A 57,399-nucleotide genomic window follows, 5' to 3' on the forward strand; every position below is an offset into this window, starting at 1 on the left:
GCACGATCCCGAGCACGATACAGAGCATGATGAGGCCGAAGGATTGGCGCAGCGGCTCCAGCCAGGCCACCAGCCCGACCGCCACCGGCACGAACAAGACCCCCATGTGGCGCAGCAGCAGGCCGGCGCCCTGCTCGACCCAGTGCAGTTTCACCAGTTGCAGGGAGAGCAGCACGAACAGCAGCAGCATGCCGATGATGCTGCCGGGAAAGGCGAACGGCAGGATGGCTGCCAGGGCTTTGCCCGCCAGCAGGCAGGCGACGATGACCAGAAAGTCACGAAGGTACAGCAAGGCACGTTGCGCGATCACAGGAGCCCCATCTTGGTAACGGTAAAGTAAGGAATACGCCAGTCTACCAGAGAGACAGGGTCGCGGCATTAAAACAATAACAGCTGAAATCAGTTCGTTTGAGGCTGATTTAATTGAAGATTTTCAGATAGAACCCTTTTCGAACCACAAGGAGTCGCCATGACATCTCTCTTGTCCCGCCTGCGCCAGCTGGCGGACGACCACCATCTCCCCCCTTCGTTGCTGCAAACCCGCCAGTGGGAAGGCCCCCTGTGCCGGGTGCGGCTCGACAACACCGGCAGCAGCGAGGCCCGGGTCGGGCACTGGACGCTGTTTGACGGCAAACTCGGCCTCTCGCCTGCGAGCGCCATCTACGGCGAAGGCTTCCAGATGCTGGCCCAGACCATGGGCAGCTGGCAAGCGCTGCAACCGGTCGGTCGCTGCCCCGATGCCGGCGTCTATCGCATCACCGACGATCAGGGCTATCACACGGTGCACAACCTGCTGCTGGTGGAGCACGACAGGGGCTGGCTGCTGCTCGCCTTTGCCAGCTGCCAGCGCTTTGGCGGGGAGTTTCGGCTCTACCCCGATGGCCGGCTGCAGATCCTGATGAACGGCGAGGGGCGTGCGCTCCCGGCCGGCCAGTTCTGGCAGAGTGAGGCGCTGCTCTGTCTCGAGGGAAAAGATCGGGAGGCGCTGCTGGCCGAACTGGCGCAGCGGATCGAGGCCGAACATGGCTCGCTGATCGGCCAGGTTGGCGATCGCCCCAGCGGCTGGTGCTCCTGGTATCACTACTACGCGGACGTGAGCGCCGCCGACATTCGCGAGAATCTGCAGGTGCGTGCCGAGCGTTTCCCGGCCCTGCGCTACGTGCAGATTGACGATGGCTATCAAGCGAAAATGGGCGACTGGCTCACCCCGTCGGCCAAGTTCGAGCAGGGGGTGGCATCCCTGGCCGCCGAGATCAAAGGCGCCGGTTGCGAGCCGGCTCTCTGGGTGGCCCCCTTTATCGCCGAGCCTGGCTCCCAGGTGTTTCAGGAGCACCCCGACTGGTTCGTGAAGGGGGATGACGGGCTGCCGCTGCCCTCCGAGCGGGTTACCTACGGCGGCTGGCGCTGCACCCCCTGGTACGTGCTGGACGGCACCCACCCAGAGGTGCAGGCTCACCTCGAGCGGGTGTTCCGTACCCTGCGCGAGCAGTGGAGCATCCACTACTTCAAGCTCGACGCCAACTTCTGGGGCGCCATCCACGGAGGTCGCTTCCACGACCCGGCTGCCACCCGGGTCGAGGCCTACCGGCGCGGCATGGCCGCCATCCTGCGCGGGGCGGGCGAGGGGGCCTTTTTGCTCGGTTGCAACGCGCCCATCTGGCCAAGCCTTGGCCTGGTGCACGGCATGCGGGTGAGCGATGACGTGGAACGCCACGGCCATCGCTATCGCCAGATCGCTCGCGAGGCCTTCTGCCGCGCCTGGCAGAACGACCGGCTGTGGGCCCTCGATCCTGACTGCATCTGCCTGCGGGATCTGCCAAGCCAGCAGGCGAGCCCTGCCGAGTACCACTTCCATCTGGCGGCGCTGGTGGCAAGCGGTGGCATGATGCTGGCCGGGGACAGGCTGCAGGATCTCGACGAGGTTCAGGCGGCGCAACTGCGCAAGCTGCTGGAGCTCTGCGCGGCGCGGGCCCCTTGCGCCCGTTTCGAGTCGATGGACTTTGCCTGCGGCGAGGTGAGCCTGCCCGAGGGCGGTACCCTGCTCTGCCTCTTCAACTGGGAGGCGCAGCCTCAGGAGTTTTTGCTGCCGGCGGGTGGCGAGGATTTCTGGGATGAGGGGGCCGTCGGCACTGCGCTCACCCTGCAGGGGGGTGAGGGGCGGGTGATCCGCTACCGCTGAGCAGGCTGGCACTCATGATTCAGGCTCCCATGGGAGCCTGAATTTATTGCGAAAGAGGGCTGCTGGCCTTGAGTCAGTAACGCCACTCGAAGCCGATGGCGTAGTTGGCGGCGCCATAGCCCGGGATCTCGTTGCTGGAGAGCAGGGCCTTGAAGGTGAGCTGCGCCGTGAGCGGAATGCCGAGCCCCATGCCGAGGGCTACTTCGTCGTTGGTGTTGCCCATCATGTCGGCCCGGATCATCCGATAGAGCGACATGTCCTGGCTCATGTGCACATAGCTCTGGGAGGCGCGGTTGTAGAGCTGGCCGAATACCTCCAGCTGAAAGCCGGCCTGGGGAGTGATGGCCAGCGGCACGCCGACGAAGTTGTAGAGATCGGAGCGGTTGAAATAGCTGTTGGTGATCTGGGGGGTGAAGTCGGTCTGCCGATAGAGGCGACTGAAGTTGCTCTCGATCAGCTCATAGGTCTGCTGCGGCAACTGCAGCAGGTAGTCGGGGATATCAAAGCGCACACCCGCCATGCTGGTCGATGGCAGCAGGGCGCAGATGAGCAAACCAAAACCGGATAATCCTGAACGCATCGGATGAGGCATCCCCAAGGGTCGATAGGCCAACCGGCCGTTAGTGCAATGTTAGCGCACAAATAATTGAAACATCAGGAGTCTTTGCTCCCCTTCCCATTATGTCGCGGGGCGGGGGAGCGTACAGTCATTTAACCGTGAGGCGGGTCACATCTCACAGATTTTCGAGGTAGTGATAGAGGCTCTTGAGGATGGTAAAGTTCCGATCGTTCCCCTGATTCTGCTCAGCCAGCGCCTCGAGGCGTGGCACATAGTCCGGCAGACGGCGGCTGAAGTAGTCGCTGCAGTGTAGTCGCCAGCGCTTCTGCTCCGGTTCGCTCAAGGTGTGCGGCCAGTTGCGGGCGCGGTAGCGAAACAGCATCTCCGGCAGCCGGGCGTCGGTGAAGGCAAACTCCCGCTCGCCCAGCAGATCCGCCGGGGTGGCGCGCACCAGATCCATGGTGGACTTGTCGCCGTGACCGAAGAAGCCGGCGTAGAGCTGGGTATCGGGATCGCCGTCATTGTTGCCGGTAAACTCCTGATTGAATACCTCCACCAGTTTTTCCCGCACTTCGGGGTGGGCGCGCAGCAGATCCAGGCTCTTGCGGCACTGAGCCCGGTCGATGCCAAGCTGGTCCGCCCGCTCCGGCGTCAGGGTGGCGGCCGGCGCCAGCACAGGGCATTTGTTGATGTGCACCAGCTTCACCGGAATGCCGGCAAGATCCCCGAGATCCTCTTTTTTGGTGTAGAGGCGCTCGCGTATCTCCTCGCTGGTGAGCTCGATGAGCGGGGTGGGGTCGCGGGTGAGATCCACCATGATCACCGCGTTCTGGTTGCTGGGGTGCCAGGCGAGCGGCGACACCCAGCTTGCGCACCCCTGCCAGGGGGAGAACATGCCGGAGATGTGTACCAGCGGCTTCATGGTCACCACGTCGATGAGGGCCTTCACCTTGTTCTTGTTGCGAAGATCAAAGAGATAATCGAACAGCTTGGGCTGGGCCTTTTTTACCAGCCTGGCCATCTCGATGGTGGCCAGCACGTCGGAGAGCGCATCGTGGGCGTTGGCGTGGGACACGCCATTGGCGACGGTGAGCTTCTCCAGTTTGAAGCTCGGCTTGCCCTCTTCGTCAAACGCCCACTCGATCCCCTCCGGGCGCAGGGCGTAGCAGGCCCGCAGCATGTCGAGAATGTCCCAGCGGGAGTTGCCGTTCTGCCAGCTGTAGGCATAGGGGTCATAGAAGTTGCGATAGAGGGTGTAGCGGGTCACCTCGTCATCGAAGCGGATGCTGTTGTAGCCCAGCACGCAGGTGCCTGGGGTGGCGAACTGCTCGTGGATCTGGCGGATGAAATCCGCCTCGCACAGCCCGTCCTTCATCGCTTTTTGTGGCGTGATGCCGGTGATGAGGCACGCCTCCGGCTCCGGCAGATAGTCCGCCGGCGGCTTGCAATAGATGACCAGCGGCTCGCCGATGAGGTTGAAATCCGCATCGGTACGAATGCCGGCAAACTGCGCCGGTCTGTCCCTGGCCGGGCTGATGCCGAAAGTCTCGTAATCGTGGAAGTAGAAGGTCGGCTCGCTGCCGGCGTGTGCTGTTTTGCTCATGTTGCTCGAGAGGGATATCCGATGACGGCGGCGCCTGGCGCCTGGGTGGGGGTGCCATGCACCTCGGTTGCCTGCATGGTAAACCATAGCGCAGGCAGAGCGAAGGGCAGTCGTCGTGGTTGGCGGTTTATTGGCCGCGGCAGGTTGGCCAGCCCGGTGAGATGAGCAACGCCATGATCTTCTAAGACAAAGGCATGGCTCAACGGCTTCTCTGGCCGCGTCCGCCAATGTGCCAGACATCGAGGATGGATGCCCAGCCTGGCGATCGCGGCCGGGCACGGCAGGTTACTCCTCGTCGATGGCGGCAAATCGTGCCACCAGATAGTCGATCAGCGCCCGCACAGAGGGGAGCAGGCCGCGCCGGGAGGGGAACACGGCGTGGATGAGTTCGGGCTTTGGCTCCCAGGCGGGCACCACCTTGATCAGGGTGCCGGCATCGAGCTGCTCCCGCACCATCAACAGCGGCAACTGCACCACGCCGATCCCGGCCAGCGCGGTGCTGCGCAGGGCCACCATGTCGGTGGTGACGAAACGGGGTTGGTGGGCGAGCTCGACATGGGCCCCCTGCGGCCCGAACAGCGACCAGACATAGTGCTGCCGTGGCGCCCCCAGCCCCATGCTGGGCCAGCCGTGCAGATCCGCCGGCGCGGCAGGCAAGCCCCGTTGTGCGACGAGTGCCGGGCTGGCCACCAGGCACTGGCGACGCTGTGCCAGTGTCCGGATCACCAGTTCGCTGTCCTGCAGCGGTGGCGGCCTGACCCGGATCGCCACATCGACCCCTTCGGCGATGGGGTCGACCCGCCGATTGGTCCCTTCCAGCTCGATCCCGATCTGCGGGTGACGGGCCATGAAATCCGCCAGCATGGGGCCGATATGGGTATGCAGCAGGGCAATGGGGCAGCTCATGCGGATGAGACCACAGGGCTCGGCCCGGGTCATCTCGATGGCAGCCTGCGCCGCCTCGGCCTCCACCAGCATCCCCTTGCAGTGCTCGTAATAGGTACGGCCCAGCTCGGTCACCGCAAACTGGCGGGTCGAGCGTTGGAGCAGCCGCACGCCGAGCCGCTCTTCAAGCTGTGCTATCCGGCGGCTGAGGCGGGATTTGGGCATGCCGATGGCGCGGCCAGCGGGGGCAAAACCGCCGTGATCCACCACCTGGACGAAGTAGTAGAGATCGTTCAGATCCTGCATAGGGCGCTCTCATCGTTCCAAAAATAGGACGCTGATGCCTAATTTAGCAGTCTACCCACCTGTTCGTCTCGAAACTATGCTGTCTCCAGTGTTCAATTCCACCGGATATGTCAGGAGCGACAGATGAAAAAGATCCTCGGTGTCTACAGCGCCCCCCGTCCTCACTGGGTGGGCGACGGCTTTCCCGTACGCTCCCTCTTCTCCTACAGCAGCCACGGCAAGCAGTTGAGCCCGTTTCTGTTGCTCGACTATGCCGGCCCGGCCAACTTCACGCCGACTAGCCAGCCGCGCGGGGTGGGTGAACATCCCCATCGCGGTTTCGAGACGGTGACCATCGTCTACAAGGGCGAAGTGGCGCACCGGGATTCGACCGGTCGGGGCGGCGTGATAGGCCCGGGTGACGTGCAGTGGATGACCGCCGGCGCGGGTATCTTGCACGAGGAATTTCATGCCCCGGCCTTCAGCAAGTCAGGCGGTGAGCTCGAGATGGTGCAGCTGTGGGTGAATCTGCCGAGCCGGCACAAGATGACGCCGCCCGGTTACCAGCCCATCCTGGCACGCGACATTCCGACGGTGGCACTGGCCAGCGACGCGGGGTCGGTACGGGTCATCGCCGGCGAGTTTGAGGGGGTCCGTGGCCCGGCCCATACCTTCAGTCCGCTGCATGTCTGGGATCTGAGTCTGGTACAGGGCAGCATCAGCACACTCGAGTTGCCCGAAGGCTGGACCGGCGCGCTCATCGTGTTGAAGGGTTCGGTGCAGGTCAACGGCAGTGCCATCGCCCGGGAGGCGCAGATGGTGGTGCTGGACCGGGCAGGGCGGCAGGTGCTGATCGAGGCAAACAGCGACGCCACTGTGTTGCTGCTGAGCGGCGAGCCCATCGAGGAGCCCATCGTAGGGCACGGCCCCTTCGTGATGAACAGCCATGAAGAGATAGTGCAGGCCATCGATGACTTCAACAGCGGCAGATTCGGCGTGATGCCGGAGTGATAAATGGACAAGGCCCTCGCAGAAGGGCCTTGTTTTTATGATGCTGCGGATCAGCGCTGACGGGCCTTGAACCTGGGGTTGCTCTTGCAGATCACGAACAGCTTGCCGCGGCGGCGGACAATCTGGCAATCGGGGTGGCGCGACTTAGCTGATTTGAGGGAAGAGAGGACTTTCATGACTGCGCTTTTCCTTTGTTGAAGAACTGACCGAAACGCTGGCCGAAGCGGGCGACCTGACCCTCCTTGCTGACCTGCTTCTGCTTGCCGGTATAGAAAGGGTGTGACGCACTGGAGACATCCAGCGTCACATAGGGGTAGATGTTGCCGTCTTCCCACAGCTTGGTGCGATCGGTCTTGAGGGTGGAGCCCACCAGAAAATAGGTGTTGGCGGTCAGGTCGTGGAACAGAACCTGACGGTACTCGGGATGAATGTCTGGACGCATGATGGTTCGCTCTGTGTGATTCAGTGTTATGTTATAACAATAAGATCATGCCTCCGTTGAGAATCAATATCAACAACTTTTTGCACGGCATCAGGGTTGAGCGAGGAGAATGAAGTTGCTGCGTTGCTGCGTTGCTGCGTTGCTGCGTTGCTGCGTTGCTGCGTTGCTGCGTTGCTGCGTTGCGCCGTTTGCTCGATTGACCGCTTGAATAGGCAGCCAAATGCATCAGGGGGAGAAGGTCTGGCAGGAAAGAGTTTTTGGTCAGCCGCTGGCGCCCTCTTTACTTTTGACTTTCACTGTATAAAAATACAGTAAAAATCATGGAGAAGTATCCTATGCGTCTGGAAATCATCATCGACAAGAAACATCAGGTGCCCACCTCGACCATGGAGGCGCTGCGCCAGGAGTTGCTCAAGCAGCTGGGCGAGAAATTCCCCGACCTGCATGTTCGCGTCGCCCCCGGTAGTGCCATGGCATTGACCGTCAGCCGGGCCAGCAAGGAGGAGAAGGAGCTGGCGGAAGCCATGGTGCAGGAGGTGTGGGAGAACGCCGACAGCTGGATGCCGGAGAGTGCAGCCTCCTGAGCCAGGCGTCGAGCATATGAGAATTGGATAGACAGAAAAAACGCGGCCACGGCTGCGTTTTTTGTTTTCGCGGGATGGGAGCCCGTGCTTGTCGAGCCTTCAGCCCTTAATCCTCAAAGCCTAGAACAGGCAGTAAGCGTTAGAGCCCGGCCCAGCGTTTGAGGCTGTTGACCTGCACCCGCTGATCGGCCTGGGCGATGTCGCCGCTGGCCCGCAGCGCCTTGAGGGCGATGGGCAGGGCGGCGCGCACTTCGCTGGCCGTCATGCCTGCCTGCAGGGCCGGGTGATAGGCGAGCTTGAGCAGCACGTAATCGAGCCCGGTCGGAAAACTGTCGATACTGTTGTCGTTGAAGATGGAGGGAAACACCTTGTCCGAATCGTTGGGCAGCCCCATCACCTGAGTGAGCTCCTCCACCACGCAGTCGAGGAAGCGCCCCTTGGCCCGGCTGTAATCCACCGGAATGATGATGGTGGCGCGGGCCATCTCGCGGCGGGTATTGGTGGTGAAGTTGGCCATGCAGAGCCCCTCCTTGAGCGCCGTCTTGACGGAGGCATCCTGCCCCATGGTGCGCTGGGCCCAGCTCGCCATCTTGGCGCGCTCGGTCATGATCAGGGTGATGTTGGGTCGCTCGCTGACCAGGGCGATGGGGCGGCCTATGATGCCGGCCAGATGCTGGCTCTGCACCCTGACCACCTCGCTTTGCAGCGCCTTGTCGCCAAACTCGTTGACCAGCTTGAGCCGGATAGGCTGCTCCCAGCGGGAGAAGCGCACGTTCTGTTCGTGGCCGTACTCCCGCTTCATGGCGATCTCAAAGAAGCTTGCGGTGAGATAGGCATCGCTCTGCCAGCGTTCAGCCGCCGAGAGGGAAGGGCTCAGCAAGAGTGCCGCCATCAACCAGCGGGCAAGTGGTCGGCGCAACGGGGTCATGTCTCCTCCTTGAAACCTGCGATGGGTCAGCGTGCGGCACGCTCGAGATCGCGCCAGGTGAGCCAGAGCCTCAGATCAAACTCCAGTTGATGATAGTCCGGCTCCATATGCTGACAGAGCTGATAGAAGCTCTTGTTGTGATCCTTCTCTTTCAGGTGGGCCAGCTCGTGCACCACGATCATCTTCAGGAAGGCCGGGTGGGCCTCCTTGAACAGGGCGGCGATGCGGATCTCGTTCTTTGCCTTGAGCTTGCTACCTTGCACCCGGCTCACATAGGTGTGCAGGCCGAGGGCATCCTTGATCACGTTGATCTTGCCGTCGAAGATCACCTTGGAAAGCGGCGCCGAGCTCTTGAGATAGCGGTTCTTCAGCTCCATGGTGTAGGCGAGCAGCGCCTTGTCGCTCTGGATGAGGTGGGTCTCAGGATAGCGCCTGGCCAGCACCTCCCCGAGCTTGCCCGCCGCGATCAGCTGTTGCACCTGGGCCTTGAGGGGCTCGGGGTAGCCACCGAGATAGGTCAGTTCCGCCATGTCTGCATTACTCAATACATCAAAAGAGCGCCATTGTAGTCAGCGCGTCGCCGCTTGCCTACCGTTTCGGGCCGGGCCTGCCTCACCGCAATGAAAAGGCCGTCATCGCGGGATGACGGCCCTGTTCGCTCAAGGGGGCTCAGCGTCTGCGATAGAGACCCGGCTCCACCTCTTCATACTGGCTCACCAGATATTGATAGAAGGCGAGACTGGAGGGGGAGTCCGGCTTCTTGAGCTCATCGGCAACCCGATCCGGCTTGGCGATGATAAATTTGGGCTCCTGACGTTTTACATCCGCCAGCACTCGTTCACGCACGTCGTAGGGCGGGTTGACGTTGGCGAAGAAGAGGTAGGCGGAGGCCGGCTGGCGATCGGTCCAGAGGTAATATTGCGGCTGGATGCCATCCACCCAGATCTTGTCGGCAGGGGTGGTCTCGGCCAGGATCCGGTCGACCCGTACCTGGGCCGGCGGGTTGAAGGGCCGGCCTTTCTGGCTGCCTTCCCAGGCGTTGTTGAGCAGCAGGGCCAGCATGGCCAGCGAAGCGAGCCAGGGGGTGGCACTGCGCACATCCCAGGCGCGCCACAGGGGCACCAGAATGAGCACCGGCAGTGCCCACAGCAGGCTGTTGCCGAGCACTTCACGTACCCGTTCCAGTGACCACTCCTTGGTGCTCCAGCCGTAACCGAGCTGCTGGGCCAGCAGCCAGCTGGCGGTCAGCACCACCAGCGAGATGCAGAGCAGACCGAGGGCATCGGCTTGCTGCTCGCTGCGATCCAGCAGGCAGGCCAGCGGCAGCAGGGCCAGCTGCAGATAGAGCACGTCGTAGTGATCGAACACGTGGCCGGAGACCGAGTTGGCGATCAGGGTGAAGATGACCCCAAACAGGGTGGCGCACAGCACCGGCAGGTACCACTCCTGACGCCGGCTCATCATCAGCACGATGAAGGCGGGCAGCAGCATGATGAGGCCGGTACGCAGCAGGCCGACGCTGCCCACATCCGGCGAGAAGCCGTTGCCATAGCTCCCCTCGAAGAAGATGTCGAAGGCGTAGTATTTGAATTCGGCCAGCAGGTTGTGGTGCTGGAAGTAGGCCAGCAGCGGACCGCCGACGAGCGCCAGCCCCAGCAGGCTGGAGCAGAGCAGGGAGAGGGCGCAGCGCCACTGCTCGCGCAGGCACCAGTGGCAGAACAGCACCAGATACCAGGCGCCCCAGAAGGCGCCGTTGTTGGTGCGCATCCAGGCAACGATGGCAAAGGTGAGCGCGGCCACCAGCGCCGGTCCCCAGCTGCAGCGCTTGTCCAGCAGCATGGTGATGAAGGCCCACTGGGCGATGAGGGCCAAATGGAAGGTCCAGTCCTCGGTCATGTTGCCGTAGTAGTAGCGGGTGCCGTAGAGCGCCAGTACCGCCAGCATGCTGCCGAGCCGGGCCCGCAATGAGAGGCCGAGCTGGCCGAAGGCCTGCCAGCTGGCCATCAGCCCCAGCCAGCAGAGCGCCCATTCCAGCAGCCAGATCCCGAAGAAGCCGCCGAGGCCGTAGCCGAAGGCGTCGAGGGCGAAGATCATGGGGCCCTTGATGTCGATCATGTCCCGATAGAGCACGCCCCCCTCGCTCCACATCTTGCCCATCACGGCAAACAGCGAGGCGTCGAAGCCCGGCGCCATGCCGTGGAACAGCGGGTTGCGCAGGCAGAACAGCAAGGCCAGCAAACCGGTGAGCAGGATCACCAGCGGCCGCAGGCCCGGATTGACGCGAGGAGGAGTAAAACGGATGGCATGATTCATGGGTGACCTGTTCCTGCTGGGAAGTCTCGAAAGCGGGCCTATCTTGCCGAGCCTGACCACACGATGCAATGGGCCAGGGGAATGTGCTTGAAATAATTTGCAAAAGTGCCGCTTTACGACAAGAAAGCGGCACGTTTTATTGCGTACGGGGACAAAGGGCGAAGCCGAGTCCGGCTTTCGCCCCGGCTGGCGGGGGATCAGCCGGCGGTCGGCCCCTGATACTCCACCCGCGCCGGCATGGCGGTGAGCGCCGGCAGATAGCGAGCCCAGCGAATGAAGGCATCCGCCAGGGTGATGCCGAGCTCCTGATTGTGCTGGGTCAGGGTGCGGGCCAGCGCTGTGTAGCCCTCCTTGCCGGAGGCGGTGTAGGCGCTGGAGACCCCCCGATAGACGGCGTCGGCTTCGACCGCTTGCCACTCATCAGGCGCACGCTCCCACTCCAGCCGGGTGATCCGGCGCCCCTTGGGCTGATCCGCCTGATAACAGAAGCGCACTCCGGCGGTGTAGGGGAAGCTGCCGCTGCCATTGCCCGTCACGCCGTTGTTGGTGGCGTTGTCGATGGCCCCCTCCAGCGCTTCGGCCAATTCATGACCGTGCACCCGATAGAGAGTGAGCGGGATGGCGAAGGGCAGCAGGCGGCCGGCGATGTCCGCTTCGCTGAGCGGCCCGGGTTCGAGGGAGCAGCGCACCCCGCCGGCGTTGTGCAGGGCAAAGTCCACCTGACCGACCTGCTCGCGGGCGCTGGCCAGCATGGCGCTCGCCACCAGGGGGGCGACCTGGCTGCCGGCCGGCAGGTTGGCATCGGGCAGCCGCTGGTGGTGCAGCGGCTCGTCAAGGCGGGTCACGATGCGCTGGGTCATGGTCTCCAGCTCGGGCCGGTAGCGCCTGGCCAGATGCTGTTCCAGTTCGGGGTCGGGGTCGCAGAAGGTGAGCCCGGCCGGCGGATTGCCGGCAAAGGGCCAGAGCTGCCAGGGCAGCCACTCCAGCTGGCCGCGGCTGCGCGCTACCCGGCCGCGCTCGTCAAAGGCCAGCTCGCATACCCCGAGGCAGAGGGCGCTGTGGGCGGCGTGCAGGACGGCCACCCCGTTCACCATCAGCGGGTAGCTGCCTTCGCTGTCGAGCCCGAGCGGCGCCAGCTCCCCCAGCAGGCTGTGGGTGTGGCCGCCGATGATGAGGCTGAGCTCGGGGAAACGCTCGGCCAGCCGTTTGTCCTGCTCTAGCCCCAGGTGGCTGAGCAGGATGATGTGCTGAATGCCGGCGGCCTTGATCTCTGCCAGTGCGGCCTTCAGGGTCTGCTCGATGCCGTGGAAGCGGGTGTGGGCATCCGGGTTGGCGATGGCGGCCATCTGCGGCAAGGTGATGCCAAGCAGGGCAAAGGGCACGCCGCCGAGCTGGCGCCGCTGCCAGGGGCGGCTGACATCGTGCAGATTGGACAGGCCGCGCAGGGGGAGTGGGGTATCGGCCGGCTCTTGGCTGCTGTCGAGGTTGGCGGCCAGCACCGGAAAATCGAGCTGGCGCAGGAACTCCACCAGAGGACCGTTGCCGAGATCGAACTCGTGATTGCCGATCACCATGGCGTCCGGTCGCAGCAGGCTCAGCAGATCGGCGTTGGCCCGCCCCTTGAAGCGGTTGAAATAGAGCGAGCCCTGGAAGGTGTCGCCACCGTGCAGAAACAGGCAGGGCTGACCCGCCTCGTCCGCCTGCCGGCGCAGGGCGTTGAGCCGGGTCAGGATACGGGCATAGCCGCCGCACTGGGTGCGCCACTCGGACTCTCCTGCGGGGGCGAAGCGCATGGGGGCGCCGTCGAAATGGGAGTGGCAGTCACTGAAATGGGCAAGTTGAACCGTAATACTCATCTCGGTCCTCCTTAGAGAAAAAAGAGCACCGAGTCTACTCCAATGGCGGGGGGAGATACCAGCCCGGCGGCAGGCCGGGCTGGCAGAGCGGGGAGAGGCGGGGCATCCGCTCAGGGAGCCCCGACCACGTCAGGCGGGCACCATGATCTGGGTGGCGAGGATCACCACCAGCAGGCCGACGGCCACCGGCAGCGAGGTACGTTTGACCACCTCGAACGGAGAGAGATTACCCATCCCCGCACAGGCGACCACCACCCCGGAGACCGGCGAGATGGTGCGGCCGAGGTTGGAGGCCTGCAGCATGGGGATCACCAGGTAGGCCGGGTTGACGCCGAGGCTGGTAGCCAGATGGGGAATAAGCTCCACGAAGGCGTAGAAGGGGGCGTTGCCGGAGCCCGTGGTAAAGGCGGCCAGGGTGGTGATGACCACCAGCACCAGCATGATGACGATGCCGCCGGTACCAAAGCTCTGGGCCAGATCCAAGAGGTTGGCGATGAAGCCGAGCCCCATCAGGCCCTGGGCAAACACCCCGGCCCCCACCAACAGCATCACCACGCCGGCGAAGGCATCGGCCATGCTGCGCCAGCACACCTGCAGCCCGTCCAGCAGCTCTTTGCCGTTGCGCTTGCGTACCAGCTCCAGCAGGGCAGCCAGCACCAGGCAGATGACGATGATGGTGACGATGTCGAGCTTGGGCCCCAGTTTGCCGTCAAACAGCAGCACCCCGATGATGGGGGTGAAGGGCAGGATGGCGTAGAAGCCGGGCGCGTCGGTGATGAGGTCGCTCGGGGCGACGGCGGCGTTGTGCTCGCCGGCCTTCTGATCCAGATAGCGCTGCCAGAAGAAGTGGGTCACCGCCATGGCGGCGATGGCCACCAGCGAGATGGGCAGGGTCAGCTTGAAGGCAAACTCGATGAGCTCCATGTTGGCGGCTTGGGCGGCCATCACCACGTCCCCCGAGGTGGGGGCCAGGATGATGGCAGCCGGCGAGGCGCACACCGCTGCCGCGGCGCCGCGGGAGATCCCCATGTTGACCATCAGCGGGAACAGGGTGGCCATCAAGAGCACGCCAAGGCCGGTGGCGGAGCTCACCGCCAGCGACATGGCGCAGGCCACCAGGTAGGCGGCCACCAGCAGGATATAGGGGGACTTGATGACGCCGAGCGGCTTGCTCGCGAGCTTCACCAAAATGGTGTTGGCCCCGATGTGGCTCATGTAGCCGGCGAAGCCGCACAGCACCATGATCAGCATGCCAAGGCCGCCGCCCCGGTCTACCAGCAGGAAGCGCACGTATTCGAACACGTCGGTGGCCACGTGGCCGGTGGAGGTGACGCTGGCGGGCAACACCGCCTTGCCCATCAGGGCGGTGATCGCCAGCAGCAGCAGGCCGCCGCTGAGCAGCACCCCGGTGGCCGAGTAGCCCTTGAAGATGTAGCGGCCCACGGCAAGGGTGACCAGGGTACCAATAAGGAGTTCCATCATAGAGTGAGTTCCTGAGTACGAATGGGAGTGGATGCATTATTGGCGTCAACTTGGAGGTTAATCTGGCCAATCCCGAAATGCATCGACATAAAACTCGGCGATTATTATCCAATAAGGGGTAACCCACCATGATGTAGCGCATCACTTGTGATCTCGCTTGCAAATCAATACGGGCGCGGGGTTGCGACTTGTCAAGCTGACACTTAGGCTTTGTGACGGGAGTAGGTGACAGTCGCGGGGATCGCGGTTAATCTCCTGCTTTGAATATTAATGCGTTGATTATTAATTAAAATAACAACCCCGCCAGCAACGAGGTCAAGGCAGCAGAGATGGGAATGGTCAGCAAACTTTTCATGGTGGCACTGATGTTGTTCGCCGCCACCGCAGGGGCCGAGAGTTCCCATTACACCGGCATCAAGGCGGTGCCTGACATCAAGGTAGACTTCCAGTTTTATCGGGTTTCCGGGCCGGATGTGGCGAGCCTGGCCCGCCAGATGACCAATGCGGGCACAGCCCGGGCCAATGGCCACATCGGCATGGCCAGCTATCAACTCTCCTGGCAGTTGCAGACCAGCCCCGGGGCGCAGCGCTGCGAGTTGGAGCAGGTCAAGGTCACCACCCGCATCAAGGTGATGGTGCCGAACTGGATGGACAAGGCCAAGGCCTCCGTCGCCGAGCGCCAGAAGTGGGACAAGCTGGTGGCCGCCATGTTCGATTATGAGAGCCGCCACAAGGACATCTTGCTGGAGAGCGTGAGCCAGCTTGGCATCCAGCTGGCCCAGTTGCCGGTGGAGCGTGACTGCGCCGCCCTGCAGTATCAGGCCTGGCAGCGTGGGCAGGGGGGACTGGCCAGCTTGCGCGAGCGTTTTGCCCAGTTGCAGCAGCAGACCGACCATGGCCGCAAGCTGGGGCTCAACTGGCCTAAGGGCATCTGACGCCACATACCATCCATGAAAAACGGGCTCCCTTGGGGAGCCCGTTTTGTTGTTGTGCCTTGCCGAGCCTTCAGCTGAGCACCTGAGGCTTACTGCAACGGCTTGCCCTTGAGCAGCTTGCGTACCCAGTAGCGGGCCGGATGGAGCGCCTCCAGCAGATCGGCGGCCAGCGGCAGCGGGTCGCCGCAGATCTCGCTGGCGAGCAGCTCGCCGCAGAGGGGGGCCGAGCACAGACCCCGTGAGCCGAGCGCCCCCAGCACATAGAGACCGGGGTAGAGGGGCAATGGACTCTGCTGATCAACGGGCGCCTTCAGATTGTGATCCGCCAGCGCCGCCAATCTGGCGACCGGCCCCGCCACCGGCAGATGATCCCGGCTGGCACTGCGCACGCCGACCCGGGCCTGGTTGCCGCTCACGTCCACCTCGGCAGGCCAGCGCTGTTGCGGCAGGCAGGCCTGCAGGCGCGCCTGGTTCTGGGCCTGCTCCTCGGCGCGAAACGCGAGTTCGGTCTGGTTGCGGCCATAACTGGCGCCGATGCAGTGTTGACCTTCGTTGGCTGGGGTGAGGTAGCCGTCATAACAGAGCACGGTATTGAGCTGGCTCAGGCTGGCGGAGGTGGGCACATGGCTCACCTGGCCGCGCACCGGATAGAGCGGCAGCTCGGCAAAGGGGATGAGCGCCGGCAACTGGTGTCCAGTGGCCACCACCAGGGTGGGGCTCTGCCAGCGGCGACCTTCACAGCTTTCGACTTGCCAGCCATCCGCCTGTTCGGTCACGGTAGCGACCCGGGTATTGAAGAGCACCTCAAGCAGCCCGCCGGCCTGCGCCTCCTGGATGGCGGCGCGGGTGAGATCGGCCGGGCAGAGCCAGCCCCCCAGCGGATAGCTGACACCGCCGTGGCCGCAAGGCAGGCCGACCACCTGCTCGACCTCTGGCTCGGAAAGCACCTGCATCAGCTCGGGCGGGAAGGGGCCTTGCGCCATCTTGGTCAGCTTGGCGGCGGACTTATCGTCATAACCGAGCTGGGTGACGCCGCACAGGGAAAAGGCGACGGGGTGGCGCTCGGCCAAGGCCAGCAGTCGGCTTCTGGCAAATCCGAAGGCCAGCGAATAGAAGCGCGACAGGGCATCGTGCTCACCGTTGAGCAGCGGATAGAGCGCCCCCTGGCGATTGCCGGAGGCGCCGCCGGCCGGCTCGTCATCCTGGCACAAGAGGGTGACCTTGCGGCCCCGCTCCACCAGCGAGAGCGCCGTCATGGCCGAAGCGATACCACCGCCAATGATCAGCACTTCTTCCTTCCGCCCGGCCGGACGGGCATAGCAGGGGGCTATGGTCTGCTGCGGCAGTTTGTCTGCGCGCTCGCCCGCCAGCATCTCCCGCTTGCTGCCGTGGCCCTTCACTTTCTGCATGGCAAAGCCGGCGGCAATCAGGCCGCGGCGCACGAAGCCGGCGCAGGTAAAGGTGGCTATGGTCGCCTGGGGGCGGGCGAGACGGGCCAGCCCGTCGAACAGATCCTGGGTCCACATCTCGGGGTTCTTGGCCGGCGAGAAGCCATCCAGATACCAGGCATCCACCAGCCCCGTTGCCGGGTGGGGCACCTGGGGCAGCATCTCCTTGATGTCGCCAAGCCAGAGATCGAGCCGGATGCGGCCGCCGGCAAAGATGAGGCGATGGCAGCCGCAGACCGGCAGCGGCCACTGGGCAATCAGATCCTGGCTCAGGTGGGCAAGCTCGGGCCAGGCCGTCAGCGCCTTGCGCAGATCGGCCTGGGTGAGCGGGTACTTTTCGAAACTGATGAAGTGCAGCCGGGAACCGTTGCCGGTTTGGGGCGCCTGTTCCAGAAAGGCGGCCATTGTCGCCAGAAAGTTAAGACCTGTGCCGAAACCTGTCTCACCTATCACGAAAATGTCACTATCGTGGTGCGAAAATCGCGCTGGCAGCCGATTTTGCTGCAAAAAGACGTAGCGGGTTTCACTTAGACCGTTATCATTGGAAAAGTACACATCCCCGAACTCACTGGAGACTGGAGTTCCCGCTTCATTCCAGTCCAATCGGGCATGATGTAAGGATGTTTGACTCACGTTTTCCTCGGCTCGCGTCACAAAATCGCGGGCATTCTACGTGAAAGCAGACCAGTTTGGCAGCCGAAAGCGGGTAGACTCGGTGCCAGTTTTTCCAGACGAGATGAATTAATGAGAAGAGCAGTGATCACCGGTATCGGCGTCATCTCCAGTATCGGCAACAACAAGGAAGAAGTGCTGGCCTCCCTGAAAGCAGGCAAATCTGGCATCACCTATTCCGAGCAGTTCGAGCAGCACAACCTGCGCAGCCGTGTCTGGGGTAACATCAAACTCGATCCGTCTGAACTGATCGACCGTAAAGTCATGCGTTTCATGGGTGACGCCGCGGCCTACGCCTACCTCTCCATGCAGCAGGCCATTGAAGATGCCGGCCTGGCGGAAGACCAGGTCTCCAACGAGCGTACCGGCCTGGTGGTCGGTTCGGGTGGTGCTTCCGGCAAGAACACCTCGGAATCGGTGGACATCGCTCGCGAGAAAGGGGTCAAGCGTGTGGGTCCCTACATGGTGCCGCGCACCATGTCCTCCACCACCTCTGCCTGCCTGGCGACCCCGTTCCAGATCAAGGGCGTGAACTACTCCATCAGCTCCGCCTGCGCGACCTCCGCTCACTGCATCGGTCACGCCATGGAGCTGATCCAGCTTGGCAAACAGGATGTGGTCTTCGCCGGTGGCGGTGAAGAGCTGGACTGGTCTTCTACCATCCAGTTTGACGCCATGGGCGCGCTGTCTACCAAATACAACGACACGCCGGAAAAGGCGTCCCGTACCTATGATGCGAACCGCGATGGTTTCGTCATCTCCGGTGGCGGCGGCATTCTGGTGATCGAAGAGCTGGAGCACGCGCTGGCTCGTGGTGCTCACATCTATGCCGAGCTGACCGGCTACGGCGCCACTTCCGACGGTTACGACATGGTCGCCCCGAGCGGTGAAGGTGCGGTGCGCTGCATGAAGATGGCGATGCAAGGTGTTGGCAAGGTTGACTACATCAACACCCACGGCACCTCCACCCCGGTCGGTGATACCAAAGAGCTGGAAGCTATCCAGACCCTGTTTGGTGCCAACGGTCCCAAGATCTCTGCCACCAAGGCGATGACCGGCCATGCGCTGGGCGCCGCCGGCGTGCACGAGGCTGTCTACTCCCTGCTGATGATGGAACACGGCTTCATCGCCCCCAGCATCAACATCGAGACCCTGGACGAGAAGGCTGAAGGTCTGCCCATCGTACGCGAGTACGAAGAGGCCGAGCTCAACACCGTCATGTCCAACAGCTTCGGCTTTGGCGGTACCAACGCCTCCCTGGTGTTCAGCAAGTTCAAGGCTTGATGAGCCCGTCATGAGTTGCAAAAAAGGCGCCGCAAGGCGCCTTTTTTATTGGGTGTTCGTCATTCGTCAGGCTCGCACCTGCAGTGGCAATCGCATGTAGGTGGCGCCCTCGCCGTATTCGGCCAGGGATTTCTGGGTGCTGGCAGGCTTGAACCCCTGCTTGCGCCAGAAGGCCGGCGCATCCTGTACCGCCACCAGACCGGCGTGCTCGAACCCTTCGTCGGTGGCAAACGCGAGGGCGGTGGCGAGCAGCCGCTGGCCGATCCCCTTGCCGCGAGCCTGTCTGGAGACGGCGAGATCGTGCAGATAGAACTCGTCGTTGCCGGCCAGGCGCTGCATGGACACGGAGAGGGGCGGTGGCTGGTGGGCGCGCCAAGGGTGGCAGAGCAGGTAACCCAGTACCTGGCCCTGATATTCGGCGACCCAGCAGCAGTCGGGCGCCAGTTCGGCCTTGTTGCTCATGACGTCGATGGGTTCAGGATCCAGCTGGTGATAACACTCATCCTGAATGGCCATGATGGCGGGCCAATCGTTGGCCAGGGTCGTGCGGATCTTGATCATAGTGGCAGGGCATGACTGCCCGAAAACGCTGATTAAATAGTGAATGCGTCAGCCAGCCTACCAGAAGCGGGTCACCAACTGAACAGGCATCTTCAAATGATGCCTTTTTTGATCAGCGCGCCGCCTGTTTGCTGACGACCTTGATGAGCTGGTAGCGCAGGGAAGGGGCATCTGCCGGCACATCGGTGAGCTGCTCCTTGCTGACGCTCAGCTGGTAGCGGTAGCCGGGTTCGAACTGGAAGCCTTCGATCTGCTGATAAAACAGGGTCCAGGGCTGCTGCTCGTCGCTGCGCACCTGCATGCACTGCATGGGGCCGACACCGACGCAGTGCACCAGCTGACTGTTGACGTAGAGGGTCTCGCCGGCGGTCGGGGCAGGGGCGCTCTGGCAGGCGCTGAGCAGCAGGGCGGCGCCGGCGCTGATGAATAATGGTCTCATGATGGACTCCTTGGCTAAAAGGGGGGGCATTAGAGCGGCAAATGAAAAGGCGGTCAATGACCGCCTTTGTAACAAAATATCTGAAACCTGCGACTCAACGCTGGTCGAGCGGGGTGAACTCGCGCTGTGGCTGACCGGTGTAGAGCTGGCGCGGACGGCCAATCTTCTGATCCGGATCCGAGTGCATTTCGTTCCAGTGGGCAATCCAGCCGATGGTACGGGAGATGGCGAAGATCACGGTGAACATGGACATGGGGATGCCGATGGCCTTCATGATGATGCCGGAGTAGAAGTCCACGTTCGGGTAGAGCTTCTTCTCGATGAAGTAGGGGTCGGACAGCGCGATGCGCTCCAGCTCCATGGCCACGTCCAGCAGCGGATCCTTGATCTGCAGCTCGGTCAGTACCTCGTGACAGGTTTCGCGCATCACGGTGGCACGGGGGTCGTGGTTCTTGTAGACCCGGTGACCGAAGCCCATCAGACGGAACGGATCGTTCTTGTCCTTGGCCTTGGCGATGTACTCGGGGATGCGATCCACGGAGCCGATCTCCTCGAGCATCTTGAGGCAGGCTTCGTTGGCTCCGCCGTGGGCTGGACCCCACAGGGAGGCGATCCCCGCGGCGATACAGGCGAACGGGTTGGCACCGGAGGAGCCAGCCAGACGCACGGTGGAGGTAGAGGCGTTCTGCTCGTGGTCCGCATGCAGGGTAAAGATGCGGTCCATGGCACGTTCGACGATGGGGTTGACCTTGTACTCTTCGGTCGGCACCCCAAACATCATGTGCAGGAAGTTGCCGGCATAGGAAAGGGCATTGCGCGGCTGCATGAACGGCTGGCCGATGGAGTACTTGTAGCACATGGCGGCCAGGGTCGGCATCTTGGAGAGCAGACGGAAGGCGCAGATCTCGCGGTGCTCTTCGTTGTTGATGTCGAGGGCATCGTGATAGAAGGCGGAAAGCGCGCTGACCACGCCGCACATGACGGCCATGGGGTGAGCGTCGCGGCGGAAGCCGCGGAAGAAGAAGGCGATCTGCTCATGCACCATGGTGTGGCGGGTGACCAGACGTTCGAATTCCGTGTATTGCGCCTTGGTGGGCGCCTCGCCGTACAGCAGGATGTAGCAGACTTCGAGGTAGCTGGCCTGGGTGGCCAACTGGGCGATGGGGTAACCACGGTGCAGCAAGACACCCTGATCGCCATCTATGTAAGTGATGGATGATTTGCAAGAACCGGTGGCCATGAAACCGGGGTCGAAGGTGAAGTACCCTTGCGCGCCCAGCTTTCTGACATCGATCACGTCAGGTCCGACAGTTCCTGACAGGATCGGGAGTTCTACCGGGTCTTTGCCGGGCAGATGTAGGGTGGCTATCTTATCAGCCATAGCACGTCTCCTTTGCTCTTTTATAATTTGATTCCAGCTCTACTTTATTACGAGTTTGATGACGCTGGCAAAGGTTCTGACCCGTACCAGGGCGGCTGGAGCGCCTTATTTGAAACAGAGTTCAGGTCTGTTGTCAATTTTGCTGGATGATCATTAATGTTTTGTTAAATCAGTTGTGAGATCTGGTTTACGGTTTTGGGTTTTCTTTGTAGCTAATTGATTGTCATTGGTTAAGCCCGCCGATATACTGCGCCTCGTGGGTGATGGCTGTCGGTGTTTGAAACGCTTTCGCAAAGCCAGATGTGATATTGAAAATGTCGTTTTTGGCTTTCCCGAGTTGTTTTGGTAACAAAAACCTAACAAATGCCACTCCATGCCCTCATAAGCGTGAAAAAACAATAACTAACGTGCTCAATGGAGCTGAGTGGGCAAAGCCGTGAAAAATAAACAGAGACCTGTAAACCTCGACCTACAGACGATCAGCTTTCCTGTCACCGCCATCGCTTCCATCTTGCATCGTGTCTCAGGGGTCATCACCTTTGTGGCGCTCTCAATCTTGCTGTGGATGCTTGGTACTTCACTCGCCTCTCCCGAAGGATTTGAGACCGTGGTGTCCATCATGGACAACTTCCTGGTCAAATTCGTGCTGTGGGGGATCCTGACCGCGCTGGCTTACCACATTGTGGGCGGGCTGCGTCACCTGGTCATGGACATGGGCTATTGGGAAGAGCTGGAATCCGGTAATCAGAGTGCCCGTGTGGCCTTCGTGATCACTGCGATTTTGGCGGTATTGGCGGGGGTTCTGGTATGGTAACCAATTCTGCAACATTCGGGCGCAGCGGTGTTCACGATTACATCCTGATCCGCGCCACCGCCCTCATCATGACCTGTTATGTCCTCTATCTGGTGGGTTTCGTTGCGTGCAACGACATCACCTACGAGGTGTGGACCGGTTTCTTCGCGAAAACCTTCACCAAGGTGTTCACCCTGTTGGCGCTGCTGTGTGTGCTGATCCACGCCTGGATCGGTCTGTGGCAGGTGCTGACCGACTATATCAAGCCGGTCGGGCTGCGCGGTGCGCTGCAGTTTGCACTGGTGGTGGTGCTGTTTGTCTATCTGATGACGGGTTTCGTCGTGCTGTGGGGTGTGTAAGGTGACTATTCCAACTCGTGAATTTGATGCGGTCGTGATCGGCGCCGGTGGTGCCGGCATGCGCGCCGCGCTGCAGATTGCCCAATCCGGCAAGAGCTGCGCACTGCTTTCCAAGGTTTTCCCGACTCGTTCCCACACGGTTTCCGCCCAGGGCGGCATCACGGTTGCGCTGGGCAACGCCCACGACGACAACTGGCAGTGGCACATGTATGACACCGTGAAAGGTTCCGATTACATCGGTGATCAGGAAGCCATCGAGTACATGTGCAAGACAGGCCCCGAGGCCGTCTATGAGCTGGAGAACATGGGTCTGCCCTTCTCCCGCTTCGACAACGGCCGCGTCTACCAGCGTCCGTTTGGCGGTCAGTCCAAGAACTTCGGTGGCGAGCAGGCTGCCCGTACCGCGGCGGCTGCCGACCGTACCGGCCACGCCCTGCTGCACACCCTGTATCAGCAAAACGTCAAGAACAAGACCACCGTCTTCTCCGAGTGGTATGCGCTGGATCTGGTGAAGAACCAGGACGGCCACATCGTCGGCTGTACCGCCATCGACATGGAGAGCGGTGAAGTCGTCTACTTCAAGGCCAAGGCCACCGTGCTCGCCACTGGCGGCGCCGGTCGCATCTACCAGTCCACCACCAACGCCCACATCAACACCGGTGACGGTGTCGGCATGGCGCTGCGTGCCGGGGTCGGCGTGCAGGACATGGAGTTCTGGCAGTTCCACCCCACCGGCATCGCCGGGGCAGGGGTACTGGTCACCGAAGGTTGCCGCGGTGAAGGCGGCTACCTGCTGAACAAAGACGGCGAGCGCTTCATGGAGCGTTATGCGCCTAACGCCAAGGATCTGGCCGGTCGCGACGTGGTGGCTCGTTCCATCATGATCGAGATCCGCGAAGGTCGCGGCTGCGACGGTCCCTGGGGCCCGCACATCAAGCTCAAGCTGGATCACCTCGGCAAAGAGGTACTGGAATCCCGTCTGCCGGGCATCTGCGAGCTCTCTCGCACCTTCGCCCACGTGGATCCGGTCAAGGAACCCATCCCCATCATCCCGACCTGCCACTACATGATGGGTGGCGTGCCGACCAGCGTGAACGGCCAGTGCCTGACTCAGGACAAGGATGGCAACGACGTGCCGGTGGTAGGTCTGTTCGCGGTGGGCGAGATCGCCTGTGTCTCCGTGCACGGTGCCAACCGTCTGGGCGGCAACTCCCTGCTGGATCTGGTGGTGTTCGGTCGTGCCGCCGGCATGCACCTGGTGGAGACCCTGGGCTCGATGGAGCACGGCGTGGAAGCTACCGACGCCGACATCGCCAAGGCGCTCGAGCGCCTCAACCGCTGGGAAAGCAACCGTAACGGTGAAGACCCGGCCCAGATCCGCAAGGATCTGCAGCGCTGCATGCAGAACAACTTCTCCGTGTTCCGCGAAGGGGATGCCATGGCGGAAGGGCTGGCCGAGCTGAAACTCATCCGCGAGCGCCTCAAGAACGCCCGTCTGGACGACACCTCCAGGGAGTTCAACACCCAGCGCATCGAGTGCCTGGAGCTGGACAACCTGATGGAGACCGCCTATGCCACCGCGGTGGCCGCCAACTTCCGTACCGAGAGCCGGGGCGCCCACAGCCGCTTCGATTTCCCGGAGCGTGACGATGAGAGCTGGCTGTGCCACAGCCTCTATCATCCGGACACCGAGTCCATGACCCGTCGCGCTGTCAACATGTCACCCAAGACCCGTGAGGCGTTCCCGCCCAAGGTCCGGACTTACTGATTGCGGAGCCAAGCACAATGAACGTCACATTCTCTGTCTACAGATACAATCCGGATGTTGATAACGTCCCCCATATGAAGGAATATCGTCTTGATATTCCTGAAGGTTCCGACATGATGGTGCTCGACGCACTGATCCAGCTCAAGGAGCTGGATCCCACGCTCGCTTTCCGCCGCTCCTGCCGCGAAGGGGTTTGTGGATCAGACGGTCTCAACATGAATGGCAAGAACGGTCTTGCCTGCATCACCCCGCTCTCCGATCTGCTGAAGAAGGGCAATAACGTCGTTATCCGCCCCTTGCCAGGCCTGCCGGTGATCCGCGATCTGGTGATCGACATGACCCAGTTCTACACCCAGTGGGAGAAGGTCAAACCCTTCCTCATCAACGACGAGAAATTGCCGCCCGTGCGTGAGCACCTGCAATCCCCCGAAGAGCGCGCCAAGCTGGATGGCCTGTACGAGTGCATACTCTGTGCCTGCTGCTCCACCTCTTGCCCCTCCTTCTGGTGGAACCCGGACAAGTTCATCGGCCCGGCCGGGCTGCTCGCCGCCTACCGCTGGCTGGCGGACAGCCGCGACACCGCCGCGACCGAGCGACTGGGTAATCTGGATGACGCCTTCAGTGTGTTCCGTTGCCACGGCATCATGAACTGCGTGAACGTCTGTCCCAAGGGATTGAACCCGACCAAGGCCATCGGCCACATCAAGTCGATGCTGCTCAACCGGGCTGTTTGATATCAGGGCCAGGGCGTCACGCGCCAGGCCCGACCTCTGGATAGCCATCCAGCCTGGATGGCTATTTGACCCCTACAAGCTGCGCTGCAGTGAACAAGATGTACAAGGGATAGAAATGCATAACGGCGTGATGAAGGCCTGGTTGGAGTCATCTCACCTGGCTGGTGCGAATGCAAGCTATATCGAGGATTTGTACGAATCCTTCCTGGAAGACCCCGAATCCGTAGCCGAAGAGTGGCGCAGCCTGTTTAGCTCGCTGCCCCAGGTCAATGGCCATGCGATAGAACAACCCCATTCCCGGGTCCGCGATTATTTCCGTCGCCTGGCCAAGGAGCCCTCCCGTTACAGTGCCCCCGTCTCCGATCCGCAAGTGGATGCCAAGCAGGTGCGGGTACTGCAGCTGATCAACGCCTTCCGCTTCCGCGGCCATCAAAACGCCAATCTGGATCCGCTCGGCCTGTGGGCGCGTGAAACCGTTGCCGAACTGGACCCTGCGTTTCACAACCTGCAAGGCGCGGACATGGAGGCCACCTTCAACGTGGGCTCCTACGCCATCGGTCGCGAGACCATGGTGCTCTCCGATCTCTATGCCTCGCTGAAAAAGACCTATTGCGGCAGCATAGGCGCCGACTACATGCACCTCACCTCCACCGAGGAGAAGCGCTGGCTGCAAGACAGGCTCGAATCCATCGAAGGGAAGGGGAGCTATACCCTCGAAGAGAAGACCCGTTTCCTCGAGAGCCTGACTGCCGCCGAAGGGCTGGAAAAATACCTGGGCGCCAAGTTCCCGGGGGCCAAGCGTTTCTCCCTGGAAGGGGGCGATGCCATGGTACCCATGCTCAAAGAATTGATCCGTCGCGCCGGTGAGCAGGGCTGCAAAGAGGCTGTCATCGGCATGGCCCACCGCGGTCGCCTCAACGTGCTGATCAACGTGTTGGGCAAGCGCGCCCAGGACCTGTTCGACGAGTTTGCCGGCAAGCACGGCGAATCCTGGGGCACGGGTGACGTGAAGTACCACATGGGCTTCTCGTCCGACTTCGCCACTCCGGGCGGCAACGTCCACCTGGCGCTCGCCTTCAACCCGTCTCACCTCGAGATCGTCAACCCCGTGGTCATCGGCTCCGTGCGTGCCCGCATGGACCGCCGCGGTGACAAGGACGGCTCGACCGTACTGCCCATCACCATCCACGGTGACTCGGCCATGGCCGGTCAGGGCGTGGTGGCCGAGACCTTCAACATGTCCCAGACCCGAGCCTATGGCGTGGGCGGGACGGTGCGCATCGTCATCAACAACCAGGTGGGCTTCACCACCTCCTATATTCGTGACCTGCGCTCCACCGAATATTGCACTGACATCGCCAAAGCGGTGCAGGCCCCCGTATTGCACGTCAACGGTGATGATCCGGAAGCCGTGGTGCTGGTGACCCAGATTGCGCTGGATTACCGCAACACCTTCAAGCGCGACGTGGTGATCGAGCTGGTCTGCTACCGTCGTCACGGCCACAACGAGGCCGATGAGCCGAGTGCCACCCAGCCGTTGATGTACCAGAAGATCAAACAGCACCCGACCCCGCGCAAGATCTACGCCGATCAGCTGGTGGCCGATGGCGTCATCAGCCAGGAGCTGGCCACTACCCTGGTCAACGAGTATCGCGACACCCTGGATCGCGGTGAGCGGGTGAGCAAGGAGTGGCGTCCGATGGAGCTGCACTCCGTCGACTGGACCCCGTATCTGGGCCACGACTGGGCCATGCCCTATGACAGCACAGTGCCGATGGATCACCTGAAGGCCCTGGGCGAGCGGGTGAGCCAGTACCCAGCGACCCACGTGCTGCAGCGCCAGGTCGAGAAGATCTACGAAGACCGTCGCCTGATGGCCGCCGGCGAGAAGCTGGTGGACTGGGGCTTTGCCGAGACCCTGGCCTACGCCACCCTGGTGGACAAGGGTTCCCGCATCCGCTTCACCGGGGAAGACTCCGGCCGCGGCACCTTCTTCCACCGCCACGCTGTGCTGCACAACCAGACCGATGCCAGCACCTACACCCCGCTGTGCAACCTGCACGACGAGCAAGGCCCGTTCGAGGTGTACGACTCGGTGCTGACCGAGAACGCGGTACTGGCGTTTGAATATGGCTACGCCAGCGCCGAGCCGGCCGGCCTCACCATCTGGGAAGCCCAGTTCGGCGACTTCGCCAACTGCGCTCAGGTGGTGGTCGACCAGTTCCTCTCTTCCGGCGAGCAGAAGTGGGGCCGGATGTGCGGCCTGACCATGCTGCTGCCGCACGGTTACGAAGGGCAGGGTCCGGAGCACTCCTCCGCCCGTCTGGAGCGCTATCTGCAGATGTGCGCCCAGCACAACATGCAGGTGTGCGTACCGTCCACCCCGGCGCAGGTGTTCCACATGCTGCGCCGTCAGGTAGTGCGCCCGATGCGCCGTCCGCTCATCGTGATGACACCCAAATCCCTGCTGCGCCACCCGCTGGCGGTGAGCAAGCTCGAAGAGCTGGCCGAAGGCACCTTCCAGAACGCCATCGGCGAGATCGATGCGCTGGATCCGAAGGGCGTCAAGCGCGTGGTGTTCTGCTCCGGCAAGGTCTACTACGACCTGCTCGATGCCCGTCGCAAGGCCGAGCAGCAGGACGTGGCGCTGGTGCGGATTGAGCAGCTCTACCCCTTCCCGGAAGAGGAAGTGCGCGCCATCCTGGCCGACTACGCCCACGTCACCGACTTCGTCTGGTGTCAGGAAGAGCCGCAGAACCAGGGCGCCTGGTACTGCACCCGTCATCACTACGACAGCGTGCTGCCAAGCCATGCCCGTCTGCGTTATGCCGGTCGCCCGGCCTCGGCCTCGCCGGCCGTCGGTTACATGTCCGTCCACGCCAAGCAGCAAAAAGCCCTGGTGGAAGACGCACTCACCCTGGAATAACGAGTTGTGAAGGAGAGGGCGCTCCCCGGGAGCGTCCTCTTCGACCAAGAACAAGCCCGCTGGCCAAGAAGTAAACAAGGAACTGATTAGATGACTATCGAGATCAAAGTACCGGACCTGCCGGAATCAGTGGCGGATGCCACCATCGCGACCTGGCACAAGAAGCCGGGTGATCTGGTTGCCCGTGACGAAGTGCTGGTTGACATCGAGACCGACAAGGTCGTGCTGGAAGTGCCGGCGCCGGAAGCCGGCGTGCTGGGCGACATCCTGCAAAGCGAAGGGGCCACCGTGCTCTCCCGCCAGCTGATCGCCATGCTCAAGCCTGCCCCGGTGGCCGGCGAAGAGACCAAGGAGAAGCCGGTGGAAGCGGTAGCCGATGACGCCGCCGATGGCCTGAGCCCCTCCGTGCGTCGCCTGGTGGCCGAGCACGACATCGACGTTGCCAAGCTGACCGGTACCGGCAAGGGCGGTCGCGTCACCAAGGAAGACGTGGAAGCCTTCATCAAGGGTGGCAACAAGCCTGCCGCCGCGCCGGTCGCCGCCGCAGCCCCGGTTGCACCGGTCGCCCCGCTGGCCGGTCGCACTGAAAAGCGCGTGCCCATGACCCGTCTGCGCAAGCGTATCGCCGAGCGTCTGCTGGAGGCCAAGAACACCACCGCCATGCTGACCACCTTCAACGAGATCAACATGGCGCCCATCATGAAGCTGCGCAAGCAGTACGGCGAGATCTTCGAGAAGAAGCACGGCATCAAGCTCGGTTTCATGTCCTTCTACGTGAAGGCGGTAGTGGAATCCCTCAAGCGCTACCCGGAAGTGAATGCGGCGCTGGACGGTGACGACATCGTCTACCACAACTACTTCGACGTCAGCATCGCCGTCTCCACCCCCCGTGGTCTGGTGACTCCGGTGCTGCGTGACTGCGACAGCATGAGCCTGGCCGACATCGAGAAGGCCATCAAGGATCTGGCCGGCAAGGGCCGTGACGGCAAGCTGACCGTGGACGAACTGACCGGCGGCAACTTCACCATCACCAACGGTGGCGTGTTCGGCTCCCTGATGTCCACCCCGATCATCAACCCGCCCCAGAGCGCCATTCTGGGCATGCACAAGATCCAGGACCGCCCCATGGCCGTCGACGGCAAGGTCGAGATCCTGCCGATGATGTACCTGGCGCTCTCCTACGATCACCGCATCATCGACGGCCGCGAGTCGGTAGGCTTCCTGGTCTCCATCAAGGAGCTGCTGGAAGATCCGACCCGTCTGCTGCTGGACGTCTAAGGAAATCGGCCGGAGTGGCAAGCCTGTGGGCTTGCCAAGCCGCGCCACAAGCTTGCCGCCGGGTCTGTCGCCCGGCGGCAAGCGGGGGCCCTCGCGGCCCTGACGGAACGTCTGAGTGAAAGTGAAATTAGAAAGATAACGAGGGGCCACCCTGGCCTCTTTCACAGGGGATTGAGAAACACGAGCCCCGGACGGAAATACCTACAACACGGATAGAGCATCTATGAATCTGCATGAATATCAGGCAAAACAGCTGTTTGCCGAGTATGGCCTGCCGGTCTCCGAAGGTTATGCCTGTGCCACCCCGCAGGAAGCGGCCGAAGCGGCCGACAAGATTGGCGGCAACACCTGGGTCGTCAAGTGCCAGGTCCACGCCGGTGGCCGCGGTAAAGCGGGCGGCGTCAAGCTGGCCAAGAGCAAGGACGAGATCCGTGCCTTCGCCCAAAACTGGCTGGGCAAGAACCTGGTGACCTATCAGACTGACGCCAACGGTCAGCCGGTTACCAAGATCCTGGTGGAATCTTGCACCGACATCGCCAAGGAGCTCTACCTGGGCGCCGTGGTTGACCGTGGCAGCCGTCGCGTGGTCTTCATGGCCTCTACCGAAGGTGGCGTGGAGATCGAGAAAGTCGCCCACGAAACCCCGGAACTCATTCACAAAGCCGCCATCGATCCGCTGGTAGGCCCGCAGCCTTATCAAGCCCGCGAGCTGGCCTTCAAACTGGGTCTGGTCGGCGATCAGATCAAGCAGTTCACCAAGATCTTCATGGGTCTGGGCCAGATGTTCCTGGACTGCGACTTCGCCCTGCTGGAAATCAACCCGCTGGTCATCACCGACAAGGGCAACCTGCACTGCCTGGACGGCAAGATCAACATCGACGCCAACGCCCTGTACCGCCAGCCGAAGCTGCGCGAGATGCATGACCCGTCCCAGGATGACCCCCGTGAAGCGCACGCCGCCCAGTGGGAGCTGAACTATGTGGCGCTGGATGGCAACATCGGCTGCATGGTCAACGGTGCGGGCCTGGCCATGGGTACCATGGACATCGTCAACCTGCACGGCGGTTCACCGGCCAACTTCCTGGACGTCGGCGGCGGCGCCACCAAGGAGCGGGTGACTGAGGCGTTCAAGATCATCCTCTCCGACAGCAAGGTACAAGCCGTGCTGGTCAACATCTTCGGTGGTATCGTGCGCTGCGACATGATCGCGGAAGGCATCATCGGCGCGGTCAAGGAAGTGGGGGTGAAAGTGCCCGTAGTGGTGCGTCTGGAAGGCAACAACGCCGAACTGGGTGCCCGTAAACTGGCCGACAGCGGCCTCAATATCATCGCCGCAACGAGTCTGACTGACGCAGCTCAGCAAGTGGTAAAAGCAGCGGAGGCCAAATAATGAGCGTTCTGATCAACAAAGACACCAAGGTGATCTGCCAGGGCTTTACCGGCGGTCAGGGCACTTTCCACTCCGAACAGGCCATTGCCTACGGTACCCAGATGGTCGGCGGCGTCTCCCCGGGCAAAGGCGGCACCACTCACCTGGGCCTGCCAGTGTTCAACACCGTCCGTGACGCCGTGGAAGCCACTGGCGCCACCGCCTCCGTCATCTATGTACCGGCCCCGTTCTGCAAGGACGCGATCCTGGAAGCCATCGATGCCGGCATCAAGCTCATCGTCACCATCACCGAAGGCATCCCGACCCTGGACATGCTGGACGTCAAGGTGAAGCTGCAGGAAACCGGCGTGCGGATGATCGGCCCCAACTGCCCGGGCGTCATCACCCCGGGTGAGTGCAAGATCGGCATCATGCCCGGCCACATCCACAAGCCGGGCAAGGTGGGCATCGTCTCCCGCTCCGGCACCCTGACCTACGAAGCGGTCAAGCAGACCACGGACGAGGGCTTCGGCCAGTCCACCTGCGTCGGTATCGGTGGTGACCCCATCCCGGGTTCCAACTTCATCGACATCCTCGAGATGTTCCAGAATGACCCGCAGACCGAAGCCATCGTGATGATCGGCGAGATCGGCGGCAACGCCGAGGAAGACGCGGCTGCCTACATCAAGGCCCACGTCACCAAGCCGGTGGTCTCCTACATCGCGGGCGTCACCGCTCCGGCTGGCAAGCGCATGGGTCATGCGGGCGCCATCATCGCCGGTGGTAAAGGCACCGCGGCCGAGAAATTTGCCGCCCTGGAAGATGCCGGCGTGAAAACCGTGCGCTCCCTGGCCGATATCGGCAAGGCCCTGCGTGAAGTGACCGGCTGGTAAGTCAGCCTGTTATCTCTAATTGAAAAAGCCGCCCAATGGGCGGCTTTTTTATGGCTGACTATCTTAAATAGTAATAGGTGTTCGTGAATGTCAGAATAAGCAGTGTTACTCGAATCTATGAGCTAAGACCCATAAGGTGAAATGGTGGTTTCAACCTCTCTATTGCGGCCTCTTTCATCATCCCAAACCAGCTTGATTGTTACCGCAGATGGAGCTCCCATTGCAGTAGCAACAATCAGATCAAAGTTTCCGCCTGGTTGTATGACATCAATAGGAAGCGCATCATCCATGATCGAAAACTCTCTAACAACAGGGCATTCTAACGTTATATTTCTAGCTGGTGACTTTCCTTTGTTGTATATTTTTAAGCGATGTCCTTTGCCGATTTTAACAACACGAGCATTGAGATCTGCGCTGATAGCGTCTACTGCGTCATCTTGTTCTCTACGTAATAGCAGCTTGTTTAAATGATCAGCTGTGTTCGCAAACTCATTCTGACGCCGATTAAACTCCATTGTTTTGTATGCAGAGTAAGCAGATAGGAGCAACGCCAGAAGAGCAATTATATCGGTTAGAGTCATTATTTAGTTCCTTTAAAAAGCTTTTTAAAGTCTTTTTTTAAATCAGCTAAAAACTCCTGTTGTAGTTCCTCAATCGCCGTTTCTGTTGAGATGGTGTTCTGCTCGATTAGAGAGTCTTTATCGAACTCACTTTTGCAATCAGAACAAACGAAAAATAGATCTGAAACGGTTTCAAACTGAGTGTTCCCACATACAGGGCAAAGTATGACAACCTCGATCGAGTAATCTTTCTTCATGCAGTTATCCTTACGTTGCAGATTTTTAAAATGCAACGAAATAACAGTTATTGAGGCACCTATCGTAACTACTGGGTCAACCTATGAGGTTCGATGAGTGCAGCGTAATCAGACGTTCGCAAAGATAATATCAAACTCTTACAAGTTATTTTCGAGTAAGGCTCAGGATCCAAATTACAAACTGTTATCTTACGTGCAGCTAAGCCCTACGTTTACTCGCAATTTCTGACCTTTCGCTTCTTTGACACTTTCCCACTCAACTTGAAAAATTGGGCCAAAAAGCGTATAACCACGCGCTTGTCAGTGTATTGAGTGAGCCTATCTTCATGCAGCAAAACGCGCAGCAAACAGAACCCGTGCAGAACGCCCCATTTTGGCAGGCGAAGAGCCTGCAACAGATGACCATGACGGAGTGGGAGTCCCTGTGCGACGGCTGTGGCAAGTGCTGCCTGAACAAGCTGATCGACGAGGATACCGAGGAGCTGGTGTTCACCAACGTGGCCTGCAACCTGCTCAATACCAAGACCTGCCAGTGCTCCGACTACGGCAACCGCTTTAAGAAAGAGCCGGACTGCCTGCAGATCACCCACGACAAGATTGCCGAGTTCAACTGGCTGCCCTCGACCTGTGCCTACCGCCTGCTGGCGGAGGGGCAGAACCTGCCAGAGTGGCATCCGCTTATCACCGGCAGCCGCAGCGCCATGCACCAGGCCGGTCAGTCGGTGCGCGGCAAGGTGGTGCACGAGGTGGATGCCGGCGACTGGATCGATCACATCATTACCTGGGCCAGCTAACGCCAGCCTGTCTATCGGGTCAGCTGCGAGCCGTACCAACTGCGAAGGGGCAGGGGAGTCATCACTCTCCTGCCCCTTCGGTTTTCTGGCTTTTTCCAAAGCGCTGTGGGAAGGCGCCTATTTGTCCGCCTTGCCCGCCGCATCCGCTAGGCTGGCCAGCCTCTTGTCGTACCAGGGCACGGGGCGCCCCTCATCCTCTGCTCGCTCCTTGCGCCGGATGGCGTTGCGTACCGCCATGGCTCCCAGCCAGCGAAAGGGTTCGGGCGGAAAATAGCCACGCGGGCCGCTGACCAGCGCGCAGTCGCGCCACGGCTTGTCCGCTTCCCGTACTTCATCGCGCACCAAGGCTGCCAGTACTTGACCGCCCATCCAGCTCTGCGCCACTCCGTTGCCGGAGTAGCCGAGGCCATAGACGATATTGGGCTGCCCTCGCCAGTGGCCGAAGAAGGGGAGGCCATCCACCGAGCGGTCGGAGGCGCCGCACCAGCTGGCGGCGATGGGCACCTCCTTGAGCGCCGGAAAGAAGCGGCGCAGGGTGCGGGTGAGGGGGGCAAGATAACGGCTCGGTGCATCGAACTCGGCCAGATGGCGGTTGGCAAAGGCGAAGGTGTTGCCCCCCTTGCCCAGCATCAGCCGCCCTTGCGGGGTGGAGCGGTAGTAGTGGACAAAGGTGCGGCCATCCACCACGGTGCGGCCGTGCGCAAGCTGCTGGACAGCCAGTGCATCCGGCGCGGGGTCGGTGATCACCATATCGGATGAGACCAGCACTATGCTGCGGCGAAACTCGCGAAAGTGCTGCACCATGGCGCTGTTGAGGGCCAGTACCACCTTGCGGGCACGCACCTCACCTTGCGGCGTTTGCACCCGTGCCGGCGGGCCCGCCTCAAGGCGCTGCATGGGAGAGTGCTCATAGACCTCGACCCCCAGCTCCCGCGCCACCCGCAGCAGACCGCGCACCAGCAGCGCCGGTTGCACCGAACCGGCATGAGGGCTGTAGAGCCCCTCCAGATGAACGTGGGAGCCGCTCTGGCTTGCCAGTTCACCCTCCATAATCGCCTGCCACTGGTTAAGGTCGGCTCGCTTGAGTTCCCGCAATACCGGCTCCATCAGGCCGCGCTGGGCCTCGCTGGTGGCGGTGTAGCAGGTGCCCTCGACTCTCAACTCTGCCTCTATGTTGTGCTTTTCGCAGAAGCGGGCGATCTCGTGCACCGCCTGTTCGGATCTTTGTACCAGCCAGGCGGCCTGCTCTTCGCCAAAGAGGCGCTTTAAGGTCAAATACTTGGCTGACCAGGTGAGCAAACAGCCGCCGTTGCGCCCGGAGGCGCCGCTGCCGCAGCGATCTTTTTCCAGCACCATGATGCGCAAGTGTGGCTCGGCCTGTTTAAGGGCGAGGGCGCTCCAGAGCCCGGTAAAGCCGCCACCGACGATGCAGATATCGGCCTCGTGGTGGCCGACTAGGGGCGTGGGGGGCGCGGGATGTTCGGCGGCGAGCGCCTCGGCCAGCCAGAAGGGGAGAGTGGACATGATGACTCCTCGACAAGGTTATTGGTGGCGCCAGCGCTGGGTGCGATCCAGCAGGGCGCGGCTCAAAAAGAGCTGGAGCAGCTTGATGGTGGCGGCGGCCAGCAGGATCAGGGTGGCCATGGCGGCGGCCGCGGCGGTATCGCCGGAATCCTCCATGTTCAGCACGGCGATGGAGGCGAGCACGCTGTCGCTCGAATAGAGGAAGATCACCGCCGAGGTGGTGGTCATGGCGTTGACGAACAGATAGATAAAGATCTCCAGCAGCGCTGGCAGGGAGGCGGGCAGGGTGACTCGCCAGAACGCCTTCCAGAGCGGAATGCGCAATGAGATGGCCACCAGCTCCAACTCCTTGGGCAACTGCTTGAGGCTGGTCAGCGCCGTCATATGACCCACCGTGTAGTAGTGGATGACGCAGGAGAGCACCATCAGCGGCAGGGTGCCGTATAGGCCGCCAAAGAGCGGATTGCCGTTGAAAAAGAAGATGTAACCCAGCCCCAGCACCATGCCGGGTACCGCCAGCGACAGCATGGCGAGCAGATGCAGCAGCTGGCGCAGCGGCGCGAAGTGGCGGCCCTTCTCCTGCGCCCAGGCCAGCACCATCACCAGCACGGTGCCGATAAGCGCGGTATAGAGGCCCAGCTGCAAGGTGTTGGTAAAGGGCTGCCAGCCATAGACGCTGTTGCTGTCAAAGGCGTAGTGATCGAGCGTCAGAGCGAGGTTGTAGGGCCAGAACTGTACCAGCGAGCCGTAAACCGCCATCCCCACCAGCGCCAGAAACAGCAGGGCCCAGAGCGTGCACCAGCCGAGCGCCAGCAGATCCCGCAGCTGATGGGGCTTGGGGCTATAGGGCACCGCCTTGGTGCTGCTCTGCTCCTGCATCTTGCTGCGCACCCTGTGCTCCAGGGCAAAGCTCAACAGCGCCGGCAGCAGCAGGGTGACGCTGGCAACGGCGCCCAGCGAGAAGTTCTGCATCCCGATCACCTGTCGGTAGATATCGGTGGCCAGCACGCTGTACTGGCCGCCAATCACCTTGGCCACCCCGAAGTCGCAGATGGTGAGGGTGAAGACGGCGATGGCGGCGCTGAGCAGGCCATAACGGGCGGTGGGCAGGGTGACGGTGACAAAGGTGCGCCAGCCGCTGCTGCCGAGCACCCGGGAGGCTTCATAGAGGCGGGCGTCGCTCTGACCTAGCGCAGTGATAAGGATCATCAGGGCGTGGGGGAAGCACCAGAAGCCCAGACCAATGACGATACCGATAGGACCGTAGATGCTCTCGCCGCCGAGCAGCCCCTTGGCGATCCCCTGATTGCCAAACCAGTAGACCAGACTGATGGCGGGCAGCAGAGAGGGCATCAGGAGCGGGAGCAAACCGATGAGGCGAAACAGGCTCTTGCCCGGTATGCAGGTGCGGGTGAGGGCATAGGCGTAGCTAAAGGCGATTGTCACCACCAGCGCGGTGATCAGCACCCCGAGCCAGAGGGTGTTGCCTATGGTGCGCCCCAGATGAGGGGAGTCGAAGTAGGCGCTGAAGTTGGCAAGGCCCACCCAGAGGCCGTTTTCATCCTGCAGGCTCTTTTGCAGCATGGTGAGCAGCGGCAGCAAGAGGCCCCCCACCAGCAGGGCGATGCCAAGCAAAAGCAGGATCAGCTGCAGCAGTTGATCCCGGCTCCAGCCGCGACAAAGCCGCTGCCAACGAGAGTCTTGGCGGGCTGTCGCTGGCGGCAGCAGGGAGGAGGTCGCAAGGGGGGCTGTCATGGGCGATCTCCTTCAAACAGCTGCATCGCTCCGGCGGGCCAGTGCAGCGAGCAGCGCATGCCGCTGCGCCAGCCACCCTGTTCGTGGCGGGGCAGCTCGTGGGTCGGGCGCTCCACCAGAATTTGCTGCGGGCCCAGATAGGTGTCGGCGGTGCAAATAAGGCGCTGGGCGGCGCCGAGAAACTCCACCTGATCGATGATTGCTTCAACGCCATGTTGCCCAAGAGACAGCTCGCTCGGCGCACTCAGGGTGATCGCCTCGGGGCGGATTGCCACCTGCAATTTGCTGCCGGCCGCGGCCCGGTTGGCGAGTGTTAGCGGCTGCTCGTTAAGGCGTACCTGGCTGGGGCCGAGCACCAGGGTGTCGAGGAAGTTCATGGTGCCGACGAAGCTTGCCACGAAACTGCTGGTAGGCTGGTGGTAGATCTCCTGCGGGGTGCCTACCTGCACGATGCGGCCACCCTCCATCACCACGATGCGATCGGCCATGGTCAGCGCCTCTTCCTGATCGTGGGTCACCATGATGGTGGTGATGCCAAGGCGCTGCTGCAGGGCGCGGATCTCGCTGCGAAGATGGGTGCGCACCAGCGCATCCAGCGCGCTGAGCGGTTCGTCCAGCAGCAGCAGGCCGGGGGAGAGGGCCAAGGCCCGGGCCAGCGCCACCCGCTGCTGCTGACCGCCGGAGATCTGGCTCGGGTATTTGTGGGACTGGGCAGTGAGATCCACCAGCCCCAGCCAGTGATCGACCCGCTCCTTGATGAGATCCCGTGCCAGCCCCTGATTCTCAAGGCCGAAGGCGATGTTCTGGGCCACCGTCAGGTTGGGGAAGAGGGCATAGGACTGAAACACGATGCCAAAGTCGCGCTGCTGGGGCGGCAGCTGGGAGATATTGCGCCCCCCTTGCCAGATCTCGCCGCTGTCCGGCAGATCCAGCCCGGCGATGGCTCTGAGCAAGGTGGTCTTGCCGCAGCCGGAGGGGCCAAGAAAGCAGATAAACTCCCCCGGCTCAATGGTCAGAGAGATCCCCTTGAGGGCCTGAAAAGTCCCAAACTGCTTGTTGAGATGTTGAATGTCCAGATAGGGCTGGGTCATGGTGCGACTCGCTACTGATTTGGTATATACCAGATTGCAGGAAAAGTGTGACGGTCAGGTGATCGGGGGATGACGGCTTGATGACAGTCAGATGACATCGGGTCGCCAGCGGGTGGTTTGGTTGCGTGTGGATGGGAGAGGCGCCACCCATTGAGGACGAACAAACACGGGGGCGATGCCAAAAAAGAAGGCCAACCTGGGTTGGCCTTCAGCAATGGATCTGTCGGCGGCGATTTGCAGCCATCGCACAAACCTGCCCTCAACGGGATTACTGCTTGGCTTCGGTCTTGCCGTCGAAGCTGGCGCTCCACTGGGCGAGGATGGTGTTGCGCTCGCGGGCTGCCCAGCCAAAGTCGTTGTCGATCATCTGACCCTTGATATCCGCCGGGTAGCCCGCTCTCGGTTGGGCGACCTCCGGAATGGCGACCACGGCAAACGACTTGTTGTAGAGGGCGTTGGCCTGTTCGGTGGCGGCAAAGTCGAGCAGCTGTTTGGCGCCCTCCAGCTTGGGGGTGCCCTTGATGATGGCGGCAGCTTCCATGTCCCAGCCCGATCCCTCTTTCGGGAAGACCACCTCGATGGGGGCCCCCTTGGCCTTGAGGCTGGTGGCGGGGAAGTCGAAGGAGATGCCGATCACCGTCTCGCCGCTGGCGGCCAGCTTGCAGGGGGCGGAGCCCGAGTGGGTGTAACGGTCGATGTTCTGGTGCAGGCCATTCATAAATTGCCAGCCCTGCTGCTCGCCCATGGTCTGCAGCCAGCCGGCGACGCTCAGGTAGCCGGTGCCGGAGGAGCTGGGGTTGGGCATGATCACCTTGCCCTTGTAGACGGGCTTGGTGAGGTCGGCCCAGCTGGTGGGCGCCGGGATCCCCTGTTTCTCCGCCTCTACCTTGTTGAAGCAGATGGCGCTGAAGAAGGCATCCAGACCGATCCAGTGCGGCTCGGCCTTGCTGTCGCGAAAGCGGCTGTCGAGCTTTTCCAGCCCTTTCGGGGCATAGGCACTCAGCATCTGCTGCTGATCGAGCTGCATAAGGCTGGTAGCTGCCAGTCCCCATACCACGTCTGCCTTGGGCTGGGCTTTTTCCGCCAGCAGGCGGGCGGTGACCACGCCGGTGGAGTCGCGCACCCACTTGATGTTGATATCCGGATGCTGGCGCTCGAACGCGGTTTTCAGCTCGCCGAGCTGCTCCGGTTCGAAGGCGGTGTAGACGGTGAGATCGGTTGCGGCCAGTGCCGGCGCTGTCATGGCAGCCAGCACGGCGGCGGCCAGCAGATGGGTTCCCTGTTTCATCCTCTTCTCCATATGAATTGGCTTGGTATAAACCAGATTGGTCGAGAGAGAGGCTAGGGGATCTTTATGACGTTCAGGTGACGGCCCCGTGACGTTTTACCATTCCTGATTTGCCCCTGATTAATCCTGGGTATCCACCTCGATCTCCAGGCTGTCGTGGCGCCAGTACTCCAGATCGAAGTCGAGTACCCGACCGTGCTGATCGAAGTTGAGCCGCTCGAGGCGCAGGGCGGGCAGACCGGCGGTGGCCCCCAGCGCCTTGGCCACCTCGTCCGGCAGGGCGGTGGGGAAGAAACGCACCTGCATGCGGGCGTAATGAAGATCGTAATAGGCCTGGTAGATCTCGGTCAGACTGCCGTTGAGATCCAGCTCCAGCAGGCCGGGCACCCGCTCTGGCAGGCAGTGATTCTCGCAATAGCAGATGGCGCGCCCGTTGGCATAGCGCAGCCGCTTGAGCAGAAACAGGCTGTCGAACGGCTTGAGCTGCAACTGCGCCATCAACGCGGGCGGCACTGCCTGGCGGCTTTTTTCCAGCAATTCGGTGCGCGGCTCGCCCCCTTGCTCCCGCACTATCTGGTGAAAGTTGGAGGTGCGTCTGGGGTTGAGGCGAAAGCGCGGCGGGGTGACGAACCAGCCGCGGCGATCCTCCCGATAGATAAGGCCGTTCGCCTCCAGCTGCACCAGTGCCTCGCGAATGGTGACCCTTGTGGTGCCATAGAGCTCCCCCAGCAGCCGCTCGGAGGGGAGCTTGTCGTTGGGGGCCAGGCCCCCCGCCAAGATCTGGTTGGCGAGGGCATCCTTGATCTGCAGGTATTGCGGTTTGCTCATGAAAATCCCTAGTTGTGCAATGAGTTGGGCAATGGGCTGGGCACAGGGCAGGTTATCTGCGCGGTCGTTAAACGGCGGCGTCAAAACACATTGGTAGAGACCAGATTTGGCCCTGTGGTTCAGGCTTCCTAGATTATCGCGATCCCGGCGCCGTAAATGAATTTTTTGTTGCACGTAGCGCCACCCCTTTGACCTTGGCGGGGCAGTTACCCACAATGCGCTCATTCTGGTATATACCAAAAGGAGCGAAGTCATGACCCATATTCCTGCGGCCCCTGCCGCCGTCGATTACCTGCTGCTGACCCCGGGCCCCCTCTCGACCACCGCCACGGTGCGTGCCGCCATGCTGCAAGACAGTTGCACCTGGGATGCGGACTACAACCAGGGGGTGGTGGAGCCCATCCGCCGCGAGCTGGTGCGCCTCGCCACCACACCGGAGTATGAAAGCGACTACAGCGCCGTGCTGCTGCAGGGGAGCGGCAGCTATGTGGTGGAGAGCGTACTGGGCTCGGCCATCGGCGCCGACGAGTGTCTGCTGATCATCAACAACGGCGCCTACGGTGCCCGCATGGGGGAGATGGCCCGCTGCCTTGGCTTGCGTCACCATGAGCTCGACTGCGGCGAGACAAGCCGCCCGGAACCCGCAGCCATCGAGGCGATGCTGGTGCGCCACCCCGAGATCACCCACTTGGCGATGGTGCACTGCGAGACCACCACCGGCATGCTCAACCCGTTGGAGGAGGTGGCCGAGCTCTGCCAGCGCCGCGGCATCCGCCTGATCGTCGATGCCATGAGCAGCTTTGGCGGCATCCCCATCGATATGGGCCGCCTTGGCATCGAGTTTCTGATCAGCTCCGCCAACAAGTGCATCCAGGGGGTGCCGGGCTTTGGCTTCGTCATCGCTCGCCGCGTGGCGCTTACGGCCTGCGCCGGTCGTGCCCGCTCGGTCTCCCTCGACCTGCATGCCCAGTGGCAGACCATGGAGCAGCAGGGGGGCAAGTGGCGTTTTACCTCGCCCACCCATACCGTGCTGGCTTTTGCCCAGGCTCTGCGTGAACTGGATGAAGAGGGGGGCATCGCTGCCCGCCATCGGCGCTACAGCGAGAATCAGCGCACCCTGGTGGATGGCATGGCCGAGCTCGGCTTTGCGCCCCTGCTGCCAGAAGAGTGGCAATCCCCCATCATCACCGCCTTCTACTCCCCGGCGCACCCTGACTACCGCTTCGCCGACTTCTACCAGCGGCTCAAGGGGCAGGGTTATGTCATCTATCCGGGCAAGGTCTCGCAAGCCGATTGCTTCCGTATCGGCAATATCGGCGACGTGACCCCTGAGCGGGTGCGCTGCTTGCTCGCCGCCATGGCCTGTGCCTGCTACTGGCGAGGGGAAGCACGATGACGAGCCAAGCGCTTCACGGTCGCGATCTACATGGTTGCGATTTACATGACAATAAGCTGCATGGCAGCGGCCGCGCCGACAGCGAAGGGGATATCAACCTCGGCGAGGGTCGGGCGCGCTGGTGGGCGGGTCAGAGGGAAGATGTACAGGCCGGATTGGCGGAGGATAGCCGCTACTTTCTCCATCAGGCCCTCTCCACCCCCTGTCTGGATCTGATTGAGGGGGCGCAGGGGAGCTGGCTGACCAGCTTATCTGGCAAGCGCTACCTCGATTTTCATGGCAACAGCGTCCATCAGCTGGGTCACGGTCACCCCAAGGTGGTGGCCGCGGTGCAGCGGCAACTCGCCGACTTGCCGTTCGCGCCCCGCCGCTACACCCATCGGGTCGCCATCGACTGCGCCCGCACCCTGGCCGAGCTGGCCCCCGGCGATCTCAACCGGGTGCTGTTCGCCCCCGGTGGCAGCGAGGTGGTGGGGATTGCCTTGAAGCTTGCCCGCTTCATTACCGGCAACAGCAAGGTGGTGTCCCTGTGGGATGCCTTTCACGGCGCCTCCCTCGATGCCATCTCGGTCGGCGGCGAGGCCTGTTTTCGCACCGGTATGGGCCCGCTGATGGCCGGGGTGGAGCGCATCCCGCCGCCCACCCGTTATCGCGGCGTCTGGTATCGCGGGGAGGGGGATGACCTGCACTACGCCGATTATCTGGAGTACGTCATCGAGAAGGAGGGTGGGATCGGCGCCTTTATCGCCGAACCTATTCGCAACACCGATGTGCAGGTGCCCTCGAAGGCCTACTGGCAGCGGGTGCGGGAGATCTGCGATCGCCACCAGGTGCTGCTGATCGTCGACGAGATCCCCAATGCTCTGGGTCGCACCGGCCACTGGTTCAGCTTCGAAGAATTCGGCATCGAGCCCGACATCATCTGCCTAGGCAAAGGGTTGGGGGGCGGGGTGGTGCCATTTGCCGCGCTCATCACCCGCGACCGTTTCAATCAGGCTGCAGCTTTTTCGCTCGGTCACTACACCCACGAGAAGAGCCCCATCGGCTGCGCGGCGGCCCTCGCCACCATCAGTACCATCCGTGAAGAGGGGTTGCTTGCCAAGGCTCAGGAGGATGGCCGTTTTATGGCCGCCGAGCTCGGTAAGTTAGCGAAGCGTCATTCACTCATTGGCCAGGTGCGCGGCATAGGTTTGCTCTGGGCACTCGATCTGGTGGTCGATCACCAGAGTCGCGCCCGCAATAGTCAGGCCGCCGAGCGGCTGCTCTACCGCTGTCTGGAGCTGGGCCTCAGCTTCAAGGTCTCCCAGGGCAATGTCATCCAGCTCTCGCCCCCGCTCAATATCGCCCGCGCCGATCTGGTGCGCGCCATCGCCATTCTCGATCGCGCCCTTGGCGAGATCGCACTTTCACCGAAACAGGAACACCACCATGACTGACTTGCAGATTGCCATCCACCCGACCACCGACGTGGAGGCGCTGATCCTCGACTGGGCCGGCACCGTCGTCGATTTCGGCTCCTTCGCCCCCACCTCCATCTTCGTCGAGGCCTTCGCCCGCGCCTATGACTTTGCTGTGACCCTGGATGAGGCGCGCCAGCCCATGGGGCTGGGCAAGTGGGACCATATCGCGGCGCTCGGCCGGCTGCCCTCGGTGGATGCGCGCTGGCAGGCCCGCTTTGGCCACCCTATGAGCCACGCCGAGGTGGACCACCTCTATCACACCTTTATGCCGCTGCAGATTGCCGCCGTGACCCGCTTCGCCGCCCCCATCCCCGGTGTGCTACCGGTGCTGGACGCCTTGCGGGAGCAGGGGCTGCGCATCGGCTCCTGCTCCGGTTACCCCCGTCCGGTGATGGAGGCGCTGGTACCGGCGGCGGCCGATCATGGCTATCGCCCGGATCACTGGGTCGCTACCGATGACCTCAAGGCCGGTGGCCGTCCCGGCCCCTGGATGGCGCTGGCCAACGTGATTGAGTTCGGAGTAAGCGCGGTGCATCGCTGCATCAAGGTGGATGACGCCGTGCCGGGCATCAGCGAAGGGCTGAATGCGGGCATGTGGACGGTGGGCCTGTCGGTCTCCGGCAACGAATTTGGTGCCACCTGGGAAGCGTTTTCCGCCATGAGCGAGGCGGAGATCGCCGCCCGGCGCGCACCGGCCGAGGCCAAACTGCGGGCGGCGGGGGCGCACTACGTCATCGACACCCTGGCTGACATCGCCCCGGTTATCGCCGACATCAACCGCCGTCTGGCGGCAGGGGAGCGGCCCTGAACAAGGCAGGTTGAGAGAAGGGGAGTGCCGGCCTTGCCTGCAGGTTTTCAGGTCTATGTTTCCTGACTATCAGGCATAAAAAAACCGGCGCCTGGGCGCCGGTTTTTGTTCACCGAGACTCTATTACAGAGAGGCGGTGAAGGTACGGGTGATGACGTCTTGCTGTTGCTCTTTGGTCAAAGAGTTGAAGCGAACGGCATAACCGGATACGCGGATGGTCAACTGCGGATATTTTTCCGGGTTTTCCATGGCATCCAGCAGCATTTCACGGTTCATCACGTTGACGTTCAGGTGCTGACCGCCTTCCAGGTTGGACTCGTGGTGGAAGTAACCATCCATCAGACCGGCCAGGTTGGCTTTCTGGGCTTCCATGTCTTTACCCAGCGCGTTCGGCACGATGGAGAAGGTATAGGAGATACCATCTTTGGCGTAAGCGAACGGCAGCTTGGCGACGGAAGTCAGGGAAGCAACGGCACCCTTCTGGTCACGACCGTGCATCGGGTTGGCACCCGGGCCGAACGGCGCACCGGCGCGACGACCATCCGGGGTGTTACCGGTCTTCTTGCCGTACACCACGTTGGAGGTGATGGTCAGCACGGACTGGGTAGCCACGGCACCACGGTAGGTGTTCAGCTTCTGAATCTTCTTCATGAAGCGCTCAACCAGGTCGCAGGCGATGTCATCGACGCGAGCGTCGTTGTTACCGAACTGCGGGTATTCGCCTTCGATTTCGAAGTCGATGGCCACGCCATCTTCGTCACGAACCGGCTTGACCTTGGCGTACTTGATGGCAGACAGGGAGTCAGCGGCCACGGACAGACCGGCGATGCCGCAAGCCATGGTGCGATAGACGTCACGGTCGTGCAGCGCCATCAGAGAGGCTTCGTAGCTGTACTTGTCGTGCATGTAGTGGATGATGTTCAGCGCGGCAACGTATTGCTTGGCCAGCCAGTCCATGAAGTGATCCAGACGATCCATCACGTCGTTGTACTCGAGGTACTCGGAGGTGATCATGTCGGTCTTCGGACCGACCTGCAGCTTCATCTTCTCGTCCATACCGCCGTTGATGGCGTACAGCATGGTCTTGGCCAGGTTGGCACGAGCACCGAAGAACTGCATCTGTTTGCCGACGATCATCGGGGACACACAGCAAGCGATGGCGTAGTCATCGTTGTTGAAGTCCGGACGCATCAGGTCGTCGTTCTCGTACTGAACGGAAGAGGTCTCGATGGATACCTTGGCACAGTACTTCTTGAAACCGACCGGCAGCTTCTCGGACCACAGGATGGTCAGGTTCGGCTCAGGGGACGGGCCCATGGTGTACAGGGTGTTCAACATACGGAAGCTGTTCTTGGTGACCAGGGTACGGCCGTCAACGCCCATACCAGCCAGGGTCTCGGTAGCCCACATCGGGTCGCCGGAGAACAGTGAATCGTATTCCGGGGTACGCAGGAAGCGAACCATACGCAGCTTCATGACCATGTGGTCCATCAGCTCCTGGGCTTCTTGCTCGGTGATCAGGCCTTTTTGCAGGTCACGCTCGATGTAGATGTCCAGGAAGCTGGAGGTACGACCGAAGGACATGGCCGCGCCGTTCTGGGACTTGACCGCCGCCAGGTAGGCGAAGTAGGTCCACTGTACGGCTTCTTTGGCGGTCTTGGCCGGAACGGAGATGTCGCAACCATATTTGGCAGCCATCACCTTCATCTGGGCCAGGGCACGGTGCTGCTCGGAGATCTCTTCGCGCAGACGGATGGTGGCTTCCAGGTTGACACCGTTTTCCAGGTCAGCCTGCAGGGACTTGAACTGGGCCAGTTTGTCGGCCATCAGGAAGTCGATACCGTACAGGGCAACACGACGGTAGTCACCGATGATACGGCCACGGCCGTAGGCATCCGGCAGACCGGTGATGACGCCGGACTTGCGGCAGTTCAGGATGTCTTTGGTGTAGACGTCAAACACGCCCTGGTTGTGAGTCTTGCGGTACTCGGTGAAGATCTTCTCGACCATGGGGTCCAGCTGACGACCGTACACTTCGCAAGAGGTCTTGACCATCTTGATACCGCCGTTGGCGATGATGGCGCGCTTGAGCGGCTTGTCGGTCTGCAGACCAACGATTTGCTCCAGGCTCTGATCGATATAGCCGGCATCGTGAGCGGTAATGGTGGAGGGCAGGTCGGTATCAAAATCGACCGGCGCGTGAGTGCGGTTCTCGATCTTGATGCCTTCCATGACCTTGTCCCACAGCTTGGTGGTAGCTTCGGTCGCGCCAGCCAGGAAGGACTCGTCACCTTCATACGGGGTGTAGTTCTTCTGGATGAAGTCACGGGTGTTGACAGAGGTCTGCCATTCACCGGCCGCGAAGCCTTCCCATGCTTTTTGGAACTGTTCGTTAAGTTCTGCCATTTTCATTACCTCTCAAGGTATTTATGTGTCTGCCGCCATCCTTAATGATGGCGACGGAAGATAAACCAGTAAGTCAGCCCAACCATGACGCCACCACCAATGATATTACCTATGGTGACAGGAATGAGGTTGTGCAGGACGAAGTTGGATACGGTCAGGTCGGCAAAGGTCGCCGGATCCTGGCCGATGGCCTGCCAGAATTCCGGGCCTGCGACGCTGTGAATGGCGATGCCGACCGGGATCATAAACATGTTGGCGATGCTGTGCTCAAAACCGGAGGCCACGAACATGGCGACGGGGAGCAGCATGACCATCACCTTGTCGGTGGCACTGCGGGCGCCGAACGCCATCCACACGGCGAGACACACCATGAGGTTACAGAGGATGCCAAGCGCCACGGCTTCGAAGAAGGTGTGGTGGATCTTATGTTGGGCCACCTTGAGGGCGTTTAGGCCCCACTGACCATCTGCCGCCATGTATTCGGCCGACATGATGATGAGCCCGACGATGATAAGACCGCCGATGAGGTTGCCGAAGTAGACCAGTCCCCAGTTCTTGAACAGTTGGGCCCAGGTGATGCGATTCGCCGCCTTGGCCACCAGGGTGAGTGTGGTGGAGGTGAACAGCTCGGCGCCGAGCAGCACGCAGAGGATCAGGCCAAGAGCGAAACAGAGACCGCCGACCAGCTTGCTGAGGCCCCAGGCCACATTGCCGGCACCGGTGGTGACTGTGATGTAGAAGACGAAAGCGATGGCGATGAAGGCGCCAGCTGTGATGGCCAGGGGGATGACCTTGTATGCGGGCTTGGTGGCCTTGGCATAGGTTATATCTTCTGCCAGTGCAGCGATGGCTTCTGGCTTGAGACAATCAAAGGGAGATTCTGCTTTCAATTCTCATGTACCTGATGTTTTGCCTGTGGAAATCATAACAAAGGGCCAGATCGTCAAAATTGACTCCGATCAAGAATTGCAGATTGTGAATGTAATTTTACTACAAATATTTGAGTCCCCCGGCAGCGATTCTTTACACCAGGTTTCAGCTGAAACAGAAACGTGGTTTTTTTAATGTCATGATTTTAAACAATTTATTTTTCATCCCTGAAAAAGTGTGCCGGCAAGGCATCTTTGCGTCTCCCCAGCACTCGCTACTCCTTGTTGGCAACCCCCTAAGAGGTATTTTTTGTTTTTTATTTCATCTTTGAATAACAAATGGCCGTTTGGCTGACCATAAAACAGAAGGGGCCATCAGGGCCCCTTCGGAATGTTACCACATCAACCCCATGAATGGGCTCGTTTGGCCTTCTGCAGCTTCTCGTAGGCAGCCAGCAGCTTCTGATGCAGCGGGAACTGGCTGAGGGAGAGATCGGCGGCAGCCAGTCCGTGGAAGCGCGCTTCACCGCTGGCGTGGGCCCAAGCCTGCGCCAGCGTCTCTTCGCCATACATGCGGGCAAACACGGCGCGGTACTGCTCGGGGTCACGATCCTCGTCCAGGAACAGCTCGACGCAGGCGCGCAGGGCACGATAGTAGTTGGCGCGATCGGCCGGGAACACCGACTGGTTGAACTCCATGGTCCAGTCGATGAGATCGAGCGCTGTGTCGAGTTCTCCGGCGGCCAGCGCCAGCATGGCTTTGAGCTCGCCCACCCGCAGGGTGTGCAGGGCGGTGCCCTTGGCGGCGGCGATGCCGAGCAGCTCGCGCACCCGGGTGCGCTCGTCGTGACCCTCTTCATCCAGCTGGTCAAACAGCGCCATGTATTGCTCCGCGTCCCACTCCAGCGCCGGCAGCGCCAGGATGGTTTCCCGCAGGTGGGCACCCATGGTGTTGTTGGCCAGCAGCAGATCTTCGGCCGGATAGATGTCGGACATGCCTGGCACCAGGATGCGGCAGGCGTAGACGCCCAGGTGCTCGTAGTCGGCGATGTAGACCGGCTGCTCCAGCTCGTGGAAGATGCCGATCAGGTGGTCGAACTCCTCCTGCGAGGTGCCGCGGAAGTCCCAGTCGGCAAACTCGAAGTCCGCATCCTGCTTGAACAGGTCCCAGCTGATGAGGCCTGAGGAGTCGATGAAGTGGGTCTCCAGGTTGTGGTGATCCGCCACCTGCTCGTTGTCAAACGAGGGTGGTACGAACACATCCAGATCCTTGAGGCTGCGGCCCTGCAGCAGCTCGGTGACGGTGCGCTCGAAGGCCACTTCGAAGCGCGGGTGGGCGCCGAAGGAGGCAAAGCAGGTGCCGTTGCTCGGGTTGAGCAGCACCACGCAGATGACCGGGTAGCGACCGCCGAGCGACGCATCGAAGCTGTAGATGGGGAAGCCTTCGGCTTCCAGCGCCTCGATGGAGGCCTTGATGCCCGGGTAGCGGGCAATGACCTCGGCCGGGATCTCCGGCAGGCTCAGCGCTTCTGCGATGATCTTGTTTTTGACGTGGCGCTCGAACACCTCGGACAAGCCCTGGGTGCGGGCCTCGGTCTTGGTGTTGCCGGCGCTCATGCCGTTGGAGACATAGAGGTTGCCGATGATGTTCATCGGGATGTAGACGGTCTGGTGATCGGACTGGCGCTCGAAGGGCAGGGCGACGATGCCGCGCTCCTCGTTGCCGGATTGCAGGTCCACCAGCATGTCGGCGGTCACTTCACCGTCCGGGTTGTAGAACTTGCGGGTGAAGCTGTCGAGCAGACCGGCGGGCAGCTGATCCCCCTCGATGGGGAACCACTTCTCGTTCGGGTAGTGAACGAAGTCGCCATTGGCTACCTGCTCGCCCAGATAGAAGTCGGCGAAGAAGTAGTTGGTGGAGAGACGCTCGAAATATTCGCCGAGGGCGGAGGCGAGCGCCGCCTTCTTGCTGGCACCCTTGCCGTTGGTGAAACAGAGGGAGCACTCCTTGTCCCGGATGTGCACGGACCAGACGTTGGGCACGGGGTTGAGCCAGGAGGCCTCTTCGATATCAAACCCCAGGGCTTGCAGCTTGGTCTGGAAGCGTTCGATGGAGTCTTCCAGCGCCGCGTCCTTGCCGGGAATAAAAGTGTGGTCGGTCATCACGATATCCTGATTTTTATTGGCTCATGTTTGGCCGCAGATAATAGCAGGGGTCGGCGCGTTTGGCAGGCAAAAAACGGGGCCCATGCCCCGTTTTGCTCTCCTTTCAACCGCCCAGGGTCACGGCTCAGCCGATGAATTTCAGACCCAGGATCCCGCCGATGATCAGCAGCAGGCAGAGCACCCGGGCGAGGGTGGCCGGTTCGTTGAACAGCCAGATCCCCATCAGCACGGTGCCGACTGCGCCGATGCCGGTCCAGACCGCGTAGGCGGTGCCAAGGGGCAGCTGTTTGACCGCCATGGCGAGCAGCAGCACGCTCACCCCCATGGTAGAGAGAGTCAGCAGGGTGGGGAGGGGACGGCTGAAACCGTCGGTGTATTTGAGGCCGATGGCCCAGGCGACCTCGAACAGGCCGGCCAGCAGCAGGAGCAACCAGGACATAGGGAAGATTCCGCAGGAAGCAGGGTCGTCCCTGCGCATCAGGAGGCCTCGGGGTCGTCCCCGAGGGGCAGCGGGGCTGCCGGTCGGTCTCAATGATGCCCCAAGTCGTGGCGGGATGCCAACCGGCTGGCCGCAGGCCGGCCAGGCTGACGGATATTGCAGCGAACGGCACAGAATATTGCGCAATTCGACTTGCGCCCGCCGTCACAATCCGTAATGTGGACAGACGCATTTTTCGCAACCCATATTTTGTGAATCCCTTGTAAACGGCCCGCGCCGGACAAGGGATCACGGTTATCACACTCGGTTTCTATAAGCAGCTATCCAGGGTAGGACATTATGAAAAAAGTAGGTTTGGTCGGTTGGCGTGGCATGGTGGGTTCGGTATTGATGAGCCGGATGCAGGAAGAGAAGGATTTTGCCCGTATTCAGCCCACCTTCTTCACCACCTCCCAGGCCGGTGAGGCCGCCCCCAATTTCGGCGTCGATGCCGGCACCTTGCAGGATGCCTTCGACATCGCGGCGCTGGCCACACAGGACGTCATCATCACCGCCCAGGGCGGCGACTACACCAAGGATGTCTATCCGCGCCTGAAAGCCGCCGGCTGGCAGGGTTACTGGATTGATGCCGCCTCCTCCCTGCGCATGGAGAAAGACGCGGTCATCATCCTGGATCCGGTCAACGGCGACGTCATCGAACATGCCCTGAACGACGGCATCAAGACCTTCGTCGGCGGCAACTGCACCGTCAGCCTGATGCTGCTGGCCCTGGGTGGCCTGTTCAAGGCCGATCTGGTGGAGTGGGTGAGCGTGGCCACCTATCAGGCTGCCTCCGGCGGCGGTGCGCGCCACATGCGTGAGCTGGTCACCCAGATGGGGCTGCTGCGTGATGAGGTGGCGGTGGAGCTGGCGGATCCCGCCTCCGCCATCCTCGACATCGAGCGCAAGATCACCGAGAAGACCCGCTCCGGCACCCTGCCGGTGGACAACTTCGGCGTACCGCTGGCCGGTGGCCTCATCCCCTGGATCGACACCAAGCTCGACAACGGCCAGAGCCGCGAAGAGTGGAAGGGCCAGGCCGAGACCAACAAGATCCTGGGTATCGAGAACGCCGCCATTCCGGTGGATGGCCTGTGCGTGCGCATCGGTGCCCTGCGCTGCCACAGCCAGGCCTTCACCATCAAGCTGAAAAAGGATGTGCCGCTGGCCGAGATCGAAGCCCTGCTGGCCGCCCACAACGACTGGGTGAAAGTGATCCCCAACGATCGCGACATCACCGCCCGCGAGCTGACCCCGGCCGCCGTCACCGGCACCCTCAGCATCCCGGTCGGTCGTCTGCGCAAGCTCAACATGGGTCCGGAGTATTTGGCCGCCTTCACCGTGGGTGACCAGTTGTTGTGGGGCGCCGCCGAGCCGCTGCGCCGCATGCTCAATATCCTGCTGGACCGCGGGTGATGGCAATCGGGAACGACGACAGGGGGCTCAGGCCCCCTGTTTTTTTGGCAGGAACAGGGCAGACTCGATGCCATTGACGCTGCAAGGCATGGGGTCTTGGTTTTGTAATGCAGTGGCACTGTTATTAACTAAATAGATATTAACAGTGGCGCATCGATTATTTCCTGACTGAGCAGTCAGTGCCGGAAATATATTCCCGCCGCCGCCCTGGTAGCCGACTCGTTCTATTCCATCTGTACCACAAAATAGGGGGCTGTGGGCTCGCGGGATGGGCGGGATATATGCCTTGTTACAAATGAATATCCATTCAAGATATCCAGTGCGAGCCTGATTGATTACACTGACCGCCTGGCCAGGCCGATACCATGAGGCCGTGGCGCCAGGTGATCCGACGCGGTGTGGCGGCCGGCTCGCGGCAGCCCCGTGGGGGGCGAAAATAATACTTATATGCTCAATAGTGCGCGTTACGCCCATGGCGTGCCGTCGCCGTTTTCCCCTTGCTGCGAGACCAATGAAGGGCAGCAGCGGTGACCCATAATAATGTTCAGGTTCGAGAATTGGGAAATTACATGAGAGTCGTGTGGAGTTTGCTCTATTTCTTCAGTGTCTTGGCCTTGGCCGGCCCCGTGCTGGTCAAGGAGCAGAAAAAAGTGGCCGATCCCTTGATCGTGCCCTATCAGCAATATCGGCTCGACAATGGCCTGACGGTGATCCTGACCCAGGATCACTCCGATCCCCTGGTGCACGTGGCGGTCCACTACCGGGTGGGGCTGGAAGAAGAGGCGCCGGGCCAGTCCGGGCTGGCCCACCTGTTCGAGCACATGATGTTTCAGGGCTCGGCTCACGCGGGGGAGGAGGGCCATAACCGCCTGCTGCAACAGATGGGATCAAAAGATGTGAACGGCTGGACCCAGGAGGATCAGACCCGCTATTTCCAGACGTTGCCGGCCAATCAGCTGGAGAAGGTGCTCTGGCTGGAGGCGGATCGCATGGGGTTTCTGCTCGATACTCTCTATCAGCAGAAGCTGGACGTGCAGCGCGACATCATCAAGAACGAGCGCGCCAACCTGGTCGAAGATCAACCCTATGGGCGCTTCTATGAGGCGCTGAATCGCACGCTTTACCCGCCCAATCATCCCTACTTCAACACGCCGTTTGGCCGGGCTGCGGATCTGGATCGCCTCACCCTGGAGGATGTGCGCCAATTCTTCCTGCGCTGGTATGGGCCCAACAACGCCACCTTGGTGATCGGCGGTGACATTCAACCGGCCCAGACCCTGGCCTGGGTAGAGCGCTATTTCGGGGCCTTGCCCGCCACACCGGCCCAGACTCGGCCGCTGGTGCGTCCGGTGACGCTGAAGAAGAGCCGCTATCGCACCCTGACCGATCGGGTGGCCGAACCCCTGCTGGTGCTGGCCTATCCGACCGTCTCTGCCAGTGATCCCGGGGTCGAGGCTCTCGATCTGCTGGCGGATCAGCTGGGGGGCTCGGCCAGCGGCCTTCTGCAGCGAGAGCTGCAGCAAAGCGGCAGGCTGGTCTCCGTCTTTGCCAGCCATGAATGCAATGTGCTGGCATGCAAGTTGATGATCCATGCCATTCCTAATCTGGCCAAAGGGGCCGAGCTTGGCCCCATCAAGGCGGAGATCGATCGGGTCATCGGCCAGCTCGCCAGCGACGGGGTCACCCGCGAGCAGCTGGCCCACTCGGTCAATGCCCTGCGCGCCAAACGGATTTGGCCGCTGGACAGCGTGGCCGGCAAGGTGGAGCAGCTGGGCACAGGTTATACCCTGTTTCAGGATCCCAACTTCCAGTACCGCAACCTCAAGCGCCTTGCCCGGGTGACGCCGGCCGATCTGCAGCGGGCATTGACGCGCTATGTGTTGAACAAGCCCAGGGTGGTGCTGAGCGTGGTGCCGGCCGAGCATCCCGAGTGGCAGGCGGGCAACCCCAACTTCGTCGAGCCGCCCCCCTTGCCGCTGGCCCGGCCGCTGCAGACGCTGGCTCCCAGGCAGATCAAGGAGACCCTGGATCGACGCCAGGAGCCGGCCAGTGGTGGTGCCTTGCCGGTGCCCATGCCGACCCTGTGGCATGCCAAGCTGGGTGAGCGGGTCTCTCTGCTCGGCCACTACAGCGATGAAGTGCCGGCCTTTGCCATGAGTATCAACTGGCCGGGCGGTGAGCGGGCCGAGCCGCAGGGCAAGGGCGGGGTCGCCACCCTGACCGATGCCATGCTCTCCCTTGGCAGCGAACAGCTGCAGGAGGCGAGCATCGAGGAGCGGGCGCGCCAGCTGGGAGCCAGCATCAGATTCGAACATGGTGAGGAGCGCAGCTCCATCGAGGTCCAGGGGCTCACCTCCCATTTCGAGGAGGTGCTGGCGCTGGTACGGGAATTGGTGCTGCAGCCCGCCATGCGCAGCGCCGATTTCGAGCGCAGCCAGTTTGACTACAGCCAGTGGCTGCAACAGCTGGCTCGCGATCCCCAGTGGCAGGCGGACTGGCAGTTCGGTGCCCTGCTCAAGGGGAACAAGCCACTGGATCCCGTGGCCAGCCTGCGGGCGCTGACCCTGGACGATGTGCGCCATTTTTATCAGTCGGTCCATCGCAGCGGGGAAGCCCAAGTGGTGGTGAGCGGGGATCTGGCCCAGGAGCGGGTGATGAAGGCCCTCGGCTTTCTAGTCGAGCCAGCGGGTCAGCCGGCGGCCCTGCGCTCTCTGGAGTGGCGTGGGCAGCAGGCCAAACGGGCCATCTATCTGCTGGACAATCCCGGGGCTGCGCTCAGCCAGATCCGGGTGGGACGGCGCGCCATGGCGGAGGATGCCTTCGGCGAGCAGTACCTGACCCGGCTGATGAATGTCTCCCTCGCCGAGCGGTTGAACATCCGGCTGCGTGAGGAGTTGGGTTACACCTACTTTATCGGCTCCACCTTCGAGGGCAACGTCGATGCGGGTTATTTCCTGCTGCAAAGCAGCGTGCGCAGCGCAGTGACCGGGGCGGCGCTGCGGCAGATCCTGCAGGAGCTCGACAAGTATCAGCGGCTGGGGCCGACCCGGCTGGAGGTGCGTACCCTGCGGGATCGGGTGCTCAATGGCCAGGCGCTCGACTACGAGACGCTGCCGCAGGAGGTGGCCTACATGCAACCCATCCTGCTCAAAGGGTGGCCGCAGGATTATGTGGAGCAGCAGGTGCAGCAGGTGAGCCAGCTTTCCCCCTTTACCCTGCGCGAGCTGGCCCGCCGCTGGCTCGATCCCGACGACATGGTGATCCTGGTGGTGGGGGATGCCAAGACGCTGGCCCCCGAGCTGGCCGGGTTGGGCTGGCCGGTGCAGCGCCTCTCTCCCTAGCGGGTTGCCCCTATCGGGCGACGGCCGCAAGCAAAACAGCCCGCCCCCTGGCAGGGGGCGGGCTGTTTTTTTGCGCTCAAAAGAGGCAAACGGTCAGATAAGGGCCAGGGCGGCGGCCAGATCGGCGATCAGATCGTCGGCATCTTCCACCCCGATGCTGAAGCGGATGAGGTCGTCATTGACCCCGGCGGCGAGGCGGCTCGCCTCGTCCATGGCAGCGTGGGTGGTGCTGGCCGGATGGCAGGCCAGGCTCTCAAGATCCCCCAGGCTCACCGCCTGCACGAACAGCTGCAGGTTGTCGAGCAGGGTGGCGCAGCGCTCAAACCCGCCTTCCAGTTCGATGCTCACCATGCCGCCAAAGCCGCTGGCGAAGGCGCCGAGGGCATCGTGGCCCGGATGGTTGGCAAGCCCCGGGTAGATCACCTTCTTCACCGCCGGGTGGGTGGCCAGGAAGTCGGCCACATGCTGGGCGTTGTGCAGGTGGGCATCCATGCGCAGGGGCAGGGTCTTGACCCCGCGCTGCAGCAGGTAGGCCTCCTGCGGGCCTATGGGGGAGCCGATGTGCTTGAGGGCCACGGTGCGGATCGACTTCATCAGCGCGTGAGAGCCCGCCACCACCCCGGCGATGATGTCGCCGTGGCCGCCCAGGTACTTGGTGCCGCTGTGCATGACGATGTCGATGCCAAGCTCGAGCGGGCGCAGCAGGTAGGGGGTGAGGAAGGTGTTGTCACACACTGTGATGGCGCCCACCTTGCGAGCCGCCTCCACCACCACCCGCGGATCCACCACCTTGAGGGTGGGGTTGGTCAGGGTTTCGAACAGTACCACCTTGGTGGCGGGGAGGATGTTGGCCAGCAGATCCTGATCGCTCTCGTAGGCGGTGACCTTGATGCCGGCGCGGCTGAAGGTCTGCTTGAGAAACGCATCGGTGCCGCCGTAGAGGGGGCCGATATAGGCCACATCATCGCCGCTGTCGGCCAGGGCATACATGATGGCGCTCACCGCCGCCATGCCGCTCGCCACCACCAGCGCCTCGTCGGCCCCTTCCAGCGCCGCCAGCTTCTGCTCCAGCTCGGCGGTGGTGGGGTTGCCAAAGCGGCTGTAGATAAAGCCGGGGGCTTGACCTGCGAAGCGCTCCTTGCCCGCCTGGGCGTTGAAGTAGCTGAAGGTGCTGCTCTGGTAGAGTGGGGTGGTGAGGGCGCCGGTCTGTGGGTCGATCCGCTGGCCGCTGTGCACGCTCATGGTTTTGAATTTCATTGTATTGCTCCGTCATTGCCAGGCTGTGGCCCAACTGCTTGTGTCATCTGAAGGGGCGCCGCGGCGCCCCCCGTCTATTAGGTATGGCAGCGTCAGGCGAGTTGTGGCTCGCGCCGTTCGCGCTTTGCCGTCTGTTCGCTGCTTGTCTGCGCATTGGCGGACGCCGGGGCGACGCCATAGTGGCGGGCCGCCACATCCGGGTGGGAGCGCAGCCTCCCTTTGAGTACGTTCTCCCCCACCTGATAAAAGAGCGGGTTGGTCGGGTCGCTCTCGGGTCCCAGCGCCTGGGCTGCCAGCGCGGGGGAGAGGCTGAGCAGCGGCACGGTGGCATCCAGCCGCGCCGCCATGAAGAAGGCGCAGGAGAGGCGCGAGACGCCGGGCGGCGGGCTTGCTACCCGGTGCAGGGTGGCCTTGAGGTAGCCGTTGGAGGCGAGCTCCAGCAGCTCGCCGATATTGACCACCAGGGCCCCCGGCAGGGGCGGCGCCGAGATCCAGCCACTCGCTGTTTCCACCTCGAGCCCGGAGTGATGATCCTGCATCACCAGGGTCAGGTAGCCGGGATCCTTGTGGGCACCCACCCCCTGACCGCTGCCCCCCTCGGCTTGCCCCGGGTAGTGAATGAGCTTCATGTGCTGATAGGGGGCACCGCGAATGCTCTCGTCAAACACCCCGGCTGGCTGCTCCAGCACCTCGGCGAAGGCGGCCAGCAGGGTGAGGCTGATGGCGCTCAACCTCTCCTGCCACGCCAGCAGTTGCGCCTGCATGTCGGGCAGGGCGATAGGCCATTGGTTGGGGCCGATGAGTCGCTGCCAGGGTTCACGTATCTGCGCCGAAGGCAGGGCCTGCGCCTCATTCATGATATCGAACTGCTCGCGCAGATCCGGCCGCGCCCGGGTGAGCTCGGCCCCCACCTGGTTGTAGCCGCGAAAGTGGGGGGAGTGCACCATCTGCACCGCCAGTTTCTCCTGCTGTGGCAGGGCGAAGAAGCGGGCCGCCAGCGCCAGGGTTTCCTGCTGCTCTTGCTCGCTCAGGCCATGGCCGATCAGATAGAAAAAGCCCACCTCACGGGCCGCCCGGCCAAGGGTGGCCAGCATCTGGCGACGGGTCTCTGGGGCGCCATCGAGGGCGGCGAGATCGATGATCGGCAGTGGTGAATGTTCCATGTGCACCTCCTCACTGACCAGGGGCGGGAGGCTACCCGCACACCTGACATGAAAACGACGACGCCCTGACCGATAAACCGGCCAACGCCCTGTTGCCAGGGATGGCGCCATTTGGATTGAGGGAGATGCTACTGTTCGGAGTTATAAGACGGAAACAACAAATTATTCTTAGTTATATACAAAAATCGAAATAGAATTCGCCACCCATCCGGGTGGCTGCGGATTGAGCGGCGATAATGGCAATATACCGGCGCGCTTGGCACCCATGTTGGCCTGACTCGGCATGTACCGGCTTGAGCGCAATGTGAGTGCGAGTTGGGCAAGTTGGGCAAATAGAGAGGCGAGCATCGCTGCCAGCACAGAGATTCCCAAATACAGAGATGCAAAAAGGGAGGCTGATGCCTCCCTTTGTGTGACGGGCGCGCAGCCCTGTGTGGTGCCGAGGTCAGGCTCAGTAACCCAGAGTGAAGCGCTGGCGCAGGTGGGCCGGTTTTTCCGCTTCGTTGAGCACGCCATCGGCCAGATCGCCGACCGTGATCCCGGCCGGTTGTTCACCGCTGAACAGCACCTGATCGGCACCGAGCCGGTAGCCGCCACGCTTCTCGCCGGGTTCCAGGAACACGGGGGGGGAGACGAAACGCCAGTCGAGGGCGGTTTCACGGCGAAGCGCCGTGAGGCCGTCGCGGGCGGCCAGGGCCCCCTGTTTCCACTCGGCCGGGAACTCCGGGGTATCCACCAGTTGCACGCCCGGGGCAATTTCCAGACTGCCGGCCCCGCCGACCACCAGCAGCCAGCTGTTGGCCGCGACGGCGGCGGCCACGATGGCGCTGGCCCCCTTGAGGTACTGGTCGTAGATGTCCGGGGTGGTCCAGCCCGGGTTGTAGGCGCTGATCACCCGATCGTGCCCCTTGAGCACCTTGGCCAGCGCCTGGCTGTCCTGGGCATCCACCGCCACGGCGGTGACCTGCGGGTGAGCGGCTACCTTGCTCACGTCACGCACGATGGCGGTGACGTGATGGCCGCGGCTGACGGCTTCATTGAGGATGGCTGTACCGACAAAACCGCTGGCACCGATCAGGGCAATTTTCATGGGAGATTCTCCTTCACTGTTGGAATGGGGCTATCCTACGCCCTCGAATGTGATTTAATAATCCGTTGTAAATTGCATTCACTTATAAGCTGGATTTAATAATGGAACAGCTCAAGCGTTACGCCATCTTCGCCGCCGTGGTCGAGGCGGGCAGCATGACCGGTGCCGCCAAGGCCCTCGGCATGACACCCTCCGCCGTCAGTCAGCATATCAGCCAGCTGGAGAGCCTGCTCGGCCTCACCCTGCTGCACCGCTCCACCCGCCGCCTCAACCTGACCGAGGCGGGGGAGGTGGTGTGGCAGGGGTGCCAGTCCCTGCAGCAGACCCTCAACCAGACCGAGCTGCGCCTCTCGGAGGTACGCGACAGCCTGCTGGGGGAGGTGCGGATCACCGCGCCGGTGGGGATGGCTGGCCAGCCGCTGGCACGGGCACTGTCGCCGCTGCTGCAGGCCCACCCCGGCCTGTGCATCCAGATCATCGCCGAC

The 57,399-nt window shown here is 62.0% G+C and carries 49 protein-coding genes (2 of these 49 only partly in view); 20 read left to right on the forward strand and 29 right to left on the reverse strand.

Going from position 1 to position 57,399, the window contains the following annotated elements:
* Window positions 1-310: the 5' portion of a CidA/LrgA family protein gene (locus PG897_RS02845; RefSeq protein WP_017785392.1), read on the reverse strand. It extends 47 nt beyond the left edge of the window; 310 of the gene's 357 nt are visible here — the first part of the coding sequence; its start codon is at window positions 308-310; its stop codon lies off the left edge, out of view.
* Between the two features lie 159 nt (window positions 311-469).
* Between PG897_RS02845 and PG897_RS02850 the strand changes: the two genes are divergently transcribed.
* Entirely contained in the window at window positions 470-2,179 is a 1,710-nt protein-coding gene (locus tag PG897_RS02850) for a glycoside hydrolase family 36 protein (RefSeq protein ID WP_024941351.1), read from the forward strand.
* A gap of 73 nt (window positions 2,180-2,252) precedes the next feature.
* Here the strand turns inward: PG897_RS02850 and PG897_RS02855 are convergent, their stop codons facing one another.
* From PG897_RS02855 to PG897_RS02865, 3 genes are all read right to left on the reverse strand, one after another.
* The gene (locus PG897_RS02855; RefSeq protein WP_005300120.1) at window positions 2,253-2,759 is read right to left on the reverse strand and encodes a hypothetical protein; all 507 of its coding nucleotides are present in this window, start codon (window positions 2,757-2,759) and stop codon (window positions 2,253-2,255) included.
* Window positions 2,760-2,913: 154 nt separating this feature from the next.
* Window positions 2,914-4,341 (reverse strand): exodeoxyribonuclease I, encoded by a 1,428-nt coding sequence (sbcB, locus tag PG897_RS02860; RefSeq protein ID WP_043171575.1) that lies wholly within the window; start codon window positions 4,339-4,341, stop codon window positions 2,914-2,916.
* A gap of 285 nt (window positions 4,342-4,626) precedes the next feature.
* Entirely contained in the window at window positions 4,627-5,532 is a 906-nt protein-coding gene (locus PG897_RS02865; RefSeq protein WP_024941605.1) for a LysR family transcriptional regulator, read from the reverse strand.
* A 123-nt stretch (window positions 5,533-5,655) separates the two neighbouring features.
* Between PG897_RS02865 and PG897_RS02870 the strand changes: the two genes are divergently transcribed.
* Window positions 5,656-6,522 carry a pirin family protein gene (locus PG897_RS02870; protein WP_024941604.1) on the forward strand — a complete coding sequence of 289 codons (867 nt, stop codon included), beginning with the start codon at window positions 5,656-5,658 and terminating at the stop codon, window positions 6,520-6,522.
* A gap of 50 nt (window positions 6,523-6,572) precedes the next feature.
* On the opposite strand, the gene ykgO is transcribed toward PG897_RS02870, so the two are convergent.
* Entirely contained in the window at window positions 6,573-6,698 is a 126-nt protein-coding gene (ykgO, locus tag PG897_RS02875) for a type B 50S ribosomal protein L36 (protein ID WP_005300174.1), read from the reverse strand.
* On the reverse strand, window positions 6,695-6,964 hold the full coding sequence (locus PG897_RS02880) for a type B 50S ribosomal protein L31 (RefSeq protein ID WP_024941603.1): 270 nt from the start codon (window positions 6,962-6,964) through the stop codon (window positions 6,695-6,697). The genes ykgO and PG897_RS02880 overlap by 4 nt, the downstream gene beginning before the upstream one ends.
* A gap of 335 nt (window positions 6,965-7,299) precedes the next feature.
* Between PG897_RS02880 and PG897_RS02885 the strand changes: the two genes are divergently transcribed.
* A complete protein-coding gene (locus tag PG897_RS02885) occupies window positions 7,300-7,548 on the forward strand; it encodes a DinI family protein (protein WP_005300177.1) in 249 nt (82 codons plus the stop codon).
* Window positions 7,549-7,687: 139 nt separating this feature from the next.
* Here the strand turns inward: PG897_RS02885 and PG897_RS02890 are convergent, their stop codons facing one another.
* The 5 genes from PG897_RS02890 to dcuC form a co-directional block, all read right to left on the reverse strand.
* Complete coding sequence (locus PG897_RS02890; protein WP_024941602.1) at window positions 7,688-8,476, reverse strand: DUF2927 domain-containing protein; 789 nt, start codon at window positions 8,474-8,476, stop codon at window positions 7,688-7,690.
* A gap of 26 nt (window positions 8,477-8,502) precedes the next feature.
* The gene (locus PG897_RS02895; protein WP_005300181.1) at window positions 8,503-9,006 is read right to left on the reverse strand and encodes a M48 family metallopeptidase; all 504 of its coding nucleotides are present in this window, start codon (window positions 9,004-9,006) and stop codon (window positions 8,503-8,505) included.
* A gap of 139 nt (window positions 9,007-9,145) precedes the next feature.
* The gene (locus PG897_RS02900; protein WP_024941601.1) at window positions 9,146-10,789 is read right to left on the reverse strand and encodes a hypothetical protein; all 1,644 of its coding nucleotides are present in this window, start codon (window positions 10,787-10,789) and stop codon (window positions 9,146-9,148) included.
* 197 nt (window positions 10,790-10,986) lie between these two features.
* Window positions 10,987-12,645 carry a bifunctional metallophosphatase/5'-nucleotidase gene (locus PG897_RS02905; RefSeq protein ID WP_024941600.1) on the reverse strand — a complete coding sequence of 553 codons (1,659 nt, stop codon included), beginning with the start codon at window positions 12,643-12,645 and terminating at the stop codon, window positions 10,987-10,989.
* 129 nt (window positions 12,646-12,774) lie between these two features.
* A complete protein-coding gene (gene dcuC / locus PG897_RS02910) occupies window positions 12,775-14,127 on the reverse strand; it encodes an anaerobic C4-dicarboxylate transporter DcuC (RefSeq protein ID WP_005300187.1) in 1,353 nt (450 codons plus the stop codon).
* Window positions 14,128-14,462: 335 nt separating this feature from the next.
* On the opposite strand from dcuC, the gene PG897_RS02915 reads away from it, so the two are divergent.
* Window positions 14,463-15,062: a DUF922 domain-containing Zn-dependent protease gene (locus PG897_RS02915; protein ID WP_017779966.1), complete on the forward strand. Its 600-nt coding sequence runs from the start codon at window positions 14,463-14,465 to the stop codon at window positions 15,060-15,062.
* A gap of 89 nt (window positions 15,063-15,151) precedes the next feature.
* Here PG897_RS02915 and mnmC read toward each other — a convergent pair whose 3' ends face one another.
* Window positions 15,152-17,164 carry a bifunctional tRNA (5-methylaminomethyl-2-thiouridine)(34)-methyltransferase MnmD/FAD-dependent 5-carboxymethylaminomethyl-2-thiouridine(34) oxidoreductase MnmC gene (gene mnmC / locus PG897_RS02920; RefSeq protein WP_201880810.1) on the reverse strand — a complete coding sequence of 671 codons (2,013 nt, stop codon included), beginning with the start codon at window positions 17,162-17,164 and terminating at the stop codon, window positions 15,152-15,154.
* Between the two features lie 90 nt (window positions 17,165-17,254).
* Here mnmC and fabB point away from each other — a divergent pair, with 90 nt between their 5' ends.
* On the forward strand, window positions 17,255-18,466 hold the full coding sequence (gene fabB / locus PG897_RS02925) for a beta-ketoacyl-ACP synthase I (RefSeq protein ID WP_010634180.1): 1,212 nt from the start codon (window positions 17,255-17,257) through the stop codon (window positions 18,464-18,466).
* A gap of 66 nt (window positions 18,467-18,532) precedes the next feature.
* Here fabB and PG897_RS02930 read toward each other — a convergent pair whose 3' ends face one another.
* The 3 genes from PG897_RS02930 to PG897_RS02940 all read right to left on the reverse strand — a co-directional run bounded on the left by PG897_RS02930 (window position 18,533) and on the right by PG897_RS02940 (window position 20,847).
* Complete coding sequence (locus PG897_RS02930) at window positions 18,533-19,027, reverse strand: GNAT family N-acetyltransferase (protein WP_024941598.1); 495 nt, start codon at window positions 19,025-19,027, stop codon at window positions 18,533-18,535.
* Between the two features lie 112 nt (window positions 19,028-19,139).
* On the reverse strand, window positions 19,140-19,466 hold the full coding sequence (locus tag PG897_RS02935) for a DUF4377 domain-containing protein (protein WP_005300200.1): 327 nt from the start codon (window positions 19,464-19,466) through the stop codon (window positions 19,140-19,142).
* A 94-nt stretch (window positions 19,467-19,560) separates the two neighbouring features.
* Window positions 19,561-20,847: a citrate synthase gene (locus PG897_RS02940; protein WP_005300205.1), complete on the reverse strand. Its 1,287-nt coding sequence runs from the start codon at window positions 20,845-20,847 to the stop codon at window positions 19,561-19,563.
* 424 nt (window positions 20,848-21,271) lie between these two features.
* On the opposite strand from PG897_RS02940, the gene sdhC reads away from it, so the two are divergent.
* The 8 genes from sdhC to sucD all read left to right on the forward strand — a co-directional run bounded on the left by sdhC (window position 21,272) and on the right by sucD (window position 30,967).
* Entirely contained in the window at window positions 21,272-21,661 is a 390-nt protein-coding gene (sdhC, locus tag PG897_RS02945; RefSeq protein ID WP_005300207.1) for a succinate dehydrogenase cytochrome b556 subunit, read from the forward strand.
* Window positions 21,655-21,999, forward strand: coding sequence for a succinate dehydrogenase, hydrophobic membrane anchor protein (gene sdhD, locus PG897_RS02950; RefSeq protein WP_005300209.1), 345 nt, complete (start codon window positions 21,655-21,657; stop codon window positions 21,997-21,999). The genes sdhC and sdhD overlap by 7 nt, the downstream gene beginning before the upstream one ends.
* A gap of 1 nt (window position 22,000) precedes the next feature.
* Entirely contained in the window at window positions 22,001-23,767 is a 1,767-nt protein-coding gene (gene sdhA, locus PG897_RS02955; RefSeq protein ID WP_139752637.1) for a succinate dehydrogenase flavoprotein subunit, read from the forward strand.
* Between the two features lie 17 nt (window positions 23,768-23,784).
* Window positions 23,785-24,501: a succinate dehydrogenase iron-sulfur subunit gene (locus PG897_RS02960; RefSeq protein ID WP_010634177.1), complete on the forward strand. Its 717-nt coding sequence runs from the start codon at window positions 23,785-23,787 to the stop codon at window positions 24,499-24,501.
* A 115-nt stretch (window positions 24,502-24,616) separates the two neighbouring features.
* On the forward strand, window positions 24,617-27,427 hold the full coding sequence (gene sucA, locus PG897_RS02965; RefSeq protein ID WP_201880812.1) for a 2-oxoglutarate dehydrogenase E1 component: 2,811 nt from the start codon (window positions 24,617-24,619) through the stop codon (window positions 27,425-27,427).
* Between the two features lie 90 nt (window positions 27,428-27,517).
* Entirely contained in the window at window positions 27,518-28,705 is a 1,188-nt protein-coding gene (gene odhB, locus PG897_RS02970; protein WP_025201810.1) for a 2-oxoglutarate dehydrogenase complex dihydrolipoyllysine-residue succinyltransferase, read from the forward strand.
* Window positions 28,706-28,928: 223 nt separating this feature from the next.
* Window positions 28,929-30,095 carry an ADP-forming succinate--CoA ligase subunit beta gene (gene sucC / locus PG897_RS02975; RefSeq protein WP_005300220.1) on the forward strand — a complete coding sequence of 389 codons (1,167 nt, stop codon included), beginning with the start codon at window positions 28,929-28,931 and terminating at the stop codon, window positions 30,093-30,095.
* Window positions 30,095-30,967: a succinate--CoA ligase subunit alpha gene (sucD, locus tag PG897_RS02980; protein ID WP_005300222.1), complete on the forward strand. Its 873-nt coding sequence runs from the start codon at window positions 30,095-30,097 to the stop codon at window positions 30,965-30,967. The genes sucC and sucD overlap by 1 nt, the downstream gene beginning before the upstream one ends.
* 122 nt (window positions 30,968-31,089) lie before the next feature.
* Here the strand turns inward: sucD and PG897_RS02985 are convergent, their stop codons facing one another.
* Both PG897_RS02985 and PG897_RS02990 read right to left on the reverse strand, forming a co-directional pair.
* A complete protein-coding gene (locus tag PG897_RS02985) occupies window positions 31,090-31,548 on the reverse strand; it encodes a hypothetical protein (RefSeq protein WP_085735108.1) in 459 nt (152 codons plus the stop codon).
* Entirely contained in the window at window positions 31,548-31,784 is a 237-nt protein-coding gene (locus PG897_RS02990; protein ID WP_044799851.1) for an ECs_2282 family putative zinc-binding protein, read from the reverse strand. The genes PG897_RS02985 and PG897_RS02990 overlap by 1 nt, the downstream gene beginning before the upstream one ends.
* Window positions 31,785-32,110: 326 nt before the next feature.
* Here PG897_RS02990 and PG897_RS02995 point away from each other — a divergent pair, with 326 nt between their 5' ends.
* Window positions 32,111-32,578: a YcgN family cysteine cluster protein gene (locus PG897_RS02995; protein ID WP_236660897.1), complete on the forward strand. Its 468-nt coding sequence runs from the start codon at window positions 32,111-32,113 to the stop codon at window positions 32,576-32,578.
* A gap of 117 nt (window positions 32,579-32,695) precedes the next feature.
* Here PG897_RS02995 and PG897_RS03000 read toward each other — a convergent pair whose 3' ends face one another.
* The 5 genes from PG897_RS03000 to phnR all read right to left on the reverse strand — a co-directional run bounded on the left by PG897_RS03000 (window position 32,696) and on the right by phnR (window position 39,064).
* On the reverse strand, window positions 32,696-34,102 hold the full coding sequence (locus PG897_RS03000) for an FAD-dependent oxidoreductase (RefSeq protein WP_201880814.1): 1,407 nt from the start codon (window positions 34,100-34,102) through the stop codon (window positions 32,696-32,698).
* A gap of 18 nt (window positions 34,103-34,120) precedes the next feature.
* Window positions 34,121-35,857, reverse strand: a complete 1,737-nt coding sequence (locus PG897_RS03005) for a putative 2-aminoethylphosphonate ABC transporter permease subunit (RefSeq protein ID WP_024941592.1) — start codon at window positions 35,855-35,857, stop codon at window positions 34,121-34,123.
* A complete protein-coding gene (locus tag PG897_RS03010) occupies window positions 35,854-36,948 on the reverse strand; it encodes a putative 2-aminoethylphosphonate ABC transporter ATP-binding protein (RefSeq protein WP_024941591.1) in 1,095 nt (364 codons plus the stop codon). Before PG897_RS03010 ends, PG897_RS03005 begins: the two co-directional genes overlap by 4 nt.
* Before the next feature lie 268 nt (window positions 36,949-37,216).
* Entirely contained in the window at window positions 37,217-38,236 is a 1,020-nt protein-coding gene (locus tag PG897_RS03015) for a putative 2-aminoethylphosphonate ABC transporter substrate-binding protein (RefSeq protein WP_080689388.1), read from the reverse strand.
* Window positions 38,237-38,356: 120 nt separating this feature from the next.
* On the reverse strand, window positions 38,357-39,064 hold the full coding sequence (gene phnR / locus PG897_RS03020) for a phosphonate utilization transcriptional regulator PhnR (protein ID WP_024941589.1): 708 nt from the start codon (window positions 39,062-39,064) through the stop codon (window positions 38,357-38,359).
* 253 nt (window positions 39,065-39,317) lie between these two features.
* Between phnR and phnW the strand changes: the two genes are divergently transcribed.
* From phnW to phnX, 3 genes are read left to right on the forward strand one after another with little or no spacing between them, the layout of a single operon-like run.
* Window positions 39,318-40,460 (forward strand): 2-aminoethylphosphonate--pyruvate transaminase, encoded by a 1,143-nt coding sequence (phnW, locus tag PG897_RS03025; RefSeq protein ID WP_024941588.1) that lies wholly within the window; start codon window positions 39,318-39,320, stop codon window positions 40,458-40,460.
* A complete protein-coding gene (locus tag PG897_RS03030; RefSeq protein ID WP_024941587.1) occupies window positions 40,457-41,896 on the forward strand; it encodes an aspartate aminotransferase family protein in 1,440 nt (479 codons plus the stop codon). Before phnW ends, PG897_RS03030 begins: the two co-directional genes overlap by 4 nt.
* Window positions 41,889-42,728 carry a phosphonoacetaldehyde hydrolase gene (gene phnX / locus PG897_RS03035; RefSeq protein ID WP_024941586.1) on the forward strand — a complete coding sequence of 280 codons (840 nt, stop codon included), beginning with the start codon at window positions 41,889-41,891 and terminating at the stop codon, window positions 42,726-42,728. Before PG897_RS03030 ends, phnX begins: the two co-directional genes overlap by 8 nt.
* Window positions 42,729-42,851: 123 nt before the next feature.
* Here phnX and pflB read toward each other — a convergent pair whose 3' ends face one another.
* The 4 genes from pflB to sugE form a co-directional block, all read right to left on the reverse strand.
* Window positions 42,852-45,134: a formate C-acetyltransferase gene (gene pflB / locus PG897_RS03040; protein WP_005300244.1), complete on the reverse strand. Its 2,283-nt coding sequence runs from the start codon at window positions 45,132-45,134 to the stop codon at window positions 42,852-42,854.
* 41 nt (window positions 45,135-45,175) lie between these two features.
* Entirely contained in the window at window positions 45,176-46,024 is an 849-nt protein-coding gene (focA, locus tag PG897_RS03045) for a formate transporter FocA (protein WP_005300246.1), read from the reverse strand.
* Between the two features lie 381 nt (window positions 46,025-46,405).
* A complete protein-coding gene (gene ycaO / locus PG897_RS03050) occupies window positions 46,406-48,166 on the reverse strand; it encodes a 30S ribosomal protein S12 methylthiotransferase accessory factor YcaO (RefSeq protein WP_024941585.1) in 1,761 nt (586 codons plus the stop codon).
* A 127-nt stretch (window positions 48,167-48,293) separates the two neighbouring features.
* Window positions 48,294-48,608 (reverse strand): quaternary ammonium compound efflux SMR transporter SugE, encoded by a 315-nt coding sequence (gene sugE, locus PG897_RS03055; RefSeq protein ID WP_024941584.1) that lies wholly within the window; start codon window positions 48,606-48,608, stop codon window positions 48,294-48,296.
* 339 nt (window positions 48,609-48,947) lie between these two features.
* Between sugE and asd the strand changes: the two genes are divergently transcribed.
* A complete protein-coding gene (gene asd, locus PG897_RS03060) occupies window positions 48,948-50,063 on the forward strand; it encodes an aspartate-semialdehyde dehydrogenase (protein WP_024941583.1) in 1,116 nt (371 codons plus the stop codon).
* Between the two features lie 569 nt (window positions 50,064-50,632).
* Complete coding sequence (locus tag PG897_RS03065) at window positions 50,633-53,404, forward strand: M16 family metallopeptidase (protein WP_226014446.1); 2,772 nt, start codon at window positions 50,633-50,635, stop codon at window positions 53,402-53,404.
* Between the two features lie 93 nt (window positions 53,405-53,497).
* On the opposite strand, the gene PG897_RS03070 is transcribed toward PG897_RS03065, so the two are convergent.
* The 3 genes from PG897_RS03070 to PG897_RS03080 all read right to left on the reverse strand — a co-directional run bounded on the left by PG897_RS03070 (window position 53,498) and on the right by PG897_RS03080 (window position 56,914).
* On the reverse strand, window positions 53,498-54,661 hold the full coding sequence (locus PG897_RS03070) for a trans-sulfuration enzyme family protein (protein ID WP_270828731.1): 1,164 nt from the start codon (window positions 54,659-54,661) through the stop codon (window positions 53,498-53,500).
* Window positions 54,662-54,753: 92 nt separating this feature from the next.
* The gene (locus tag PG897_RS03075; protein ID WP_201880818.1) at window positions 54,754-55,824 is read right to left on the reverse strand and encodes an isopenicillin N synthase family dioxygenase; all 1,071 of its coding nucleotides are present in this window, start codon (window positions 55,822-55,824) and stop codon (window positions 54,754-54,756) included.
* 451 nt (window positions 55,825-56,275) lie between these two features.
* Complete coding sequence (locus tag PG897_RS03080; RefSeq protein WP_065017736.1) at window positions 56,276-56,914, reverse strand: NAD(P)-dependent oxidoreductase; 639 nt, start codon at window positions 56,912-56,914, stop codon at window positions 56,276-56,278.
* 101 nt (window positions 56,915-57,015) lie between these two features.
* On the opposite strand from PG897_RS03080, the gene PG897_RS03085 reads away from it, so the two are divergent.
* Window positions 57,016-57,399, forward strand: partial view of a LysR family transcriptional regulator gene (locus PG897_RS03085; protein WP_005300262.1) — the 5' end (the start) only. Its footprint extends 522 nt past the window's final position; 384 of the gene's 906 nt are visible here — the first part of the coding sequence; its start codon is at window positions 57,016-57,018; its stop codon lies beyond the right edge, outside the window.

This window comes from Aeromonas sp. QDB20 (assembly GCF_027707805.1).
GTDB classification, from domain to species: Bacteria; Pseudomonadota; Gammaproteobacteria; order Enterobacterales; family Aeromonadaceae; genus Aeromonas; species Aeromonas dhakensis.

Bases quoted from the DNA above. Each gene is read 5' to 3' on its own strand.
- PG897_RS02850 (WP_024941351.1), top strand. From the start codon at position 470: ATGACATCTCTCTTGTCCCGCCTGCGCCAGCTGGCGGACGACCACCAT.
- PG897_RS02855 (WP_005300120.1), bottom strand. From the start codon at position 2,759: ATGCGTTCAGGATTATCCGGTTTTGGTTTGCTCATCTGCGCCCTGCTG.
- sbcB (WP_043171575.1), bottom strand. From the start codon at position 4,341: ATGAGCAAAACAGCACACGCCGGCAGCGAGCCGACCTTCTACTTCCAC.
- PG897_RS02865 (WP_024941605.1), bottom strand. From the start codon at position 5,532: ATGCAGGATCTGAACGATCTCTACTACTTCGTCCAGGTGGTGGATCAC.
- PG897_RS02870 (WP_024941604.1), top strand. From the start codon at position 5,656: ATGAAAAAGATCCTCGGTGTCTACAGCGCCCCCCGTCCTCACTGGGTG.
- ykgO (WP_005300174.1), bottom strand. From the start codon at position 6,698: ATGAAAGTCCTCTCTTCCCTCAAATCAGCTAAGTCGCGCCACCCCGAT.
- PG897_RS02880 (WP_024941603.1), bottom strand. From the start codon at position 6,964: ATGCGTCCAGACATTCATCCCGAGTACCGTCAGGTTCTGTTCCACGAC.
- PG897_RS02885 (WP_005300177.1), top strand. From the start codon at position 7,300: ATGCGTCTGGAAATCATCATCGACAAGAAACATCAGGTGCCCACCTCG.
- PG897_RS02890 (WP_024941602.1), bottom strand. From the start codon at position 8,476: ATGACCCCGTTGCGCCGACCACTTGCCCGCTGGTTGATGGCGGCACTC.
- PG897_RS02895 (WP_005300181.1), bottom strand. From the start codon at position 9,006: ATGGCGGAACTGACCTATCTCGGTGGCTACCCCGAGCCCCTCAAGGCC.
- PG897_RS02900 (WP_024941601.1), bottom strand. From the start codon at position 10,789: ATGAATCATGCCATCCGTTTTACTCCTCCTCGCGTCAATCCGGGCCTG.
- PG897_RS02905 (WP_024941600.1), bottom strand. From the start codon at position 12,645: ATGAGTATTACGGTTCAACTTGCCCATTTCAGTGACTGCCACTCCCAT.
- dcuC (WP_005300187.1), bottom strand. From the start codon at position 14,127: ATGATGGAACTCCTTATTGGTACCCTGGTCACCCTTGCCGTGGGCCGC.
- PG897_RS02915 (WP_017779966.1), top strand. From the start codon at position 14,463: ATGGTCAGCAAACTTTTCATGGTGGCACTGATGTTGTTCGCCGCCACC.
- fabB (WP_010634180.1), top strand. From the start codon at position 17,255: ATGAGAAGAGCAGTGATCACCGGTATCGGCGTCATCTCCAGTATCGGC.
- PG897_RS02930 (WP_024941598.1), bottom strand. From the start codon at position 19,027: ATGATCAAGATCCGCACGACCCTGGCCAACGATTGGCCCGCCATCATG.
- PG897_RS02935 (WP_005300200.1), bottom strand. From the start codon at position 19,466: ATGAGACCATTATTCATCAGCGCCGGCGCCGCCCTGCTGCTCAGCGCC.
- PG897_RS02940 (WP_005300205.1), bottom strand. From the start codon at position 20,847: ATGGCTGATAAGATAGCCACCCTACATCTGCCCGGCAAAGACCCGGTA.
- sdhD (WP_005300209.1), top strand. From the start codon at position 21,655: ATGGTAACCAATTCTGCAACATTCGGGCGCAGCGGTGTTCACGATTAC.
- PG897_RS02960 (WP_010634177.1), top strand. From the start codon at position 23,785: ATGAACGTCACATTCTCTGTCTACAGATACAATCCGGATGTTGATAAC.
- sucA (WP_201880812.1), top strand. From the start codon at position 24,617: ATGCATAACGGCGTGATGAAGGCCTGGTTGGAGTCATCTCACCTGGCT.
- odhB (WP_025201810.1), top strand. From the start codon at position 27,518: ATGACTATCGAGATCAAAGTACCGGACCTGCCGGAATCAGTGGCGGAT.
- sucC (WP_005300220.1), top strand. From the start codon at position 28,929: ATGAATCTGCATGAATATCAGGCAAAACAGCTGTTTGCCGAGTATGGC.
- sucD (WP_005300222.1), top strand. From the start codon at position 30,095: ATGAGCGTTCTGATCAACAAAGACACCAAGGTGATCTGCCAGGGCTTT.
- PG897_RS02985 (WP_085735108.1), bottom strand. From the start codon at position 31,548: ATGACTCTAACCGATATAATTGCTCTTCTGGCGTTGCTCCTATCTGCT.
- PG897_RS02990 (WP_044799851.1), bottom strand. From the start codon at position 31,784: ATGAAGAAAGATTACTCGATCGAGGTTGTCATACTTTGCCCTGTATGT.
- PG897_RS02995 (WP_236660897.1), top strand. From the start codon at position 32,111: ATGCAGCAAAACGCGCAGCAAACAGAACCCGTGCAGAACGCCCCATTT.
- PG897_RS03000 (WP_201880814.1), bottom strand. From the start codon at position 34,102: ATGTCCACTCTCCCCTTCTGGCTGGCCGAGGCGCTCGCCGCCGAACAT.
- PG897_RS03005 (WP_024941592.1), bottom strand. From the start codon at position 35,857: ATGACAGCCCCCCTTGCGACCTCCTCCCTGCTGCCGCCAGCGACAGCC.
- PG897_RS03010 (WP_024941591.1), bottom strand. From the start codon at position 36,948: ATGACCCAGCCCTATCTGGACATTCAACATCTCAACAAGCAGTTTGGG.
- PG897_RS03015 (WP_080689388.1), bottom strand. From the start codon at position 38,236: ATGAAACAGGGAACCCATCTGCTGGCCGCCGCCGTGCTGGCTGCCATG.
- phnR (WP_024941589.1), bottom strand. From the start codon at position 39,064: ATGAGCAAACCGCAATACCTGCAGATCAAGGATGCCCTCGCCAACCAG.
- phnW (WP_024941588.1), top strand. From the start codon at position 39,318: ATGACCCATATTCCTGCGGCCCCTGCCGCCGTCGATTACCTGCTGCTG.
- PG897_RS03030 (WP_024941587.1), top strand. From the start codon at position 40,457: ATGACGAGCCAAGCGCTTCACGGTCGCGATCTACATGGTTGCGATTTA.
- phnX (WP_024941586.1), top strand. From the start codon at position 41,889: ATGACTGACTTGCAGATTGCCATCCACCCGACCACCGACGTGGAGGCG.
- pflB (WP_005300244.1), bottom strand. From the start codon at position 45,134: ATGGCAGAACTTAACGAACAGTTCCAAAAAGCATGGGAAGGCTTCGCG.
- ycaO (WP_024941585.1), bottom strand. From the start codon at position 48,166: ATGACCGACCACACTTTTATTCCCGGCAAGGACGCGGCGCTGGAAGAC.
- sugE (WP_024941584.1), bottom strand. From the start codon at position 48,608: ATGTCCTGGTTGCTCCTGCTGCTGGCCGGCCTGTTCGAGGTCGCCTGG.
- asd (WP_024941583.1), top strand. From the start codon at position 48,948: ATGAAAAAAGTAGGTTTGGTCGGTTGGCGTGGCATGGTGGGTTCGGTA.
- PG897_RS03065 (WP_226014446.1), top strand. From the start codon at position 50,633: ATGAGAGTCGTGTGGAGTTTGCTCTATTTCTTCAGTGTCTTGGCCTTG.
- PG897_RS03070 (WP_270828731.1), bottom strand. From the start codon at position 54,661: ATGAAATTCAAAACCATGAGCGTGCACAGCGGCCAGCGGATCGACCCA.
- PG897_RS03075 (WP_201880818.1), bottom strand. From the start codon at position 55,824: ATGGAACATTCACCACTGCCGATCATCGATCTCGCCGCCCTCGATGGC.
- PG897_RS03080 (WP_065017736.1), bottom strand. From the start codon at position 56,914: ATGAAAATTGCCCTGATCGGTGCCAGCGGTTTTGTCGGTACAGCCATC.